The sequence below is a fragment of the Sphaerisporangium sp. NPDC051011 genome, from assembly GCF_040653595.1.
GTDB lineage: Bacteria > Actinomycetota > Actinomycetes > Streptosporangiales > Streptosporangiaceae > Sphaerisporangium.
Map to the genome: position 1 here is coordinate 113,553 of NZ_JBFAGG010000020.1, position 43,053 is coordinate 156,605.

General features: G+C 69.7%; 42 protein-coding genes. 12 read left to right on the plus strand and 30 right to left on the minus strand.

Annotated elements, in window-relative coordinates:
• Positions 1–263 precede the first annotated feature (263 nt).
• On the minus strand, positions 264–827 hold the full coding sequence (locus AB0H21_RS34995; protein WP_358525506.1) for a hypothetical protein: 564 nt from the start codon (positions 825–827) through the stop codon (positions 264–266).
• Positions 828–1,121: 294 nt separating this feature from the next.
• Positions 1,122–2,111: a glutathione S-transferase family protein gene (locus AB0H21_RS35000; RefSeq protein WP_358525508.1), complete on the minus strand. Its 990-nt coding sequence runs from the start codon at positions 2,109–2,111 to the stop codon at positions 1,122–1,124.
• A 234-nt stretch (positions 2,112–2,345) separates the two neighbouring features.
• On the opposite strand from AB0H21_RS35000, the gene AB0H21_RS35005 reads away from it, so the two are divergent.
• A complete protein-coding gene (locus AB0H21_RS35005) occupies positions 2,346–3,419 on the plus strand; it encodes a quinone-dependent dihydroorotate dehydrogenase (protein ID WP_358525510.1) in 1,074 nt (357 codons plus the stop codon).
• A 51-nt stretch (positions 3,420–3,470) separates the two neighbouring features.
• The gene (locus AB0H21_RS35010; RefSeq protein WP_358525512.1) at positions 3,471–3,674 is read left to right on the plus strand and encodes a heavy-metal-associated domain-containing protein; all 204 of its coding nucleotides are present in this window, start codon (positions 3,471–3,473) and stop codon (positions 3,672–3,674) included.
• 92 nt (positions 3,675–3,766) lie between these two features.
• Here the strand turns inward: AB0H21_RS35010 and AB0H21_RS35015 are convergent, their stop codons facing one another.
• From AB0H21_RS35015 to AB0H21_RS35035, 5 genes are all read right to left on the minus strand, one after another.
• On the minus strand, positions 3,767–4,072 hold the full coding sequence (locus AB0H21_RS35015; RefSeq protein WP_358525514.1) for a hypothetical protein: 306 nt from the start codon (positions 4,070–4,072) through the stop codon (positions 3,767–3,769).
• A 61-nt stretch (positions 4,073–4,133) separates the two neighbouring features.
• Positions 4,134–4,892, minus strand: a complete 759-nt coding sequence (locus AB0H21_RS35020; protein WP_358525515.1) for a hypothetical protein — start codon at positions 4,890–4,892, stop codon at positions 4,134–4,136.
• A complete protein-coding gene (locus AB0H21_RS35025; RefSeq protein ID WP_358525516.1) occupies positions 4,889–5,179 on the minus strand; it encodes a hypothetical protein in 291 nt (96 codons plus the stop codon). Before AB0H21_RS35025 ends, AB0H21_RS35020 begins: the two co-directional genes overlap by 4 nt.
• Positions 5,176–5,553 carry a hypothetical protein gene (locus AB0H21_RS35030; protein WP_358525517.1) on the minus strand — a complete coding sequence of 126 codons (378 nt, stop codon included), beginning with the start codon at positions 5,551–5,553 and terminating at the stop codon, positions 5,176–5,178. Before AB0H21_RS35030 ends, AB0H21_RS35025 begins: the two co-directional genes overlap by 4 nt.
• The gene (locus AB0H21_RS35035) at positions 5,550–5,840 is read right to left on the minus strand and encodes a hypothetical protein (RefSeq protein ID WP_358525519.1); all 291 of its coding nucleotides are present in this window, start codon (positions 5,838–5,840) and stop codon (positions 5,550–5,552) included. Before AB0H21_RS35035 ends, AB0H21_RS35030 begins: the two co-directional genes overlap by 4 nt.
• An 864-nt stretch (positions 5,841–6,704) precedes the next feature.
• On the opposite strand from AB0H21_RS35035, the gene AB0H21_RS35040 reads away from it, so the two are divergent.
• The 3 genes from AB0H21_RS35040 (at position 6,705) to AB0H21_RS35050 (ending at position 8,171) form a co-directional block, all read left to right on the plus strand.
• Positions 6,705–6,980, plus strand: coding sequence for a GntR family transcriptional regulator (locus tag AB0H21_RS35040; protein WP_358525520.1), 276 nt, complete (start codon positions 6,705–6,707; stop codon positions 6,978–6,980).
• 172 nt (positions 6,981–7,152) lie between these two features.
• Positions 7,153–7,977, plus strand: coding sequence for a helix-turn-helix transcriptional regulator (locus AB0H21_RS35045; RefSeq protein WP_358525576.1), 825 nt, complete (start codon positions 7,153–7,155; stop codon positions 7,975–7,977).
• A gap of 2 nt (positions 7,978–7,979) precedes the next feature.
• Positions 7,980–8,171: a DUF397 domain-containing protein gene (locus AB0H21_RS35050; protein WP_358525522.1), complete on the plus strand. Its 192-nt coding sequence runs from the start codon at positions 7,980–7,982 to the stop codon at positions 8,169–8,171.
• Between the two features lie 293 nt (positions 8,172–8,464).
• Here AB0H21_RS35050 and AB0H21_RS35055 read toward each other — a convergent pair whose 3' ends face one another.
• Both AB0H21_RS35055 and AB0H21_RS35060 read right to left on the minus strand, forming a co-directional pair.
• Positions 8,465–8,752 (minus strand): helix-turn-helix transcriptional regulator, encoded by a 288-nt coding sequence (locus AB0H21_RS35055; protein WP_358525524.1) that lies wholly within the window; start codon positions 8,750–8,752, stop codon positions 8,465–8,467.
• Positions 8,753–8,895: 143 nt separating this feature from the next.
• On the minus strand, positions 8,896–10,416 hold the full coding sequence (locus AB0H21_RS35060) for an AAA family ATPase (RefSeq protein WP_358525526.1): 1,521 nt from the start codon (positions 10,414–10,416) through the stop codon (positions 8,896–8,898).
• A 407-nt stretch (positions 10,417–10,823) separates the two neighbouring features.
• On the opposite strand from AB0H21_RS35060, the gene AB0H21_RS35065 reads away from it, so the two are divergent.
• On the plus strand, positions 10,824–11,342 hold the full coding sequence (locus AB0H21_RS35065; RefSeq protein ID WP_358525528.1) for a helix-turn-helix transcriptional regulator: 519 nt from the start codon (positions 10,824–10,826) through the stop codon (positions 11,340–11,342).
• Between the two features lie 115 nt (positions 11,343–11,457).
• Here the strand turns inward: AB0H21_RS35065 and AB0H21_RS35070 are convergent, their stop codons facing one another.
• From AB0H21_RS35070 to AB0H21_RS35085, 4 genes are all read right to left on the minus strand, one after another.
• A complete protein-coding gene (locus AB0H21_RS35070) occupies positions 11,458–13,137 on the minus strand; it encodes a beta-N-acetylhexosaminidase (protein ID WP_358525530.1) in 1,680 nt (559 codons plus the stop codon).
• Positions 13,138–13,226: 89 nt separating this feature from the next.
• Positions 13,227–14,111, minus strand: coding sequence for an N-acetylmuramoyl-L-alanine amidase (locus AB0H21_RS35075; protein ID WP_358525532.1), 885 nt, complete (start codon positions 14,109–14,111; stop codon positions 13,227–13,229).
• A gap of 146 nt (positions 14,112–14,257) precedes the next feature.
• The gene (locus tag AB0H21_RS35080; RefSeq protein WP_358525533.1) at positions 14,258–14,506 is read right to left on the minus strand and encodes a hypothetical protein; all 249 of its coding nucleotides are present in this window, start codon (positions 14,504–14,506) and stop codon (positions 14,258–14,260) included.
• A gap of 204 nt (positions 14,507–14,710) precedes the next feature.
• Entirely contained in the window at positions 14,711–15,814 is a 1,104-nt protein-coding gene (locus AB0H21_RS35085; RefSeq protein ID WP_358525534.1) for a LacI family DNA-binding transcriptional regulator, read from the minus strand.
• Between the two features lie 245 nt (positions 15,815–16,059).
• Between AB0H21_RS35085 and AB0H21_RS35090 the strand changes: the two genes are divergently transcribed.
• Positions 16,060–16,662, plus strand: a complete 603-nt coding sequence (locus tag AB0H21_RS35090) for a TetR/AcrR family transcriptional regulator (protein WP_358525536.1) — start codon at positions 16,060–16,062, stop codon at positions 16,660–16,662.
• A 370-nt stretch (positions 16,663–17,032) separates the two neighbouring features.
• On the opposite strand, the gene bldC is transcribed toward AB0H21_RS35090, so the two are convergent.
• Positions 17,033–17,236: a developmental transcriptional regulator BldC gene (bldC, locus tag AB0H21_RS35095; protein ID WP_013133571.1), complete on the minus strand. Its 204-nt coding sequence runs from the start codon at positions 17,234–17,236 to the stop codon at positions 17,033–17,035.
• A gap of 321 nt (positions 17,237–17,557) precedes the next feature.
• Positions 17,558–18,445, minus strand: a complete 888-nt coding sequence (locus AB0H21_RS35100; protein WP_358525540.1) for a hypothetical protein — start codon at positions 18,443–18,445, stop codon at positions 17,558–17,560.
• A gap of 233 nt (positions 18,446–18,678) precedes the next feature.
• Between AB0H21_RS35100 and AB0H21_RS35105 the strand changes: the two genes are divergently transcribed.
• The gene (locus tag AB0H21_RS35105) at positions 18,679–19,782 is read left to right on the plus strand and encodes a Glu/Leu/Phe/Val dehydrogenase dimerization domain-containing protein (protein WP_358525542.1); all 1,104 of its coding nucleotides are present in this window, start codon (positions 18,679–18,681) and stop codon (positions 19,780–19,782) included.
• Between the two features lie 150 nt (positions 19,783–19,932).
• Positions 19,933–20,157: a DUF3073 domain-containing protein gene (locus AB0H21_RS35110; protein WP_114033354.1), complete on the plus strand. Its 225-nt coding sequence runs from the start codon at positions 19,933–19,935 to the stop codon at positions 20,155–20,157.
• Between the two features lie 218 nt (positions 20,158–20,375).
• Here the strand turns inward: AB0H21_RS35110 and purM are convergent, their stop codons facing one another.
• Together purM and purF are read right to left on the minus strand one after the other, a co-directional pair.
• Positions 20,376–21,404, minus strand: coding sequence for a phosphoribosylformylglycinamidine cyclo-ligase (purM, locus tag AB0H21_RS35115; protein WP_358525577.1), 1,029 nt, complete (start codon positions 21,402–21,404; stop codon positions 20,376–20,378).
• Positions 21,405–21,433: 29 nt separating this feature from the next.
• On the minus strand, positions 21,434–22,879 hold the full coding sequence (gene purF / locus AB0H21_RS35120) for an amidophosphoribosyltransferase (RefSeq protein ID WP_358525545.1): 1,446 nt from the start codon (positions 22,877–22,879) through the stop codon (positions 21,434–21,436).
• Between the two features lie 517 nt (positions 22,880–23,396).
• Here purF and AB0H21_RS35125 point away from each other — a divergent pair.
• Positions 23,397–23,681 carry a DUF4190 domain-containing protein gene (locus AB0H21_RS35125; protein WP_358525547.1) on the plus strand — a complete coding sequence of 95 codons (285 nt, stop codon included), beginning with the start codon at positions 23,397–23,399 and terminating at the stop codon, positions 23,679–23,681.
• Positions 23,682–23,687: 6 nt separating this feature from the next.
• Here the strand turns inward: AB0H21_RS35125 and AB0H21_RS35130 are convergent, their stop codons facing one another.
• Entirely contained in the window at positions 23,688–24,137 is a 450-nt protein-coding gene (locus tag AB0H21_RS35130) for a sterol carrier family protein (protein ID WP_358525549.1), read from the minus strand.
• Positions 24,138–24,313: 176 nt separating this feature from the next.
• On the opposite strand from AB0H21_RS35130, the gene AB0H21_RS35135 reads away from it, so the two are divergent.
• Positions 24,314–26,374 (plus strand): PhoX family phosphatase, encoded by a 2,061-nt coding sequence (locus AB0H21_RS35135; protein WP_358525579.1) that lies wholly within the window; start codon positions 24,314–24,316, stop codon positions 26,372–26,374.
• A 181-nt stretch (positions 26,375–26,555) separates the two neighbouring features.
• Here AB0H21_RS35135 and AB0H21_RS35140 read toward each other — a convergent pair whose 3' ends face one another.
• From AB0H21_RS35140 to AB0H21_RS35160, 5 genes are all read right to left on the minus strand, one after another.
• Positions 26,556–29,195, minus strand: coding sequence for an ABC transporter permease (locus AB0H21_RS35140; RefSeq protein WP_358525551.1), 2,640 nt, complete (start codon positions 29,193–29,195; stop codon positions 26,556–26,558).
• Entirely contained in the window at positions 29,192–29,926 is a 735-nt protein-coding gene (locus AB0H21_RS35145) for an ABC transporter ATP-binding protein (RefSeq protein ID WP_358525581.1), read from the minus strand. Before AB0H21_RS35145 ends, AB0H21_RS35140 begins: the two co-directional genes overlap by 4 nt.
• Positions 29,927–29,985: 59 nt before the next feature.
• Positions 29,986–30,522 carry a PadR family transcriptional regulator gene (locus AB0H21_RS35150; protein ID WP_358525553.1) on the minus strand — a complete coding sequence of 179 codons (537 nt, stop codon included), beginning with the start codon at positions 30,520–30,522 and terminating at the stop codon, positions 29,986–29,988.
• Between the two features lie 332 nt (positions 30,523–30,854).
• Positions 30,855–31,487, minus strand: a complete 633-nt coding sequence (locus AB0H21_RS35155) for an RICIN domain-containing protein (protein ID WP_358525555.1) — start codon at positions 31,485–31,487, stop codon at positions 30,855–30,857.
• Between the two features lie 131 nt (positions 31,488–31,618).
• Complete coding sequence (locus AB0H21_RS35160; RefSeq protein ID WP_358525557.1) at positions 31,619–33,046, minus strand: DHA2 family efflux MFS transporter permease subunit; 1,428 nt, start codon at positions 33,044–33,046, stop codon at positions 31,619–31,621.
• A gap of 79 nt (positions 33,047–33,125) precedes the next feature.
• Between AB0H21_RS35160 and AB0H21_RS35165 the strand changes: the two genes are divergently transcribed.
• Positions 33,126–33,794, plus strand: coding sequence for a TetR family transcriptional regulator (locus AB0H21_RS35165; RefSeq protein WP_358525559.1), 669 nt, complete (start codon positions 33,126–33,128; stop codon positions 33,792–33,794).
• Positions 33,795–33,869: 75 nt separating this feature from the next.
• Here the strand turns inward: AB0H21_RS35165 and AB0H21_RS35170 are convergent, their stop codons facing one another.
• The 7 genes from AB0H21_RS35170 to AB0H21_RS35200 all read right to left on the minus strand — a co-directional run bounded on the left by AB0H21_RS35170 (position 33,870) and on the right by AB0H21_RS35200 (position 42,825).
• On the minus strand, positions 33,870–35,360 hold the full coding sequence (locus tag AB0H21_RS35170; RefSeq protein ID WP_358525561.1) for an MFS transporter: 1,491 nt from the start codon (positions 35,358–35,360) through the stop codon (positions 33,870–33,872).
• A 212-nt stretch (positions 35,361–35,572) separates the two neighbouring features.
• The gene (locus AB0H21_RS35175) at positions 35,573–36,247 is read right to left on the minus strand and encodes a Crp/Fnr family transcriptional regulator (protein WP_358525562.1); all 675 of its coding nucleotides are present in this window, start codon (positions 36,245–36,247) and stop codon (positions 35,573–35,575) included.
• Positions 36,248–36,537: 290 nt separating this feature from the next.
• Complete coding sequence (locus AB0H21_RS35180) at positions 36,538–38,628, minus strand: adenylate/guanylate cyclase domain-containing protein (protein WP_358525564.1); 2,091 nt, start codon at positions 38,626–38,628, stop codon at positions 36,538–36,540.
• Positions 38,629–38,955: 327 nt separating this feature from the next.
• Positions 38,956–41,211 carry a phosphoribosylformylglycinamidine synthase subunit PurL gene (gene purL, locus AB0H21_RS35185; RefSeq protein ID WP_358525566.1) on the minus strand — a complete coding sequence of 752 codons (2,256 nt, stop codon included), beginning with the start codon at positions 41,209–41,211 and terminating at the stop codon, positions 38,956–38,958.
• Between the two features lie 32 nt (positions 41,212–41,243).
• Positions 41,244–41,927: a phosphoribosylformylglycinamidine synthase subunit PurQ gene (purQ, locus tag AB0H21_RS35190; protein WP_358525568.1), complete on the minus strand. Its 684-nt coding sequence runs from the start codon at positions 41,925–41,927 to the stop codon at positions 41,244–41,246.
• A gap of 166 nt (positions 41,928–42,093) precedes the next feature.
• The gene (locus tag AB0H21_RS35195) at positions 42,094–42,489 is read right to left on the minus strand and encodes an ATP-binding protein (protein ID WP_358525570.1); all 396 of its coding nucleotides are present in this window, start codon (positions 42,487–42,489) and stop codon (positions 42,094–42,096) included.
• 144 nt (positions 42,490–42,633) lie between these two features.
• Positions 42,634–42,825 (minus strand): hypothetical protein, encoded by a 192-nt coding sequence (locus AB0H21_RS35200; protein ID WP_358525572.1) that lies wholly within the window; start codon positions 42,823–42,825, stop codon positions 42,634–42,636.
• Positions 42,826–43,053 lie beyond the last annotated feature (228 nt).

The window sequence follows — 43,053 nt, forward strand, 5'->3', positions numbered from 1 at the left end:
GCGCAGGTCATTCGTCTGCGGGGTTGGGAAGCCCTATGGCCGGCGCTCTTCCGCCGCCCGTGTAAGGATCGTATCGCCCTCTTACACGTGACCACTTCGGAGCGTCGGCGCGCGCCCTCATCTGTTGTTACATGTGGATTCACGTACGTTCACGGTCGCCCGTTAATACCGCCGAAATGATTGTGTGATGACCGGAACATATTTTGTGTGTCCGCGTCCATGACGGCGGCGCTCCGGTGCTGGTGCGCCGCCGCCGCGCCGTGTCACTTGGACAGGTAGAGGGTCTTCCAGGTCCCGGCGTAGAGGCAGTTGAGGGACGGCTTGGAGGCCTTGCCCTCGGAGCAGACCTTCAGCTCGACCTGGTAGACGTCGTGGGATGTGAACGAGAAGGACTTCGGCGAGCCGTACGAGCAGTCGAGGATGCTGCGGTGCTTGAAGGGCAGGTTGCCCGTGTCGTCCCGGTAGGTGATCCGGAACACCGCCCATCCGCAGGCCGACGACCGGCTGAGGTCGTAGACCTTCCCAGAGATCTTCACGGTGTCGGCGGTCGGGATGACCTCGTGGTCCTCACCGGTGAACGACAGCGACCCGAGCGCCTTGGCCCGCTTGCCCGGCGCGTAGTAGGCCCCCCAGTTGTTGGCGAAGGCGCCGGCGGAGCTGTCCGAGGTCGAGGTGCCGGCGGAGGTGTTGACGGCGGAGGCGCCTGCGGGGGAGTAGCCCGTGGTGACCGCTCCCGTCGCGCCGGTCGCGGCCTGTGCGGCGGCGGGGGCGATCGCGACGATGGCGGCGGCCATGGCCAGGCCGGTGAGAGTGCGGTTGATCGTCATCGGAGCGGTCCTTTCGTGCTCTTTTCGATGCCCGTAGTCTGGCCCACCCCGCTTGCAATCCCCTTGCCACCCATTGCGCCGCACTAACACAACACCAACCCACCAACAGAGAACCCACGACGACCTGCGACGAGAGCCCCAGGCCGCAGCGCGGGACGTCGCCGCCCCGCTAGCAAACCGCTGAACCACAGCAGGGCCGGCGGCCCGCGGCTCAGTGGCGGTCGGCCGAGGCGGCGCGGCGGGCCTCGGCCTCCGGAGTCGGCGGCGCCGCTGAGGAGGCTCGGCCGACGCCCGTCAGGACCAGGCCCTGTCCCGTCCGTGAGGGGCGTTCCAGTCCAGCAGGGGGCCGGCCGGGACGATGCGCAGGGGGTTGATCTGCGGATGAGTCGTGTAATAGTGCCGCTTGATCTGATCGAAGTCGGTCGTCCCGCCGAAAGCCGGCCGCTGGTAGAGATCTCTGGCGTACGCCCAGAGGTTGGGGTAGTCGGCGATGCGGCGCAGGTTGGCCTTGAAGTGGGTGGCATAGACGGCGTCGAAGCGCACCAACGTCACCCACAGCCGCACGTCCGCCTCGGTGAGCCGGTCGCCGAACAGGTAGCGGCCGGTGCCGAGGCGCCGCTCCAGCTCGTCCAGCGTCGCGAACAGCGCCGTGACGGCCTCCTCGTAGGCCTCCTGGCTCGTCGCGAACCCGCAGCGATAGACCCCGTTGTTGACCGTGCGGTACACGAGGTCGTTCAGCGCGTCGATCTCCGTCCGCAGGTCGGCGGGGTAGAGGTCGACGCTCGTGTCGGCCCACCGCTCGAACTGCGTGCCGAGGTCGATCGTGATGTCGGGGAAGTTGTTGCTGACGATGCGGCCCGTCTGACGGTCCCAGAGCACCGGCACCGACACGTGCCCGTCGTAACCAGGCTCGCTGGCCTCGTACGCCTCCCGCAGCAGGGTGAACCCGTTCACCGGATCGGCGGTGAAGCCCGGCCCCTCCCGGAACGCCCACCCTCGCCCGTCGCGGACCGGATCGACCACCGACAGGGAGACGACGTCCTCCAGCTTCTTCAGGGCCCGGACGATCACCGAGCGGTGGGCCCACGGGCAGGCCAGCGACACATAGAGGTGGTAGCGGCCCGGCTCGGCCGGGTACCCGCTCTGGCCGTCGGCCGTGACGCGCCCCTGGAAACGGTACGTGGGGCGGTTGAACGCCCCGCTGGCGGTGGTCGACGCCTTGATGCCGTAGTCCCCGTGGACGGCGAAGTCCACCGGGCTCGCGACGGTCGCTGCGTTCGTCACGGCTTCTTCCTTCCTGCGTCACGGCCCGTCCCGCGCGCGGGCCCTGTCCCATCATCTCCGGCCCCCGGGCCCCGCACGCACGGAGGCCACCGGGGTGGTGCGCCACGTGGAACGTATCGTCCGGGTGGTGGACCGCCTGTTCGGCTATGCCGGGGCCGGCGCATCACCCGCCTGCGGCGGATGTGCCGGGACCTCGGGCAGAGCCTCAACTGATCCCGGCTACGCTGATCCGTGATGTATCGACTGCTCTTCGCACAGGTGCTCCGCCGTTTCGACGCCGAGACCGTGCATCACATGACCATCCGCGCACTCCGGGCGCTCTCGGTCGCGCCCGTGGCCAAGCGGCGCCTGTACCGATGGCTGGCGCCGCGGGACGAGGCGCTGCGGGTGAAGGCGTTCGGCGTCCACTTCCCCAGCCCCTTCGGGCTCGCGGCCGGGTTCGACAAGGACGCGGGCTGCGTGGAGGCGCTGGCCGCGTTCGGCTTCGGGCATGTCGAGGTCGGTACGATCACCGCCCACGCCCAGCCGGGCAACCCCCGCCCCCGGCTGTTCCGGCTGGTGACCGACCACGCGATCATCAACCGCATGGGCTTCAACAACCAGGGGGCCGACCAGGCCGCGCGCCGGCTGCGCCGCCCCCGCGGTCTGCCCGTGGTCGTCGGCGTGAACATCGGCAAGACCAAGGTCATCCCGGAGGAACTGGCCGTGCGCGACTACGTCGCGGGCGCCCGCAAGCTCGCCCCTCTGGCCGACTACCTGGTCGTGAACGTCAGCTCTCCCAACACGCCGGGCCTGCGCGACCTGCAGGCCGTGGACCTGCTCAGGCCTCTGCTGAAGGAAGTGCTCCAGGCCGCCGGGCGCACCCCGCTGCTCGTCAAGATCGCCCCCGACCTGGCGGACGAGGACGTCGACGCCGTCGCGGACCTCGCCGTCGAGCTCGGCCTGGCGGGCATCATCGCCACGAACACCACCATCAGCCGGCAGGGCCTCTCCAAGGCCGAGGCAGGCCTGGCCGCCCAGGCCGGAGGTCTGTCCGGCGCGCCGCTGAAGGCCCGCTCCCTGGAGGTCCTGCGGCGGCTGCGCGCCCGCGTGGGCGACCGCGTCACCCTCGTGTCCGTCGGGGGCGTCGAGGACGTCGACGACGTGTGGGAGCGGCTGCTCGCGGGCGCCACGCTGGTCCAGGGGTACACGGGGATGATCTACGAGGGGCCCCTGTGGGCGTGGCGCATCCATCGCGGCCTGTCACGGCGGCTGCGGCGCCACGGGTACAAGTCGGTGCAGGACGTGGTCGGCCGCGTAGCGGGCTGACGGCCGTCGTACCATACCCTGGTTAGGTACGACGGCCGGAAGGACGGGCGAATGACCACCAGCACGTACACCGTGACGGGAATGACCTGCGACCACTGCGTCAGCTCGGTCAAGGAGGAGGTCGGCGAGGTCCTCGGCGTCACCGCCGTGGAGGTCGACCTCCCGACCGGCCGCGTCGACGTCACCGGCACCGCCCCTCTGGACGACGAGGCCATCCGCGCCGCGATAGAGGAAGCCGGCTACAAGGTCGCCTGACCTTCCCCAAGACCTCGGAGCCGACCACCGGCAGGGGAGTGCTCGGCTCCATGGCTGACGCCTGGCAGTAACTCGTGTGTCCGGCGGGCGCCTCAGCCGGTGAGGCCGGGAGCCCTCTCCTGGCCAAGGCCGGGAGCCGCCTCCTGGCCGAAGGTGATCACGATGTCCCTGCCGTTGGCATAGCTGACCACAGGCCGCTGGAGCGTGGCACTCACCCTGTGGGCGACCCGCTGGAACAGTTCCACCATCTCCGGGGTGTCGGCGGTCACCCTGAACCGCCCGCTCTCGGCGAGGTGCTGGGCGACTAGCGGGGCAAAGTTCACCTCGGCCCGGACTTTCTCCTCCGCACTGAGAGGGTTACGCCGGGGCGCGGGCTGCGTACCGAGAGGGTGGGTCATCGTAGGTCTCCTCGTGATCGCCGTCCGCCTAGCATGCCATCCAGACCTCCCCTCTGGACCACTACCGAGCAGACGGCGTCACCGACTCGGACGCGGGCTGAAGCGGGGCCGGGCACGTGTCCGGTGCCCCCCACGATGTGGCTGAAGGCGGCTCCGAGGGAGTTTCGGATGCATGGGTTTCTCCCGGACGGCACGTGTCCACAGATGTCGAGATACAGACACGCACGCCGTGCCGGATGACCATGACGACCAGCCTGCCGTCACGCGGTTCGACAGGAAGATCGAGGACCTCGGCCCACTGCCGGACCGCGGCCTTCTGCCGGGCAAGATCCTCGACCATCGGGATCGCTAGAATGCCGGTGTCTTCGAGATGCCACGCCAGCCGGATCGGCCCCGGATTCTCCCGCTCAAGATCGGCCATGACGTCGACCGAAGGCCCGGGTGACAACCGAAGTTCCCTCCTGCCCGCAGCTCGCAGCGCGGCGTTCACGGCGTCGCGTAAATGAGCGAATCGACGCAGATGAGTGCGAACGGTGACCGGAGTCCTGCCTAGCTGAGCGGCCGCCTGATCGAACGTCAGCCCAGAGGTGATCAACAGCGGCAAGCCGGCGTGCCAACTGGTGTCGGGAAGCGGGCCCATCAGCCACCGCCGGCGTGCTCGGGCGGCCGTGGAACGGAAGTCCTTGTCGACCCGGAAGTGCTTGTTCAGTGTCGCGGCACTCACTCCGAGGCTACGGACGGCCGCTTTGTACGTAGCCCCGGCTGCCACGAGCCGCAGGAAGTCGCCGTGCCAACCGGTGTCCGCCTGCCGGGCCATCATCGGGCCTGCCCGAGAAGGATGCGCTCCCACAGGTCCGCGATCTGCGCGTATCGCATGCGGAACGTCTGCGCCGTCGCCTGCCCGGGACCGACCCGTTCGATGTAGCCTCGCCCACCAGAGGTGACGAGGTAGTAGACCACCGGCCTGCACTGGCAGGTCCAGCGCACCACCCTCCGCCGTGCCTCCACCTCGGTAACCGGCTGCCAGGTGACCGCCTCACAGTCGGTCCCGGGCTGGAGGACGTGATACCCGTGATCGGCGTTGCCTTCCGTGGCGGTGAGCTTCATGGCCGCGCCTCCCGTGTCGCGGCGACGGCGACCGCACAGTCCTGACACGCCATAGGGTCCAGCGGCGTCCAGATGACGGGAAGCCGGGAGATCGCCGCCACCCGTGCCTTGGCCGCGCACATCGCCGTGGTCGCAACGCCGGGGACGGCCGTCTCCCATGGCACGGCGTGCAAGATCCAGGACGGCACGACGAGCCCGACCGCGTACGACGGGCGGCTCGCTACCGCTTCAGTGCCACGAGCCCTCTCCTGAGTCCCGAGCAGGGTGGTGCGCGGGAAGTACCCGCCTACCGAGATCCCCGCGCCCGGCCCGAAACCGTACGGGTCGGACCGTTCGCCGCCCGGCTCGCCCGCGTGCTTGCCGAGCCCGCTCACGCGACCCACGCTCGCCCCGGCACGAACGAGGCCATTGCCTCCAACTCGGCCTCACGCATCAGCTCACGCAGCTCCTCAACGGTCGCCGCGTGAATCCGCAGAGGCCCATCGGTACGCCAGATCGCGACAGCCACGAACCGCTGCAGACCCACCCCGTACCAGATGAACCACGCGGGCTCGACCTGATCCAGTTGCGCGGCCGCCGCCGTCTTCGCGACATCCCACCGGCGCGGGCTCACCCGAACCGGCGCGGCTCCGATCCGGTGCCGCCCGGGAACCCGCCTCACGCCGCCGCTCCCGTCCGATACGGCTGGCGCGCAGCGGGTCCCGGCTGGAAGCCGGGCAGCGGCAGAGCGCTGGGCTGGGACAGGGCGTTGGGCAGGGTCTTGGTGACGGACGCACGTCCGGTACTTGGGGGGACGGCGAGGGCGGCCGGTCGGAATGAGGGGCTGGGGACATGCCGGAGAAGGGGAGGGGGGACAGCGCTGAGAGCGGGAAGAGGCACGGGACGGGGGACGGCGGCCGGATGAATCCTCGTCGGCCGGGCCGGACACGGAGCCCCGGCAGGGAACGGTCCGTACAGACCCAGCCGCCTACGCACGTCCAGGCGGGCACGCATCTGCGCGGTCGTAGGGTGCTCCCACTCGTGCTGCCGCCGATGGGGGAGACTCGCCGCGTCATGCGCGTAGGGCGGATGCCCGCACCACCGGCAGCCGAGTGGCTTGGGCGGGGCGTCGGCGACGTGGCGGACGCGGATCAACCGGAACGACGGCCGGTTGAGGGTCCTAGGATTACCCACGGGATCGCACCTCCAGAGTGCGGTCTGGGTCCGCCTGTGCGCGCTACCGCCGGGCGGACCCGTTTTGGACTTACGGGATGGAAGGTGCGACGGCTCAGGAGTTCAGGCCTCACCGTGCCGCCGCACCGGCTCAGCGCCGGGACGTCGGGAATCGTCCCGGAAAGGCTCCGGCCTTCTGCGCGGATCGACCTGCTTTGTCGGGTCCGCGTTCAGGTCGAGCCGGCATCGAGTGCTCCCTCGTCGCTGACGTCCGGGCAGCAAGAAGGAGATCTCTGCCATGCCCTGCCATGCCTGGCCGTGCCCTGGTCTGCAGAAGCGGGCAATAGCATGGCCCTCTACGGTCTACGACGTGATGAGAGCGGGGGATTCGGGACCTGAGTGGCGCCAGGACAGGGCCAAGTGGAAGCAGATTTACGACATTCTGCGCGGCGAGCTGGAGGCCGGTGAGTACAAGACCGGCTACCCCATCCCCAGCCTTTCCCAGCTCGAACAGACATTTCCGGACACCGCCCGGAACACCATCCGCAAGGCCGTCGACCGGCTGGAGCGCGAGAAGTTCATCCACGCGGAGTCCGGCGTGGGCACCTTCGTCCGCCCGCGAGACGAGTGGGAACCGACCGACGAGTGAAGCACCGCGCTCGGCAGAACCGATGCGGCCGACGGCTCCGATCGTCTGTGTCATCATGTCCTCACTCTGAGTGTCGGCGTGCCAGGACCATAATGAGCGTGCAATCCGCACGCGCGCAAGCGTTCTGCACATAGAAATCTCCCCGAGTCAAGGACACAATGCGCTTATGCCAATGAAGTCCCCCACTGTCCGGCATCGTCGTCTAGGTCGTGAGCTGCGGCGGCTCCGAGAGCAGGCGGGTCTGAGTGTGGCCGAGGTGGCCGTTCAGCTCGGCTGGTCGCCGAGCAAGGTCAACCGGATCGAAAACGCGCGGATCGCGCCAAGCACATCCGATGTCGGTAATGCGTGCGACCTGTTCGGGGCGGACTCGGTGACAAAGGCCGGTCTGATCCAGCTCTGCCGAGACGCCAGCCAGCGTGGCTGGTGGACCGTCTACTCCGACGTCTTCAGTGGTTCCTACGTCGTGCTGGAAGCCGAGTCCACCGCGATACGTACCTGGGAGCCACTACTGATCCCAGGCCTCCTTCAGTGCGAGGACTATGCTCGCGAAGTCCTCCGTACTCGCCCAGGCCTCGATGGATCGGAGCTGGCCCGGCGTGTGGACGCTCGGATGGCCAGGAAGATCACACTCCTGGGGGCGAACGCACCTTCGTTCCACGCCATCATCGACGAATCCGTCCTGCACCGCCCTGTGGGAACGCCTGGCGTGATGGCGCGACAACTCGATGATCTTGCCCAGGTATCCAACTGGGCGAACGTGACGATTCAGATCCTTCCGCTGACAGTTGGTGCGAACGCTGGCCTTGATGGTGCCTTCTCGATCCTGTCGTTCGACGTTGATGATCCGGACGTGGGCTACACGGGCAGTGTCGGGGGCGAGGTGTATGTGGAGGCGGCCGATCAAGTGCGGGACCTTAAGCTGACGTTCGAGCGCCTAGCAGATGAGGCGTTGCCCCCTGTTGAGTCTGCGGCACTGATTGCCGCGTCCAAGGAGTGATCATGAGCGACTGCCCCAAGTCCGGTCTGCAGTGGCGCAAAAGCAGCTATAGCGGGGCCACCACCGACAACTGTGTTGAGGTGGCCTCAAATCTGCCCGGTGCCTTCGCTGTCCGTGACAGCAAGAACCCTTCCGGCCCGACGTTGACCTTCTCTCCGGACGCCTGGAAGGAGTTCCTCGCGACGCTTCGCTGACGGCCCATTGCAACCGCCCGGACGCTGACCGTTGGGGAGTTGAACCGTCGCCCTCCGTGACGGGGGAGCATGGTCAACACCGGTCGACTATCGGATGGGCCTCGCTCCGCTCGGACTGGTTTTCCAGGCTGAAGCGTGGCCGGGCGCGCGCCCGACGGCTACCCAAGCGTCATGGCACCGACGCACGATGGACGCGGCCGACTTCGCCGCTTATCGACAGCCATGAGGTTTTCCGTGTGAGGATGCGGAATCAGGCGACCTTCCAGGTGCGATCACCCAGAGTGGCAACCAGCTCAACGTGGCCGCGGCGCGGTGACATAGTCTCGAACGACGTCTATACCAGACACTTCTCCATGCTCGATCTTGGAAACCCTGGCTTGAGTGACTCCAAGTGCCTCGGCGAGCTCGGCCTGAGTGATCCCGGTGGCCTTGCGCATCTCAGCAAGCTGGTGTCCGCGCACGTAGGCCTCGCGGCGTTCACGAGCAGCGGCCTCCCCAGCAGCACGTTCGGCGTCACTACGGGGGTCCAATGCTCGCCCCTTGGCTTTGACGTCGCTCCACTTGCTGTACCTGGCACTCATCGGGCCTCCTCTTCTTCCTTCAGCGCGATCAGATGCTCGGTGAAGCGCTCGTCGGCCAGAGGAATCGATTTCCTGTACCAGCCTTCCCAGTTACCGACCTTGTCGCCAGCGACCAGAAAGATGGCCTCCCGTATCGGATCAAATCAGAAGAGCATCCGAATCTCACTCGTACCGGACGAGGGCGGCCGCAACTCTTTCATGTTGTGGTAGCGACTGCCTCGGATCCGATCAACCAGCGGGCGCCTGGCCGTCGGGGCTTCCTCGGCGAGCTGATCGATTGCATCCTTGATCAGGTCCGCGAGCGTCAGTTGATGGATGGCGTCTGCGACATCCGTAGAGGGCGTCCGCGGTAGCTTGGATTTTATTTCCTTGAGCCGGGCGCGCTCTGCGGATGAGATGTGCTCCGCAACCGCTTTCCTCTCCAGTGACGCCGCCTCGGTCCGAAGGGCTACGGTTTGGCTGGAGTAGGGGGTCTCAAGGCCAAAGAGATCTGTCAGCACAGCATCATCGGCAGTGCCGTTGACCACCCGGTTGAAGAGCTCACCCTCTAGAATGCGAGCTCCGTCCCTTTCGCCTGGAGCGGAGAGACGTACCAGGCCTTTATCGTCGGCGGCTTGGCAGATAAAGGGGCTGTGCGTGCTCACTATGAACTGGAGGTTGGGAAAGTGGTCCTTCAGCCAGAAGCCTATTCTTTGCTGCCATGACACGTGTAGATGGACGTCGATCTCGTCGATCAAAACAACGCCTTCGTGACCGAAGGATATCCCAGGTCCGTCGATCTCCCTGAGATCTCCATAAACGGCATAAAGCTGTTTGACCAGATCAAGAACGAGAGCCGCCACAGTGCGATAACCGTCGCTCAGCGAGCGCAGAGGAAGCTCTATGCCGTCGGGTGTCGTAACCCACAGCCCATCCGAGGTGACTCGCTTCACCTCCATACCCTCGGGAAGAAGACCGTCGCCGAGGAGCCTGAGGACGGCCTGTTCGACCTGCTGGGCATCTTCAGAGCCTTCGAGCTTGCGAAGATAGAGTTGCTGGAGCCATAGAACCGACTCGGAAAGTGAGGCTTCCTCTCGGAAGAGGCTGGCGAGACTTGCGGGCCGCCCAGGTGTCATCATCAGTCGCTGTGCTTCGGTGGGGGCGAGGGAGAGCCGACGAAATGGACCATAGCCCGCCAGAAACCAGCCCTGGGGATTCGAAGACCATGGTCCACGACTCGGATCCCATACCTCTCGGGCCTTGTCCTTGGTTCTTTCGATTGAAGGCTCCGGGCCCTCTTCTTGCCGAATCCACCTCAAGCCGGCCCATGGATCGAAGTTCGGCTTTCGGCCCGGTGCGAAGGCATCAAAGTCAGACAATCTGAGGTGAACTTTGGCGTGACCTTCGTGCGCGCCATCTCGAACCCAATCGGCATAGGTCTCTCGTAGCGTTCGAGCTACCGACGGCCCCGCAATTGCAAGAGCGATCGCCTGAAGAAATGAGGACTTCCCGGCTCCGTTGCGCCCGGCAATCACAATCCAGCGGGGTAGGCTTCCATCGCTTCTTGTGAAGCTTAGAGAGATGCCTGTCTGTTTCTCTCCAAAGCCTTTGATGTTTTCTATCGCAAGCTCGCTAATGAGCATCTTGAAGCCTGACTGTGGATTGCTGGTGGTGCATACCTGCATGTGGTAAGGGCGAGGAGAATACTACAGGTCATGCATCTGCTGAGGTTCGACGGTCCTTCTAGGCCAGCATCGTGGCATCTCAGGTGGCTTCGCCGCCAGTTGGGGCACTCGGCGGTGCATAGCCATGTCGCATATGGCCTGATCGCCCAGATCTGCTAAGGCCCGGATTGATCGCGTTGCACGCCGGAGCCCTGTACGGTTCGTCGGAAAGTGGACCATTCTCACGCCTCGGATCGATGCGACATCACTCGCCTGTACTCATCTAGAAGATTAGCGGGCACTGCTGAGTGATCCGATGGCAAGGCTCGACACTGGCGGCTTGTTCGATTCACTCGAACACGCGCCTGACCAGGGCGGACACCGTACGCTCGTAGAGTTGGACCATCTGTTGTTCTAAAATCGCACACGTGGCGGCAGGAGAAGGCGATCGGATCGGGCAGCGCATCACCGAGGCGCGTCACCGCAAGGGGCTGACGCAGGCTCAGCTTGCGGCGGCGATCTCCATCGACCGTTCGGCGCTAGCGAAGATCGAGAATGGCTCGCGGCGCGTCACCGCGCTGGAACTGTCCCGTATCGCCGACACGCTCGGGGAGCGGATCGAGTGGTTCATCAAGGAAGCGCCGGCCACGATCGTCTCCCATCGCAACCTCCAGGATCCCGGCGCCCCAAGTCCCCAGATCGACCGCCTGGTCGAGCATCTGGCCCGCAACGTCGAGTTCGCGGTCGGCCATGACGACAAGGTCGCTGAAGAGCTCAAGCCTCCACACCTCGCGATCCGGTACGTGGAATCGGTGTTGCGGCTCTACCGGAGCACCACCATCTCCGCGGCCCGTGCGATAGACCTGCTCATGGACACCTGGTGCGAAGACGATCTTCCGGTACTCGACCCGCTCCCGGAGAGCGTCATCTGGAAGTTCGTCTCCTAGCCGATGGACACTTCTCAGGTACTCGTTTTCGACACGGGTCCGCTAAGCCATTTCGCCATCAACAACTGGCTCGGCGTGCTGAAGGCCTCTGGGCGGGCGGTCGACTCGGTAAGGGCTAGCTGAGGCTGGGGCGGGTGGAGTCGGCCTCCTGGATCAGTTCTTCCAGGTGGCTCATGACGTCGCGGACCTTGACCTTGCCGGGCTGGTGCATGCGGTCGCCGGTGCCGCCGCGCTGCCAGGGAAGGGGGCCGGCGAGGGGGCGGTACTCGACGCCGTAGGCGTCCAGGCGGCGAAGGTGCGCGGGGAGGGCGGTGGCGAAGCCCTCGGCATCACCGGACCAGGTGATCTGGGCGACCGCGCAGCCGCGGGGCCAGGCGCGGTAGTCGAGTGTGCGGGCGTCGGGGATGCGCTCGGTCCAGAGCTGGAACTGCGCCCCCAGCACGTGCGCGGCCTCCTCGGGGCCGAAGGACGGCGGCGCGGGCGCGAACGCGGCCACGTCGTTCAGCGTGATCGTGTCGCCGATCGCCGCCGGCTCCTCGGAGGAGGACGACTCGGCGAAGTCGAAGTACAGCGGGAAGACCGACGTCGCCACGATGTCGTGGCCCGCCGCCGCGGCCTGCCGCCCGACCTCGACGCCGCGCCACGGCATGACGATCGTGTCCTGGCGGAGCCGGCCGCTGACGAACGCCTCGTCCCACACCACGGCGCGCGAGCCCAGCCCGGCCAGCACGTCCGCCAGCGCGCGCAGGAACCAGGCGTGCAGGTCGGAGGGGGCCGCCAGCCCGAGCGAGCGCTGGTAGGCGGTGATCTCGGCGGAGGCCGCCCAGTCGTCGAGGACGCATTCGTCCCCGCCGATGTGGAAGTACGGCACCGAGCCGATCGCCTCGATGATCTCGCCGAACACCGTGGCGAGGAAGTCGACCGTCGCGGGTAGCGGGGAGAGGATCGCGGGCGAGATGCCCCAGCGGTCCAGCACGTCGTGGCGCCGGCCGGGGTCGGCACCGAGGTGCGGGTACGCCGCGAGGATCGCGGAGGCGTGACCGGGCACGTCGATCTCGGGCACCAGCGTGACGGCGCGGGTGCGGGCGTAGGCGGCGATCTCGCCGAGGTCGGCGAGGGTGTAGTAGCCACCGTGCGGGGTGTCGTCGAACGCGGATTCGCCGCGGAAGGGCTTGGTCGTGGTACGCGCGCGGTGGGAGCCGACCTCGTGGAGCAGAGGGTACGCCCGGCTCTCGACACGCCAGCCCTGGTCGTCGGCCAGGTGGAGGTGGAGGCGGTTCAGCTTGTGCGCGGCCAGCAGGTCGATCATTCGGAGCACTTCACGCTTGGGCATGAAATGTCGGGACACGTCGAGGTGGGCGCCTCGCCACGCGAACCGGGGCGAATCCTCCACCCGCCCGCATGGGACGGCCCACCGCACGCCCGGGACGGCCACGGATCGGAACGCTTCCGCCGGAAGCATCTGCCGCAGGGTCTGCCCGGCGTACAGCGCGCCCGCCGCGTCCCCGGCGGTGATCCGCACGGCCTCAGGCGTCACCGTGACGGCGTAACCCTCGGGGACAAGGGTTTCGTCCTGCTCCACGATGATCGGCCCGGTACGTGCCTCTGAGGGCCCGCCGGCGCCGGCCTCGGCGGGTGCGGGCGACGGATCCGCGTGCCGGAGGTCCAGCACGGCCAGCGCCACCCGCACCGCGTTCACGAGCTCGGCGGGGCCCGACACGGAGGCCCCGGGGACGAACGCGAACGAGCCGGCGGACTCCTCGACGACCCGAGGACGCGGGATCAAGTCACTCATGTCTACAGATCATCCCAAAATACGATCGAGGATCAACGTCCCCGCCACACCGGCCGGGGGCGGCACACCGTCGCCTGGAGGCGGGGTGGTCAGCCCAGGTAGTCCTGGAGGCCCTTGGCCAGGGAGTCGGCGATGCGCTGGCGGAAGGCCGGGTCCTTGAGCTTGGCGGCGTCCCGCGGATTGCGCATGTTGCCGGTCTCGATGAAGACCTTGGGCACCGTCGACAGGTTGAGGCCGCCGAGATCGCTGCGGTAGTCGAGCGCGTTCTTGCCGATGTACGTCGAGTACGGCATGCCGGTGCCCGACTTGTACGCGTCGCGCAGCGCGAGGCCCAGCTTTGCGGACTTGCCCACCACCGGGTCGACCGGGCCGCCGATCTTCTTCGGCATGATCACGTGGAAGCCCCTGCCCGAGGCGGGCGCGCCGTCGGCGTGGACGGAGATCGCCGCGTTCGCGTGCGCCTTGTTGCCGATGGCGGCGCGCTCGGTGATGCACGGGCCGACGCTGTCGTTGTCGCCGCGGGTCAGCTTGACGGTGGCGCCCTTGGCCTTCAGGACCTTCACCATGCGCTTGGCGACGTCCCACGTGAAGGCGGCCTCGGAGTAGCCGTCGTTGGTCGCGGTGCCCGTCGTGTCGCACGGCTTCGACTCGGTGATGACGTCGACGTTCTTGTTGATGATCTCCGGGTGGCGGTAGTTGCCGCCGTTGTGGCCGGGATCGATCACGATCACCTTGCCGGCCAGGGGCTTGACGGGAGTCGGAGCCGCGGCGGCGGCCGGCGCGGGCGCCGTCTTCGCGGACGCCTCGCTCGCCGCGCGGACCTCCGTGGACGCGGGCCTCGCGGACGCGCTGCTGATCTCGGCGGCGTGGGCGGCGCCGGCGTCGGCGGCATCCGGGCCCGCCGCGGCCCCACAGGCCGAAGCGCCCAGCCCGCACAAGGCCAGAAGCGCGACGGCCAGTGCTCGACTGGTCACGATGATCCCCTTCGCAGACGACGTCTCGGCTCCAACCTACGCGGACGCGCGAGGTGACCCGGACGTTATCCACAGGAAGGGCCGGAGGGGCCGGTTATCCACAGCCGGGAGGACCGGTCCATCCACAACCGGCCCTACGGTGCGGGTCACCAGGCCGGTTCCCCGAGGTCCTGCTTCTGGAGAAGGGCCGCGAGCTCCCTGGCGTCCTCGGCGTCCAGGCCGAGCACGACGCGCGGCCGTCCCCACGGGTGGTCGATGGAATGGGCGACGTAGCTGGCGACCGACTCGCTCGCGCCCTCGTCGTCCTTGCCCCGGGTGGCACGCCAGTGCGCCCACGCACGCTCGAGCTCGGCCGCCGCGCGCTGCGCGCACGACACCAGTTCCGGATCACGCATGACAACCCCCCGGTCGGGCACCGGCCGCCTGGCCCGGCGGGCACCGCCTGCCCACCCGTTGCCCCCGCGACATGCGGGCGCACCGCCCCAGATCAGTCCGGTCCAGATCGATCCAGCCCAGATTGGTCCAGTACGGCACGCCGGAGGGCCGGCGCCATGCCTACGAGTCAACACGGGAGGCGCGCCGATCCCGTGGATGTTGACCTAGCCTTGGGGATCACTTGGAGCCGGGCCGGTGCTGTGCCGCACGACCAGCTTCGGCGTCACCTGCCGCAGCCGCGCCACCTTCCCGGGGTCGCCGATGCGGTCGCTCAGCAGCGTGGCGGCGGACCTGCCCATCGAGCGGCGGGGCTGGTCCAGGCTGGTGAGCGATATGTGGTGCACGGCGGCCAGGTGCGTGTTGTCGTACCCCACGACCGAGAGGTCCTCGGGGACGCGCAGCCCGAGCTCGCTCGCCGCCACCAGCACGCCGAGCGCGACGACGTCGTTGGCCGCGAAGATCGCCGTGGGACGTGGGTGACGTTCCAACAGAGCGCGTGCCGCCCTGCGTCCGCCTTCTTCGGTGAAGTCCCCGTGCTCGACCATGATGTGCGGCGCCAGCCCGTGCCGGCGCATCGCCATCAGGTAGCCCTCGCACCGGAACCGGGCCGAGGACGACGGCGTGCCCTCGATGTGGGCGATCCGCTTGTGCCCGAGCTCCACCAGGTGGTCGACCGCCAGCCGGGCGCCGAGCTGGTCGTCGTCCACGACGATGTCCACGCCTTCGAGCTCGACGTCCCGCTCGCCGACGACCACCGTGGGCGTGTACGCCGCGGCCTCGGCCAGGGTCTCGCTGGACGGCGAGACCCCGAGTAACACCAGCCCGTCGACCCGGAGCTCCAGGAAGGCCTCGACCGCTTCCTCCTCGAAGGCGGGATCCCATCGCCCGCTTCCGATCAGCAGCCGCAGCCCGTCACCGTGGAGGCTCTCCTGGAGGCCGTCCAGGAACTCGGCGTAGAACGGGTTGTGCAGGTCGGCGACCAGCGCCCCGACCAGATGGGTGCGTCCCTCGACAAGGCTGCGCGCGACCGCGTTGGGCCGGTAGCCGAGTTCCCTGGCCGCCTGCAGCACCGCCTCGCGCCGGTGTTCGCTGACGTGCGGGGACCCTCGCAGCACCAGGGACACCAGCGACTTTGAGACGCCCGCGCGTTCTGCAACGTTCCGGATCGTCGGCCGGGGACGCGGTCCGTGCGCGTCACCGAGGCCGGGCTCGGTCGTGCCGACCTCGGAGTGGTACCGGGCGGTCGTCTGGATGGACGGTCCTGACATGGTTCTCCCCACGCTGAGTGGATGTGCACCTGTCAGACCAAACGATCGAGTCGCGCTGAGGGTACGGGTGTTTGTGCGCCTCGCTGGATGGTCCTCGGGGCCGCCCTTTATTGGGCACGCCCTCCGATAGTGTGCGCATTGTGGGTGGGACATCAAGGGCCCCAGGTGAGCGCGAGAACGTCGGTCCCGGTGGCGCGCGCCCGGCACGGCGAAGGCTGAGCGTCGACCGCCGTCGCGAGGAGCTGATGGCCGCCGCCCTGGAGCTCTTCAGCAAGCACGACGCCGAGGACGTCTCGATCGACGACGTCGCCTCGGCGGCGGGGGCCTCGCGCGCGCTGGTCTACCACTACTTCGGCGGCAAGCACGAGCTGTACGTCGCCGCGCTGCGGGGCGCGGCGCTGGAGCTGGAGGAGCGGCTGCGTCCCGTGGCGGGCGGCACGCTCGTCGAGGAGCTCGCGGCGGGTCTCACGCGTTACTTCGACTTCGTGGAGGATTACGCGGCCGGGTTCGCGGCCCTGCTGCGCGGCGGGCCCGCCAATCGCGCGGGCGAGGTCGGGGTGATCGTCGAGGGCGTCCGCAGGCGCCTGACCAAGGTGATCCTCACCCAGATGCGCGTGAGCGAGCCGAGCCCGGCGCTGCGCGTCACGCTGAGGTCCTGGATCGCCTGCGTCGAGACCGCCGGGCTCGACTGGCTGGAGGTCCGCGACCTCGATCGCGCGGTCCTCGAACGTCTGCTGCTCGACCAGATGGTCGCGTTACTGAAGGTCGCCGCGGGCGAGGATGGCCAGATCGGCCGCTTGCTGGCCGACCTCGGACGACGGGTCCCGCCGGGCGGTGACGCTCCGTGAGGGTGCCCCCGGGGCCCATGTAACGGAAGGGTGATGACTTCGTACCCGCCGCGGCCGGGGTGGCCACGGGTGGACATTCGCGGATCTTCGCCCAGGGAACGGTGGATAGGGCTTCCGTGCGGTGGAGGCCCTAGATCCGTTATCCACCGGGACGTATCCGCATGGTTCTCGTGGGCCGGCGCCGGGCGGGCGGCGCCTCCCACGCCGATCCCATGGCCTTGCTCGCGGCCCCAGGGCATGCGGTGAGCGACGTCGCCCTCCGCTCCAGCCCTGATCCGCCCCCACGCGGCCATGGGTGTGTGGTGGACGCGCTCACATACGGGACGCGAGCGCGCCGGTTCTCCCCCCTAGGTCCTTGACGGTCCCGCCCTCACTCCGATCGCTGCTGCGGGATACCCGCGAGCAGCGCACGGACCTCGGTCTCCCGGTAACGCCGGTGACCGCCGAGGGTGCGGATGGACGTCAACTTGCCCGCCTTCGCCCACCGAGTAACGGTCTTGGGGTCGACGCGGAACATGGTGGCGACCTCCGCCGGGGTGAGCAGTGGCTCGGCCTCGGGTGTACGAGCTGACATTTGTGCGGCCTCTCCTCCGTGGACCGGCGACAGCGATCCTGCGACTTGTGTTGGCGCTTGTCACGGATGTCCCACAATGATCCAGTTCGTACGGATTTTTCTGGACCGTATGCGGTATCACCCGATGTGACCATACAGCCACGTAGAGCGATTGGCGAGCCCTCAAAGTACAACGCCTTGTCCACGGGTTGATGTCACGCTCGGTGATTCTAGCGACACGTTTCGTGGTATCGCAGTGAAAACGGCAAACTACTCAGTTCGCAGAAGCGAGCTGGTGACTCCCGTTACCTACTTTTGCAGGTCACGTGCATGATTTGCGGTTCAGTTCGCCGATTCGAGGGCTTGTATTGACTTCCAGCGGACGATCACGCGCTGATACATGGCGTAGGCCAGTTCTTCTTGACCCGTGTCCAACCCGGTGAGGGCGGCGGCCAGCTCGGCCGCGGACTGGTCGGCCTGGAGCGTCGCGTCGTCCATGACGTGGACGAGCCCGCCGTAGTCGAGCTCGACCAGCGAGTGCGGGTGGAACTCCTCCAGCCAGCGCCCGACCTCTTCCACCTCGGTCAACGTGCCGACCTCGCCCACGTGCCTGCGGATCACGACCAGCGCCCGCGCGACCCTGCGGCGCGCCTGCGCCATCGACGTCACGTACAGCAGGTTCCTGGCCGGGGCCGTGGTGGTCGGCGTGGCGGGCGCGGACGGCTCGGCCGACGGCTCCTCACGGTGACCGAGGACGAGCCAGCGCTCGGCGGAGTCGAACGGCACGAACCAGGACGTCGGGACGTGCCACGTGCTCGTGCGGATGTGCGTGCGCAGGGAGGAGGAGCCGCCCTTCTGCTTGTGCCGGTCGAAGTCGTCGGCGGTCTGCTCGGCGATGGTCCTCGGCACGAAGCGGTCGGCCAGTTTGATCGGCGTGGCGCCCCGGAACCGGGCGAAGGCCACCCAGGACCTCAGCCTGCTCTGCCACGGGCAGACGTAGAGGGTCTCCTCGATGCGCCGCAGGTAGGCGTTCGTGCTCTCGGCCCCCGGCGCAGGCATCGGGGGCACACCCAGCAGCCGCCGGACGGCCTCCGCGTGCTCGGCCTCCAGGGCGAAGGCGCGGCGCGGCCGATCCTTGGAGTCGGCGTACGCCGCCCAGAAGGCGCGCTCTCGTTCGGTGAACGCGGACAACGGCTCGTAGACACGGAGATAGGCGGCGTAGGGCAGCACATCTCGAATGGTGCCATGGAGCGGCGAGCCGACGCGAGTGAGCGAGCCCGACCACGTTCGGTGGCGCCCTCCCCCGGCGGGGCGACCGCCGGGGGAGGGCGCGCCGCCCGAAGGGTGGGACAGAAGTTTCGGGAAATGGACGATCATGGTCGGGGCGTGGCCAGATGGATAATGTTGTCTTCCAGGATCCGCCGCGACGAGGCGGCGGACGGGAATGACCGGGAGTCACCACAGTGACCGACGTCTTTGGGCCGTCCCACCAGGACACGGGCCCCTCGATCGGACAGGCCAGGCACGAACAGGTCGTCTTCTGCGCGGACGACCGCAGCGGTCTGCGCGCGATCATCGCCATCTACAACACCACCCTCGGCCCCGGGCTCGGGGGCACGCGCTTCTACCCGTACGAGGACGAGCAGACGGCCCTCGCCGACGTGCTCAACCTCTCGCGGGCGATGGCGTACAAGAACGCCCTGGCGGGGCTCGACCTGGGCGGGGGCAAGGCCGTGATCATCGGTGATCCGGCCAAGGACAAGAGCGAGGCGCTGCTGCGCGCCTACGGCCGCTTCATCCAGTCGCTGGGCGGCCGCTACTTCACGGCCTGTGACGTGGGCACCTACAGCGAGGACATGGACATCATCGCCCGGGAGACCCCCTACGTCACCGGGCGCACCCCTGCGCACGGCGGCGCCGGCGATTCCTCCATCCTCACGGCCTTCGGCGTGTTCCAGGGCATGCGCGCCTCGGCCGAGCACGTCTACGGTTCCCCCACCCTGCAGGGCAGGCGCGTCGGCGTCGAAGGCGTCGGGAAAGTCGGATACCGCCTGGTCGACCACCTGCTGGCGGACGGCGCCGAGGTCGTGATCTGCGACGTGAGCGCCGAGGCCGTCGAGCGGGTGCGCAACGTCCACCCCGAGGTCGGCGTCGTGGCGGACGCCGCGGCGATGAAGCGGGCCGACATCGACGTGTACGCGCCGTGCGCGCTGGGCGGCGCGCTGGACGACGAGGCGGTCGCGGGGCTGAACGCCAAGATCGTGTGCGGCGGGGCCAACAACCAACTCGCCCATCCCGGCGTGGAGAAGCAGCTCGCGGAGCGAGGCATCCTTTACGCTCCGGATTACGTCGTCAACTCCGGCGGCGTGATCCAGGTGGCCGACGAGATCGAAGGCTTCAACATGGAGCGCGCCAGGGCAAAGGCGACGCAGATCTTCGACACGACGTTGAAGATCTTTTCGATCGCCGAAGAGGAAGGGGTTCCACCGGCGGCGGCGGCCGATAGGCTGGCGGAGCGCAGAATGTCGGAAGTCGGTCGGCTTAGGGGTATTTGGCTGGGCCGCTGACTGTGGACGCCCATACGGCGTACCGAGAGGCGCGCAAAACAGGTACGGTTGTAGGCGAACGAGAGCTGACGCCGGAAGTCAGGCGGCATCAGCGCGTGATGCGTTAGCGACGAGGGGTCGGGCACGACCCCGCATGAGGGGGTCGAGCCGATGGGGCGCGGCCGAGCCAAGGCCAAGCAGGTGAAGGTTGCTCGCCAGCTCAAGTACAACAGTGGCGGCACCGATCTTGACCGTCTTCGCGAGGAGCTCGGAGTCAATCACGACTCCAACCGACACGATGATGACGACGTCGACCACGAACTGGCCGATCGGTACGCCGATTACGCCAGCGAGATCGGCGATGACGACGAGGACGACAGGTCCCGCCGCCGATAGGCGATTTTCGGGTTGACGCTGGTAGGGCACCCGGTGAACGACGGCTCGCCGAGTGCCTCCTTCGCGCGCCTGAAAGGCTCCTCGCCATCCCTGATGGCGAGGAGCTTTTCGTCGTGCCCGGACACATCCCGGTAGATCGCGGCCACGCGCCGCCGTCGTGAACCGGACCATGGACGGACGGCCCCGGCCACACGGCCGGGGCTCGCGAGGTGAGGCCGTCAGGCCGTGAAGCGGGCCTCGCCGGTGCCCGGGACGATCTCGCCCAGCACCCACGCGTCCTGCCCCCGTTCGCGCAGGACCTTGAGCGACTGATCGGCCGTCTCCGCCGGCACGACCGCGCACATGCCCACGCCGAGGTTGAACGTCCGGTCCATCTCGGCCGCCGGCACCCGGCCGTACCCCGCGATCACCTCGAAGATCGGCGGCGGCGTCCACGACGCGCGGTCGAGCAGCGCGTCCACCGAGCCGGGCAGCGACCGCGCGAGATTCGCGGCCAGCCCGCCCCCCGTGATATGGGCGAAGGCGTGGACCTCCGTGCGCCGCGTCAGCTCCAGGCAGGCGAGCGAGTAGATACGCGTCGGCTCCAGAAGCTCCTCGCCGAGGGTGCGGTCGAGCTCGGGGAGCGACCCCTCCAGCTCCAGGCCCGCCGTGCGCAGCACGTGCCGCACCAGCGAGTAGCCGTTGGAGTGGACCCCGGACGACGCCAGGCCGAGCACGACGTCCCCCGCCCGGACGCGGGCGGGCCCGAGCAGCTCGGACGCCTCGACGACGCCCGTGCCGGCGCCCGCCAGGTCGTACTCGTCCGGCCCCATGGCCCCGGGGTGCTCGGCGGTCTCGCCGCCCACCAGCGCGCACCCCGCCAGGCGGCAGCCCTCGGCGACCCCGCCGACGATCTCGGCGATGCGCTCGGGCACGACCTTGCCGCAGGCGATGTAGTCGGTCATGAACAGCGGCTCGGCCCCGCACACCACCAGGTCGTCCACGACCATGCCGACCAGGTCGATGCCGATCGTGTCGTGTTTGCCGAGGGCCTGGGCCAGCATGACCTTGGTGCCGACACCGTCGGTGGACGTCGCCAGCAGAGGACGGGTGTAGCGCAGGAAGGCCGAGGCGTCGAAGAGGCCGGCGAAGCCGCTGGCGTCGTCCACCACCTCGGGCCGCCGCGACCGCGCCACCCGTTCCTTCATCAGCTCGACCGCGCGGTCGCCCGCCTCGATGTCGACGCCGGCCGCCGCGTAACTGCTCACGCCGGCGTCGCCCCCGGCCGCCCCGGCGGTCACGCCTTGGCCTCGAGGACGAACTTGCCCACGTTGTCATGGTCGATGGGGATCGGATACACGCCGTCGAAGCACGCCCGGCACAGGCGCTCGGCGGGCAGCGTGGTCGCCTCGGTCAGCCCGTCGAGCGAGATGAACCCGAGCGAGTCGGCGCCGATGGACTCGCGGATCTGCTCGACCTCCAGCGACCCGGCGATCAGCTCGGCCTTCGTGGCGAAGTCGATGCCGTAGAAGCACGGCCAGGACACCGGCGGCGAGCTGATGCGCACGTGAACCTCGGTGGCGCCGGCCTCGCGGAGCATCTTGACGATCGCGCGCTGGGTGTTGCCGCGCACGATCGAGTCGTCCACGACGATCAGGCGCTTGCCCGCGATGACCTCCCGCAGGGGGTTCAGCTTGAGGCGGATGCCGAGCTGGCGGATCGTCTGCGAGGGCTGGATGAACGTGCGGCCCACGTAGGAGTTCTTGACCAGGCCCTGGCCGTACGGGATGCCGCTCTCTTGCGCGTAGCCGATGGCGGCCGGCGTGCCCGACTCGGGGGTCGGGATCACCAGATCGGCCTCCACCGAGTGCTCGCGGGCCAGCCTGCGGCCGACCTCCACGCGCGTGGCCTGCACACCGCGCCCGGCGATCGTGGTGTCGGGACGGGCCAGGTAGACGTACTCGAACAGGCAGCCCTTCGGCTCGGCGAGGGCGAACCGGCGCGAGCGCACACCGAGCTCGTCGATCGTCAGCAGCTCGCCGGGCTCGATCTCGCGCGTGAAGACGGCGCCCACGATGTCGAGGGCGGCGGTCTCGGAGGCCACCACCCAGCCGCGGTCCAGGCGGCCCAGCACCAGCGGGCGGATGCCCTGCGGGTCGCGCGCCGCGTACAGCGTCTTCTCGTTCATGAAGACCAGCGAGTAGGCGCCCTTGACCTCTGGCAGCAGATCGGCCGCGGCGTCCTCGATGGACGTGCCCGGGTCGCAGGCCAGGAGGGACGTGAGCACCTCGGTGTCGGTGGTCGCCCGGGTGGCGCCCGACGGCAGGCGTGCCATCAGCTCGCGCGTGTTGATCAGGTTGCCGTTGTGGGCGAGCGCCAGGCCGCCGCCGTCGCTGGAGCTCAGCGTCGGCTGCGCGTTCTCCCAGACGCTCGACCCGGTCGTGGAGTACCGGCAGTGGCCGATGGCCAGGTGCCCGCGCAGCGTGCCGAGCACCGACTCGTCGAAGACCTGGGCGACGAGGCCCATGTCCTTGTATACGAGGATTCGGCTGCCTTCGCTGACCGCGATGCCCGCGGACTCCTGGCCGCGATGCTGCAACGCGTACAGCCCGTAGTAGGTGAGCTTGGAGACGTCCTCCCCAGGGGCCCACACTCCGAAGACGCCGCAGGCGTCCTGCGGCGCGCGGTCCTGGGGGTCAAGGTCATGGCCTAGCCGGCCGTCGCCCTTTAGCACGTGCTTCATTCTAAGTAAGGGGTTTGACCACACGGTAACCCGGGTGCGTCCGTGGTCGGCCAAGGTGATCACACGGGCCCGCGCGCACGCCGCTCGTCGGGCAAATATCCCCGCCGCTTCGCCGTGTCCCATAGGCATATCGCCCGATCGGAGGGAGAGTGGGGGGTCAGGCATGCCCAGGTCGAGAGAGCGGACCGTGACGACATCTGGCGATCCGAACAACCCGGACCCATGGGGCGACCGGCATGGTCGCCGCGACGACGGCGGCCCCTCTCGCGGCGAGCGGCCCCCGAGCGAGCCCTCTTATGGGCGGGGCGCCGAGCCTCCCTACAGGGGGTGGTCGTCTCCCGGAGACCAGCCCCAAGGAGGACCGCCCCCAGGGGGTGCGCAGCCTCCATACGGCCCGCCGGGAGGCGAGCAGCCTCCGTACGGCCCGCCTCCCTACGGAGGAGGCCCTCCGTACGGGCCGCCCGGGGGCTGGCCCCCCGGCGCCCGCCCCGGCGGCGGACTCGGCACCGCCTCGCTGGTGCTGGGCATCGTCAGCCTGTTCCTGCTGTTCATCTGCGGCCTCGGCGTGCTGACGGCGATCGTCGGCATCATCCTCGGCGTCATCGCCACGGTGAGGAACGCCAACCGGGGCCGCGCGGTCGTCGGCATCGTGCTCAGCGGCCTCACGCTGGTGCTCGCGGTGGTCGGTTTCACCTGGTTCTTCTCCACCTTCCAGGAGTGCTTCAACCTGCCGACGCAGTCCGAGGCGCAGCAGTGCGTCGAGCGCAAGCTCGGCGTGAACGTCCAGAGGCCCTCGCCCTGACGCGCGTCACCCCCGCGAGGTCAGCGGGAGGAATTCGGACAGATCAGCGCGGGTGCCGCTCGCGCTGATCTTCCCGGCGTCCATCGCGTCCTCCCAGGTGACGCGCCCGGTCGCAAGCTCCAGCCACGTGCGCGGGTCAGTCTCCACCACGTTCGGGGGAGTTCCCCGGGTATGCCGGGGGCCGGGCACGCACTGGACGGCGGCGTACGGCGGGACGCGCACCTCGACCGTCCGCCCGGGGGCCCGCTCGGCGAGGCGCTCCAGGAGGTGGCGGACCGTCAGCCGCGCGATATCCTTCTCCGGGCGCAGCCCACGCGCGTACAGGCCGAGGACGACCTCCACGGCCGCCTCAGGCGCGGCCTGCGGGGGGCCGTCGTAGGGGTGCTCGCCGAGCTCGGCGAGTTGCACGTCCAGCGCGGCGCGGATCAGTTCGGGGTCGATCTTGCGTGCGGGCACCCTTCTATCCTGCACCGCCGCGGACGACGGCCATTCCGCGCCGATCGCGAATCGCCGTTCACCTTGATGGAAGTCTGCATTCATCTCGTGTTGTGATGGCGGCCGTACGGTCCGACGCGAGGACTCCCGAACGTACGATCTTGGAGGTACCAGTGGCGAACCCGTCGCCGCGCAGAATGCTTCCTCTGCTCTCGGCACCGCGTATGGGCGGCCGGGACGCGATGACGTGCCAGTTCCGGTGTGGCAACGCCTGCGCGCACGAGGTGTCCAACAGCAGTGACAACCCCTACTTCGCCGACGTTCTGACCAGCACCCTCTCACGCCGTGGCGCGCTGCGGGCCGGAGCCCTCGGCACGCTGGTCGCCACCGCGGGTGTCGCCGGCGCCGCCGCCCCCGCCTTCGCCGACCCCGGCGACACCGGTGACGCCGCCGCGCAGACCTTCGGCCGGTGGCACGACAAGGGCGGCCTGCGGTTCACGCCCGTGGCCCCGAACTCCGCCGACGCCCTGATCGTCGCCGACGGTTACACCTCCTCGGTGGTCGTCCGCTGGGGCGACCCGGTCCTGCCGGACGCGCCGGCGTTCGACTTCGAGAACCAGACCGCCGCGGCGCAGGCCAAGCAGTTCGGCTACAACTGCGACTACGTGACCTTCTTCCCCCTCGGCTCCGACCGGGGCCTGCTGTGGGTGAACCACGAGTACACCGACGAGAACCTGATGTTCCGCGGCTGGACCAGCGGCGACACCGTCCCGCTGGAGCAGATCAAGATCGGCCTGGCCGCGCACGGCGGGTCCGTCGTCGAGATCGAGCGCGTCGGCCGCTCCGGGCAGTGGAAGCTCGTCACCCGCGGCCGCCGCCGCTACAACCGGCGCATCACCGCCCAGACGCCGATGCGCTTCAGCGGCCCGGCCGCCGGATCCGCCCTGCTCAAGACCGCGGCCGACCCGCGCGGCACCACCGTGTTCGGCACGCTCAACAACTGCTCGGGCGGCACGACGCCGTGGAACACCGTGCTGACCGGCGAGGAGAACTGGAACCAGTACTTCGTCGGCGGCAACGGCGTCCCCGAGGCGCAGAAGCCGTACCTGTCGCGGTACGGCATCAGCACGACCACCGCCATCCCCAGCGGGAACCGGCGCTTCGACCGGGTCGAGGAGCGTTTCGACCTCGCCAAGCACCCGCAGGAGATCAACCGCTTCGGGTGGGTCGTCGAGGTCGACCCGTTCGACCCCGACGCGACCCCGATCAAGCGCACGGCGCTCGGCCGGTTCGCGCACGAGGCCGCCACCACCACGCTCACCCGGGACGGCCGCGTCGCCGTCTACATGGGCGACGACGGGCGGTTCGAGTACATCTACAAGTTCGTGTCCAAGGACCGGTACATCCCCGGCTTCGACCGGCACAACCGCGGCCTGCTCGACGAGGGCACCCTGTACGTGGCGATCTTCACCGGTGACAGCCCCGGCGAGATCGACGGCACCGGCAAGCTCCCCGCCGACGGCGCGTTCGACGGCACCGGCAAGTGGGTCCCGCTGGTCAGCGGCAACAGGTCGTTCGTCGACGGCATGACCGCCCAGGAGGTCCTGGTCTACACGCGCCTCGCCGCCGACAAGGTGGGCGCGACCAAGATGGACCGCCCCGAGGACATCGAGCGCAACCCGGTCAACGGCAACATCTACGCCGCACTGACCAACAACACCAACCGGACCGTCGCCAACGCGGACGAGGCCAACCCGCGGGCCTCCAACCGTCACGGCCACATCCTGGAGATCGCCGAGGACCGGAACGACGCCGGGGCGACGGCCTTCCGCTGGGCGCTGCCGCTCGTCTGCGGCGACCCTGCCGACCCCTCGACGTACTTCGCCGGGTTCGACAAGACCAAGGTCTCGCCGATCTCCTGCCCGGACAACGTGACCTTCGACCGCGAGGGCAACCTCTGGATCGCCACGGACGGCAACGCGCTGGGCAAGAACGACGGCCTGTTCGCGATGCCGCTCTCGGGCCCCGACCGGGGTCACGTCCGCCAGTTCCTCACCGTCCCCTACGGCGCCGAGACCTGCGGCCCGCTGATCACCCCTGACCAGCGCAGCGTCTTCGTCGCCGTCCAGCACCCCGGGGAGATCACCGGCGCCACTCCGGACAACCCCGCCAGCCACTGGCCCGACGGCGGCACCAGCCAGCCCCGCCCCTCGGTATCCGTCGCCTGGCACACCCAGGGCAAGAAGATCGGCTCCTGACCACCCGCGCCGCCTTCCGGAATCATCTGGAAGGCGGCGCGGTCCTACGGAGAGGCCGGCGGCCTCGCACGCCACCAACGCTCGTACCGGCCATCACCGGATGGGGCGGCGGCAGCTGTAACGGCTGCTCATGCCAGGCGAGTTCCTGCCGCTGTACGCGCTGCTCCGCGAAACCGACGTCTCACATGGCTCTGCGCCGGGGGGTCGGGAGCCGTGACCTGGTGAGCAGGGCCCCGCCGAGCGCGGCCATCAACGGCAGCCCTATGACGGTCAGGCCGATCAGGGTCCAGGGGATCGCGATCACCGGTGTCACATTGTCGGGCCGGGCTATGAGGATTCCATCGGGACCCAGGAGCTGCCAGTCGGAATGCCGATGGGCCAGCGGCCACCTGACGGCGATGCCCGGCGCCAGGCCGGCGAGGACTCCGGTGGCCGACCCCAGCAGCGCGATCACCAGGGCCTGACCCGCGACCACGGCCCGCTTCAGCCGGGGGGCAGCTCCGACCGCGGACATGGTCTCCAGATCCGGTCTCGCCTCCACGGCGGCCAGCATGGTCGCGACGAACGTCATCCCGAGCACCAGCACGGCCGCGGCTCCGCCCAGCAGGATCAACAGCAGTGTGTCGTCAGGGGCGTCCGGCACCTCGAGGCGGACGGCCGCCTGAAGCGTGATCGCGCCCACCTGCTTCGCGATCCGCTGTGCCGTCGCGCTTGAGACTCGGAAATCGGCGGGATTCACCAGCAGCAGCACGGTCGCGGTGGTGTAGCGCCTCTTCCTGACCGCCTCGGGTGCGACGACGGCCCGGGCCCAGCCCTGCCCGGTGGCCCGCACTCCGATCGCCGGCAGGGAGAGCTTGGGGTCGTCCGAATTGCTGGATCCGTCTTCCCGTGAGACATCAATCTCGATCTTCCTGTCCCGTACGGCGGCGGGGTTGAGCACGACGGCCTTTCCATCGTGGAGCGCTGTGACCGCCTGACGATCCTCTCGCCCCAGCACATAGCGAAGCAGGTTCTCGTCACCGATCAGAAGGCCACCCGCGCTGGAGTTCACCCAGTCAAACGGGCGATCTTGATTCAGCCCCGGTGTCGGCATGTCCACTCCGAGCGGCACACCGGACTTCCCCGCGAGCGCCTGGCCTTCGATGACCGGCACACTTGCGGGCAGTTCCTTCCGCACCACGGCCCGCACACGATCCCACAGCTCCGGGCTCAGATCATCGCTCTGGATCGAGAACGCCCCCGCGGGTCCTTGCGGATATTCGGGCCCAAATGTGGGGCCCTGGGCCATCCCGCTCTTCCACGCCACGCCCAGCGCGGTGAGCGCCACGACGGCGGTCATCACCGCGGCGACGGCGGGAGCCGTACGGCCCCGGTTGCGGGCCGCGTCCCTGGCGGCGAACCGGAGCGGCAACGGCAGGAAACCGGCCAGCCTGCCCGTCAGCGTGATGAGCCGGGGGACGACGGCGACCAGCCCCAATTGGGTGAGCAGGGCCGAGGCCACGATCCATGCGATCCCGTGCCGGGTGCTCACGACCGTCGCTGTGATGCCCGCGAGGATGAGGACGAGCCCCAGCACCGGCCGGCCCGCGCGGTCCCGCCCAGGTGCGCGCCGGCCCGCCAGAACGGCCGCGGCGTCCGTACGGCTCACACGGGCGGCCGGGGCGAGCGCGGCCAGTAGGCCGGCGGTGATGCCCAGCACCACGATGACCGCCACCGCCCCCCAGGGAACCTCGAACGGCCCCGCCATGACCCCGTTGAGCATCTCGAATCTGGGCATGGTGAGGGCCGCCGCGCCGATGCCCAGGGCCGTCCCGATCACTGAAGCGCCGGCGCCGAACAACAGGCCGTCGGCGAGCGCGATCATACGGAGCTGTCCCGGTGAGCCGCCCTGAGCGGCGACGAGGGCGAACTCGCGGGCCCTGCGCCGACGACCCACCGCGAAGGCGGATCCGGCCAGCAGGACGACCTCCAGCAGCATCATCCCGATCCACGGGACCGCTGCGAGGGACGATTCTCCACTGCGGATCTCGAACGTGTTGGGGTCAGGGGGCAGACCTCCGTCGAGGACCGCCCGGCTGACGACCACCAGGCCATGTGCGTTGAGCCGCCGCACGTCCGCCCATGACACCGGATTCGGCGCGTCCACGAGCCAACCTGCCGATTCCCTGGGGTCGATCGAGCCGGAGGTGCCGGTCGGCAGGCTGCCCGGGAACGCCGCGAGATCGGGCCAGGTCCCCACCTGTGAGAACAGGACGACACCGACGATCCGCAGCGGCACCCGCCTCTGGGTGTCGAAAAGCGTCATGCCAGTGGTCGCGCCCCAGTCGAGCATCTTGGGGGCCGCCACCACCTCTCCGGGCGCCGCGGGCAACCTGCCCTCCAGCAGGCGGAAGGTTCCCTGGGACAGCGGGTCACGCAGGTCCACCTGGCGCATCCAGCCGGAGACGTACCCCTGCGGGGTCAGGAAGCGCAGCGTACCCTGGGACATCGGAATCGCCCGGCTGCCCGGGCCGAACATCTGGGTGATCTCGGCCGTCGTGAACGGCTTCTCCCGCCCGCCCGGCTCGAAGCCGATCCCATTACCCGCGGCGTCCTGAGTGACCTGAGTCCAGCTGTGGTCGCCCCACACCACGGCGTCGGCCTGCCCCAGCGGATATGTCACCCGGCTATCGGTATGTGCCGTGGCAACCGACATGCCGGTCGCCACGCAGGTGGCGACGATGACCGGCAGCGCGATCATCGCGAGGATCAGACCGGTGCGCCGTTTGGAGCGCCAGGCGTTGCGGCGGGAGATCCGCAGAGCGGCTCGTAAGGTGCTCATCGCGCGCTCACCAGGCCGTCGCCGGGTCCGTCGACGATCTGTCCGTCTCTCAGGAAGATGACGCGGTCGGCCCAGGCGGCGTACCGCGGTTCATGGGTGACCAGCAGGACGGCGGCCCCGGCGTCGGCTTGTCCGCGGAGCAGGCGCAGGATCTCGTCGCCCATAGGGGTGTCGAGCGCGCCGGTCGGCTCGTCGGCCAGGAGCAGCCGCCGCTTCCCCACCAGCGCCCGCGCGATCGCGGCCCGCTGCCGTTGGCCTCCCGATATCTCGTCGGGGAATCGATCTGCCATGCCGGCGAGGCCGACCTCGCCGAGCACGGCCAGCGCGTCCTTCCTCGCGCTCCTCATGCCGGCTCCGTCCAGCTCGCGCGGCAATGCGACGTTCTCGGCCACGGTCAGCGACGGGATCAGGTTGAGGTCCTGAAAGACATAGCCGGCCCTGCGTCTGCGCAGCGCCGCGAGTCGCTTGGCCGAAAGGGTCTCCAGCGGGTGCCCCTCGACCAGGACCGATCCGGCGGTCGGCCGGTCGAGGCCGCCCGCGATGTTGAGCAGGGTGGATTTGCCGGATCCGGATGGCCCCATCACCGCGACCAGTTCTCCGGCCCGCATCTCCAGGCTGACCCCCTTCAGAGCGTGTACGGCCTGCGGCCCGTCGCCGTGGGTCCGTACGACGTCGATCAGGCGGACGACGGGCGTGTCCGCCGCAGCCGGCGAGGCGGCCTCGGCGGACAGGGAGACACCGACCGGCGCGTGTGACCGCTCCTGCGGATGGGTGGACGGGTCGGGCTCGGTCACGTGGTCTCCTTCGGGGGTGCGGCGAGGACGGCCTCGCAGTGGTCGAGCCAGCGCTGCTCGGCCTCGGCCTGAAAGATCATCGAGTCGAGGACCAGGCGCTGCGCGGCCTGATGCGAGGTGTCTAGGCCGCGTTTGGCCCGCGTCAGCTCCTGCAGGCTTCGCATGGTCGCGGCTCGCTGCGCCCGGACGACGCGTGCGACGTCCACGCCGGGGGTGGTGACGGCCATCGCGAGCTTGATGACCAGCTCATCGCGGGGCCGGTCGGTCCGGGAGACCGGCCTGGCGAACCACTGGTCGAGCTCGTCCACGCCCGCCTGCGTGATCGCATACATGACCCGGCCCTGGTCGTCCTGTTCGGCCTGTTCGCCTCGGGCTACCAGGCCGTCCCGTTCCAGGCGTGACAGCGTCGTGTAGACCTGACCGATGTTCAGCGGCCAGGTCGCCCCTGTGGACGCCTCGAACTCGGCCCGAAGCTGGTACCCGTAACGCGGGGCACGGCTGAGAAGAGCGAGCAGGCCGTGCCGGACCGACATGAGTACTCAGTATGCATACCGAGTATGCTCAACGCAAACACATCCACCGGATTTCCTCTCCGCGTCGAGGTGATCAGCGCGAGCCGCCCGACGTTACGAGGTCGCTCAGTGAATTGACGGACGACCGGGGCGAGGTCGAAGGGGGAGTCCGAGGGGCGAAGCCCTTCGGGAGGGGGATCGAAAGGGGGCGGAGCCCCTCTTGGGCACTGCAGCCTCGAACCCCTGGCGCGGAGCGCCTCGTTGTGAGGGACCGTGACCGCGGCGGCCACGAGCAAGCTTCTTCTTCACGCCGACCGAGCGCCGCCCCTGCGGCGGCGCTCGGTCGAGAGGGGTTACCAGGTTTGGCCGTCGCGGAGGAAGCGCCAGAGGCGGTCGGTGCTGTTCTGGTCGCGGTCCAGGTACAGGGTGTCCCAGCTGCCGGAGCCCTGGTAGACGGCGAGGGTGATCGCCAGGCCGGGGGCGGACTTGGGGCGCAGGGCGAACCAGGTGGAGTTGCCGTTGCCCGACTCCTCCCAGCGGTAGGTCCACTTCTGGGCCGCAGAGCCGTCGCAGGTCTTCACGACGAGGCCGTCGCCTGCCTTCGGGGAGGCCGTGGCGGGCTGGAGGCACTTTCCGGCGGCGACGTTCTTGATCGTCATGTTGCCGTCGGCGTCGTAGGTGTTGATCCACTTGGCGGTCTTGTACTGCCAGCCGGGGGATCGCAGCGTGATGGCCACCGCGCCCTCGCCCGTGCCGTCGTTCATCAGGGCCAGGCGGCTGCCGTCCATCCGGTTGATGAGCTGGCGCTCGTCCGGGGCGGTGGCGTCGGCCTGGGCGGCGGACGGGGACAGCGCCGCGAGGACGGCCGTGGCCGCGGCGGCCGAGGCGAGCGCCAGCGCGGAGCGCCCGAAGGGCCGTGTGGACGAGGGTGGGGTGAGGTGTCCGGACGCGTGTCCCGCGGAGGACATGGAGGACATGGAGGACATGGAAAGAACCCTTCTTCTCGGTGAGGCGGCCTCCGTTCGCCGGGGCCGCCTCGCTTACCGTGGCAGATGGTGACTCTCCGTAGTTACATGATCCTCCATGGAAAGGATCAATCCCTGGGACGGCGTCCGGTTCAGGCCACGGGCTCGGGGATCTTCGGGGCGTCCGCAGAGGTGGGCAGCGCGGCGCGCCGGGAGCGCAGGGAGATCAGGCTGACCGGGACGCCGACCGCGATGATGGCGGCCGCGACGACGAGCGCGAGCTGGTAGCCGTCCAGGAACGCCGTCAGGGGACCCGCGCCGTCCGCCGCGGAGGAGCTCTGGCGGGCGCTGAGGATCGCGCCGAGCACGGTCACTCCGAGCAGGCCGAACACCTCACGCGAGACGTTCAGCACGGCCGACGCGACGCCCCCGCGGCCCTCCGGCAGTGCTCCGAGGATCGCGTTGGTGAGCGGCACGAGCAGCCCGGCCCCGACGCCGTACACCATCAGCCAGGGGAAGATCTGCATGTACGTGCCGCCCTCGCCGACGAGGCTCAGCGCGACCACCCCGGCGGCCATCAGGCCGAGGCCGAAGGCGACGGTCGGTCCGGTGCCGAGGCGGCCGGCGATGCGGGGCGCGATGGTCGCGAGCGCCGCCGTCAGCAGGGCCATGGGGACGAACGCCGCGCCGGCCTGGGTCGGGGTGAAGCCGAGGACGTTTTGCAGCCACAGGGCGGTGAAGAAGTAGATGCCGAAGACGCCGAACGCCCACAACCCCATGGACAGCATGCCGCCGCTGAAGACGCGATCCCGGAACAGCGACAGGTCGATCATCGGCTCCTCGGCGCGGACCTCGATCAGGACGAAGGCCGCCGCCGCGGCCGCCGCGACCGCGAAGGACCCGAGGATCAGCGCGGACGTCCAGCCCCGGCTCTCGCCCTCGATGAGCGCGTACGTCAGCGCGAACAGCCCGAGCGAGGAGGCCAGTAGGCCGGGGACGTCCAGGCGGTGGCGGACGGTGGGGCCGGATCCGCGGATGGCCCAGGCGGCGAGCGCGAAGGTGACGACGCCGATCGGGACGTTGATCAGGTAGATCCAGCCCCAGTGCCAGTTCTCGCTGATGAACCCGCCGGTCAGCGGGCCGACGGCGAGCGCGAGGCCGCCGATGGCGCTCCAGATGCCGACCGCCGTGCCACGCTCGCGCGGGTCGGGGAAGATCCGCGGGATCAGCGCAAGCGCGGTCGGGGTCAGCAGCGCGGCGCCGACGCCCTGCAACCCCCGGCTGAGGATCAGCGTCGCGCCGTTCCCCGACAGGCCGGCCGCCGCCGACGCCAGCGTGAAGACGGCGAGGCCGGTCAGGAAGACGCGCCGCCGGCCGAACACGTCCGCGAGCCGTCCACCCGCCATCAGCAGCCCGGCGAACACGAGCATGTAGCCGCTGACGATCCACTCCAGGCCGGAGATCGTCAGCCCCAGGTCCCGCTGGATGGTCGGCAGGGCCACGTTGACCACGTTGTTGTCCAGATACGTCATGAAGGTGGCCAGCGAGACCGCCACCAGGGCCCACCATCTGCGATTCACATCAAATCTCCTCTACGGCGTACCTGTACGTCGTACATGTACGTTGTATAGGAGAACCTGTACCGCGTATAGTTGTCAAGTGGCCGCAGACAAGCTGACCCGCGAGAGCGTGGTCGAACGGGCCTTGGCGCTCGCCAACGAGGACGGCGTCGAGGCGCTGACCATCCGGCGCCTGGCGGGCCGGCTGGGCGTCACCCCCATGGCGCTGTACTGGCATTTCAAGAACAAGGACGAGCTGGTGTGGGCGCTCGCCGAGCACCTGCTCGCGGGCGTGACGGCGGACATCGCCCCGGGCGACCCGTGGCAGAAGCGGCTGCGCGCCATGGTGCGGGCACTCGTCGACGCGATGCGCGAGCATCCGTCCCTCCCCGACTTCCTCAACTCGGTCGTCGAGGACAAGCACGAGCTGGAGAGTTTCAAGCGCGCGACGGAGGCGGCCCTCGACGCGCTGTCCGCGGCCGGGTTCAGCCCGGTCGAGGGCTACTACATCGCGACCTACCTGCTGAACGCCTCGATCGCCCTGGTCAAGGACCATCCGGGCTGGCCGGCCGACATGAGCGAGGCGGAGCAGGCCGAGGCGCTGCGGCTGCGCAGGCTGCACATCGAGACGCTGCCGCGCGACCGCTACCCGCGCATGGTCGAGTACGGCGCGACGCTCCACGCGCCGCCCGACATCGAGCGATATTTCACGTTCGGCATCGACCTGATGATGGAGGGTGTCGAGGGCCTGGCACGCCGCCGCGCGTGACCGGGCTCTGGCCTCGTTGCCCGAGGACTGGTTGCCGCGGAGCTCTGGCCCTGGTTGCCGAGCTCTAGCCCTGTTCTAGCCCGGCGCGGCGGTCTTCCGGCGCGGGCGGGCGCAGGCGGCCGTGACGACGCCCGCGAGCGCGACCGTCGTGAGGACGAGATACGTCCGCTGGAACCCGGCCATCAGGTGCTCGACGGCCACGGGCGACAGCCGCGACAGCGTGCCGGCGTACACGAGGTCGCGCAGGGCGGGGGACAGCGTGCCGGTCAGCACGCTGAGGGTGGTGGCGACGCTGAGCACGATGCCGACGTTCATGATCATGAGCCGGAAGCCGTTCACCACGCCCAGGCTTCCCGGCGGCAGCGCGCTCATCACCTGCGTCGTGTTGCCGGTGAGGAACGTCCCGTTGCCGCAGCCCGAGAGGAACAGGCCCGTGCCGATGATCCAGTACGGCGTGGCGGTACCTGTCGACAGTGTCAGGCAGGTCAGCCCGCCGAAGGTGAGCAGGCACCCGCCGACGGACAGGACGTACGGCGAGACCCGCCGGCCGAGCGCGCCCGCGATCGGGGACGCGAGCGCCATGCCGATGGGCACCGGGAGCACGCCGAGCGCGGCCGTGAACGCGTCCATCCCGCGCGCGGCCTGGAAGTACAGGGCGACCAGCAGGATCAGTGCCGAGCGGGACAGCGCCGCGCAGAAGGACGCGAGGTTGGCGAACGTCAGCATGCGTTCTCCGAAGAGGCGGGCGTCCAGAACCGGATGGGAGGCTCGGCGCTCGACCACGACCAGCACGGGCACCAGGATCAGGAAGATCAGCGTTCCCGTGATGAACACCGGGCTCGCCAGGCCGCGCGAGCCCGCCTCGGAGAGGGCGATGAGCACCGCCGACAGCGCGGCGAAGACGATGAGGTTGCCGGCCGCGTCCACCGGCGTGCGCGGGCCCGCGGGGACGCGGCGCAGCGTGGCCCATCCCCACAGCAGCCCGACGACCCCGGCGGGGACGTTGACCCAGAACACCCACTGCCAGCCGGCGGCGTCGGCGATGAGGCCGCCGAGGGTGGGCCCGGCGAGTTGGGCCACCGACAGCGTGCCGATGTACACGCCCATGCCCTGGCTGAGGCGGTCCGGCGGGAAGGCGCCGGTGATGATGACCGTGCCGTTGGCCAGGATCATCGCGGCGCCGACTCCCTGCAGGCCGCGCATGGCGATCAGGAAGCCGACGTTCGGCGCGAGCCCGGCCAGCAGCGAGGCGGCGACGAACAGCGCGAAACCGGCGAGGTAGACCTCGCGCCGCCCGAGCAGGTCGGCCACGCGCCCGAAGAAAACCAGCGTCGCCGTGTTGATCAGCAGGTACGACAGCAGGATCCAGGACGAGGCCAGGGCGTCGGCGTCGAAGTGCCGCACGACGGCCGGGAGGGCGACGTTCAGCGTGCTCGCGTTGATGCCGATGAGGACGAGGCCGAGGCTGGTGACCGAGCATACCCGCCAGGCGTATCGGAGCTTCTTCGCGTACTCGGGGGTTCCGGGCAGGAGGGGAGCGGCCTGTTCGAGCGGATGGGCGACCATGCCCCTAGTTTGATCTAAGCCTTACGTCCGTATTTGTCGCCTAAATGCTCGGTTGTCAGTGGAATCGTCCGTATATAACGTCACCACACCGGTGTCCGGGGCGGCGGCTGAAACCTTCCCCAGGTCAGGCCCTGCCTGCCCGCGGCGGCCAGTGAGGCCTTAAATCAGTTCAAACCCTCTGACTTTCTGAAGTTCTTCATCGGACGGATGGGTCAGCGGGCGCGCCTGCGCAGGCCTTCGAGGTCGTAGATGGTCACGCGCCGCCGGCCCGTCTCGATCAGGCCGCGGTCGCGCAGCGAGCGCAGGGCCTTGCTGACCGCCTCGCGCGACGCGCCCGTCCACCCCGCCAGCTCGTCCTGCGAGAGCGGGAGCGCGACCTTGACGCCGCCGTTGGTCGGCTCGCCGAAGCGCTCGGCCAGCTCGACCAGGCGCGTGGCCACCCGCCCGGTGGTGTCGAACGCGCCGTACTCGACGCGCTTGCGGTCGGAATCGCGCAGGCGGCCGACGACGAGCCGCAGGAGCAGGACGGCGACGCGGCCGTGCTCGTTGAGGAAGCCCGCGAACTCGCGGATCACGACGCCCTCGACGGGCTCCAGCGCGGTGACCGTGCCCGAGCGTGGCTCGTCGCTGATGCCGGACATCTCGCCCAGAAGCGCGCCCGGGCCCCGGATGGCGAGCACGACCTCGGTGCCCCCGGCGGTGTGCGAGGAGACCTTGACCCGGCCCGAGGTCAGGACGAGCACCCAGTCGGCGGTGTCGCCCTCGGTCATCACGGTCGCGCCGCGATCCCACCGGCGCGTACGGCCCGCGGCCGTGAGGTCGGCGATCTCGTCCGCGGTGAGCAGGGAGAGGAACTCCCCGGGCTCGGGGGACGGCTGGGACGTCATCGCTACTCCAAAGAACGCGGCAGGGGAACGTTCCCGATTATCGCGGCTTGTCTGACGCCCCAACCCCGTCGTCTTCCCGCCTGTGGACAACTGCGCGTACGGACGTGCGCCGCGTCCCCAGCCTGTGGACAACCGGGGCGCGCCTCGGCCTGGACAGGACCCCCCAGCCCGGGACGGATGCCTCACTCCGGACGGGAACCCCAGTCCCGGGGGACGCCTCGGTCCGGATGAGAGCCCCGGTCCGCGCGGACGCCTCGGCCGGACGGGAGCCCCGGTCCAGAACGGATGCCTCAATCCAGAGAGGTGAGGACGAACGCCTCGACGCTCTGCTCCTTGCCCTTCAGCGTCAGCGCGCCGAGCGGGCGGACCTCGGCGCCGGGCCCGAGCTGGGCACGGGTCGTGGCCCCGATGACCACCGTGCCCGGCTCGGCCAGGGACTCCAGGCGCGCGGCGACGTTGACGGCGTCCCCCATCGCGTTGAACCCGCGCAGCTCCGGGGCGCCGATGTTGCCCACGAGCGCCAGACCGGTGTTGATGCCGATGCGGAACCTCGGGTAGCCGGGGTTGCCCGCCGCGATCTCCTCGGCCGCCGCCTGCATGGCGAGGGCCGCCCGCGCGGCCTGGGCGGCGTGCATCTCCTGCGCCGCCGGGGCGTTGAACAGGGCGAGCAGGGCATCGCCGACGAACTGCACGATCGTCCCGCCGTGCTCCAGCACGCACGGCACGGCGACCCCGTGGTAGCGGTTCAGCATCTCGACGATCTCACCCGGTTCGACCCGCTCGGAGAACGTCGTGAACCCCTTGAGGTCGGCGAACAGCGCGGTCAGCTCGACCAGCGACCCACCGAGCGCGGCCTGGTCAGGGTCGGCGAGCAGTGACGCCGCGACGTCCGGCGACATGTACTGCCGGAACAGCGTCTCCAGCTCGCGGTACAGCCGGGCGTTCTCCAGCGCGATCGAGAGCTGGCTCGCCAGCGTGGCCGCGAGCGCCTCGTCCTGCCGGGTGGCGCCGACGGGCACCTCCAGGGCCCCGGCCAGCACGCCCTTCACGGTCAGCGGGTGGACGACGACCCCGTCGCCGATGATCACCTCGGTCTCCTTGAAGTCGTCCACGCCGAACCGCCGCTCGCCGACCGCCACCTGCCCGTTCGACACCAGCCCGATGCGCACGTCCCCGTACGCCTGCCGGACCCGCTCCAGCGACCCGGCCAGCAGCTCTTCCTCGCGGAGGCCGACCCGCGCGCGGCGCCCGACGTCGACCAGCGCGCCGAGCCGCGCCGACAGCTCGCGCTCGGCCGCCAGGGCCTGCCCCGCGCGGTCCAGCACGGCGGCCTGGCCCTCGTTCAGCCGGAACTTGCCGGCCAGCCGGGTCGCCACGGGCGGCCCCGAGGACGACCCGCTCTCACCCATGCGCCGCAGGTGGCCGACCAGCTCTTCGAGGGCCTCGTCGTACCGGGCCTGGATGCGGCGGATCGTCGCCGCCAGCGCCACCGAGTCGAACAGCCCCTGGCTGGAGCCCTCGCGCCGGAACTGGATGTAGGCGCTGTAGGCGACGAAGACGAACGCCAGCGTCAGCAGCAGGTGCCACTCCCACCACGACATGAGCCAGTTCGGGCGGAAGAACCCCGCGACCATCGCCTCGCCCAGCAGCGCGTACGCGGTCAGCAGGCTGACGAGCATCGCCGAGGGGCGCCTGCGGTGGATGCGGAACATCAGCGCGGCGGCCAGGGCGAAGAGCGCGGCGCCGATCCACGAGACGAAGCCGATGGTCGCCCCGCCGGGGGGAGGCACCGCGCTGAGCGGTGTGAGGCCTTCGACCAGCGAGGCCCAGCCCCAGGCGACCAGGATGACCACCAGGCCGGCGCGCAGCAGGTCGGCCCGGGCCAGGATGGCGGCCGCCGCCCGCTCGCCGAGCGGCAGGGACGAGGCGAACGCCAGCACCGAGGCGAACGTCAGGCCGACCGGCTGGCCGATGTCGAAGGCGTAACTGCCATGTTCCACGATGATGGTCGGCGTGGCCAGGCCGTGCAGCAGGAAGAACCCGGCGCTGCCGAGGAAGACCAGCGAGACGAGCAGCAGCCGCGCGTCCTGGCGGCGGGCGGCCGCCTGGCTGATCAACAGGCCGAGGACGACGTTGACGCCCGCGACCGCGACGATCAGCAGGAAGTGGCTGGGCGGGTGCTCCCAGCGGATGTTCAGCCGGTCGGGGTTGGACAGCAGCAGCCACAGGCCGAGCAGCGGGAACGCCATGTGGAGCGCCCAGACGACGCCGCGCACCGGCTGGGTCGCGGGTGGCAGATACGGATCGTCCGCGGGGTCTCCTGGGGGTGCTCCGGCCGGGGGGCTCGCGGGAGACGCCTCCGCGTGATCGGTCGACGGCACGGTTCTCCTCCGCATGGGCCGGTCGAGTTCTGCCGGATGTGGCGATTATCCCGCTGGCCGTGGGAGGCGGAGGACAGTCATGGGTTTCGACGGGACGAATGCCCCTGGGAACATCGGCCCTCGCCGGAGGCGCCCGGGGTAACGGGCGACCGAAACATCCATTATTTTGTCAGATACGACCGGATAAATGCGAATACCGGACGTCCGCTCTGAAGGCGGTGGATCTGTGGGGGGATCCACCGCCTTTCCGAAGCCCGAAGCCCGAGCCGAAGCCCGAAGCCCGAGCCGAAGCCCGGAGACGGACGCCACTCAGGCGCCGAAGACAGCTCAGGCGCCGAAGACCGCCGGAAGCGGCGCCTCCTGCACCGCGCGCAGCTCGTCCACCGGGATCTCCAGAACGTCCTCGACCATCAGCGTCTCGCCGCCCGTCGTGCCCAGCCCGTAGCAGGGCACCTCGTGCCGTGCGCACAGCTCGGCGAACTCGTCGAACGCCTCCGGGCGCACGGCGACCAGCACGCGCGCCGTGGACTCGCTGAACAGGCCGGTGAAGGCGTCCTCGATGGGCAGCCGGACGGTCGCGCCGACCCCGCGCGCCAGCGTGGCCTCGGCCAGGGCCACGGCCAGGCCGCCGTCGGACACGTCGTGCGAGCCCTCGGCCAGCCCGCGCCTCGCCACCTCGGCGAGGACGACGGCCAGCGCGCGCTCGGCCTCCAGGTCGACCGCCGGGGGCAAGCCGCCGAGGTGCCCGTGAGCGACGTGCGCCCACTCGGAGCCGCCGAACTCCTCGCCGGTGTCGCCCAGCAGGACGATCTTCAGCCCGGGCGCGGTGAAGCCGTGCGGCACGCGCCTGCGCACATCGTCCAGCACGCCGAGCACGCCCACCACGGGCGTCGGGTGGATCGCCGTCGAGCCGGTCTGGTTGTAGAACGAGACGTTGCCGCCGGTCACCGGCACGCCGAGGGTCTTGCAGGCGTCCGCGAGCCCGCGCACGGCCTCGGCGAACTGCCACATCACCTCGGGGTCCTCCGGGGAGCCGAAGTTGAGGCAGTTGGTGACGGCCAGCGGGCGCGCGCCGGTGACGGCGACGTTGCGGTACGCCTCGGCGAGCGCGAGCTGCGCCCCCGCGTACGGGTCGAGGCGGGCGTAGCGGCCGTTGCCGTCGGTGGCCAGGGCGAGGCCGCGGTCGGTCGGCTCGGCGCCCGGCATGACCTCGCCGACGCGCAGCACCCCGGCGTCGGCCGGCGTGGCGAGCACGGTGTTGCCCCGGACATAGCGGTCGTACTGGGAGGTGACCCACTCCTTGGAGGCGAGGTTCGCCGACCCGAGGAGCTGGAGCAGCGTGGCCCGCAGGTCCGACGGCCGCGGCAGGCGCCCGGCGTCGTCGGCGTTCAGCGTGGCCTGGCCGGCGGGCTCGTGGAACGGCCGCTCGTACACCGGGCCCTCGTCGGCCGCGGTGCCCGGCGGGATGTCCACGATGACCTCGCCCTTCCAGGTCATCACCAGCCGCCCGGTGTCGGTGACCTCGCCGATCACCGTGGCCGGGACGTCCCAGCGGGCGCAGATCGCCATGAACGCGTCGATGTCCTCGGGCGTCACGACGGCCATCATGCGCTCCTGCGACTCGCTCATCAGGATCTCCTCGGGGAGGAGCGAGGGGTCGCGCAGCGGCACCAGGCCGAGGTCGACGCGCATGCCGCCCGTGCCCTTGGCCGCGAGCTCGGTCGTCGCGCAGGACACCCCGGCCGCGCCGAGGTCCTGGATGCCGACGACGACGTCGGCCTCGAACAGCTCCAGGCAGCACTCGATGAGGAGCTTCTCCATGAACGGGTCGCCCACCTGCACGGCGGGCCGCTTGGCGTGCGCCTCGTCCTCGAAGGTCGCCGAGGCGAGCACCGAGGCGCCGCCGATGCCGTCGGGGCCGGTGCGGGCGCCGAACAGCACGACCTTGTTGCCCGGGCCCGGCGCGGTGGCGAGCTTGATCTGGTCTTTGCGCAGCAGGCCCACGCACAGCGCGTTGACCAGCGGGTTGCCGATGTAGCAGGGGTCGAAGACGACCTCGCCGCCGATGTTCGGCAGGCCCAGGCAGTTGCCGTAGGAGCTGATGCCCTCGACGACGCCGGGCAGCACCCGCCGCGTGTCGGGGGCGTCGAGGGCGCCGAACCGCAGGGAGTCCATGACGGCGACCGGCCGGGCGCCCATCGACATGATGTCGCGGACGATGCCGCCGACGCCGGTCGCCGCGCCCTGGTGGGGCTCGACGTACGACGGGTGGTTGTGCGACTCGATCTTGAAGGTGGCGGCCCAGCCGTCGCCGATGTCGACGACGCCGGCGTTCTCGCCCATGCCGACCAGCAGGGCGTCCGACTTGGGGGCCTTGGTGCCGAACTGGCGCAGGTGCACCTTGGACGACTTGTAGGAGCAGTGCTCGCTCCACATGACCGAGTAGATGGCGAGCTCGGACGACGTGGGCCGGCGGCCCAGGATGGCCCGCACCCGGTCGTACTCGTCGGCCTTCATGCCGAGCTCGGCGTACGGCTGCGGCTCGTCGGGGGTCCGGTCGGCCCGCTCGACTGAGTCGATCATGTGTGCTCCTCGCGGCGCGCTCGTGGCGTCGGTCACAGGTTGACGAACCTCTTCAGGATCGAGGTGAAGAAGCCCCTGCCGTCCACGCTCGGCGCTCCGGTGAGTTCCTCGACGGCGTGCTCGGGGTGGGGCATGAGGCCGACCACGTTGCCCGCCTCGTTGCTGATGCCCGCGATGTCGTTGATCGACCCGTTCGGGTTGGTGCCCAGGTAGCGGAAGACGACCTGGCCGCCGGACTCCAGTGCGGCGACCGTGGCCGCGTCGGCGACGTAACGGCCCTCGCCGTGCTTGACGGGCAGCAGCAGTTCCTGGCCGGGGGCGTAGTCGCCCGTCCAGGCGGTCGTGGCGTTCTCGACGAGGACGCGCTGGTCGCGGCAGACGTAGTGGAGCCCCTGGTTACGGGTGAGCGCGCCCGGCAGCAGGTGGGCCTCGCAGAGGATCTGGAAGCCGTTGCAGGTGCCGAGCACGGGAAGCCCGGCGCGAGCCGCCGGGATCAGCTCGTCCATCAACGGCGCGAAGCGGGAGATCGCCCCGCACCGCAGGTAGTCGCCGTAGGAGAAACCTCCGGGCAGGAAGACCGCGTCCACACCCCTGAGATCGCGGTCGGCGTGCCAGAGGGGGACGGCCTCCGCGCCCGCGTGCCGGACGGCCCTGGCGGCGTCCTGATCGTCAAGGGTTCCCGGAAATGTGACCACGCCCACGCGGGCAGCACCCATGGCTTTCGTACCCCTCCACATGCGAACGCCGCGCCGACGTCTCACACAAGATCGGACGGCGGTCTCGCGGCGGTACACCTCAGGCTACCCGCTGGCCGCACGCGACCGGTCCCCAGCCGTCCGACGCCTTCTCCGTGGTGTTGGGCGTGACCCACCCACAGGCCGACTAGTCGTGAGCCGAGGCGACGAACCAGAGGACGTGATGCGGGTGGTCCTCGGTGAATCCCCAACGAGTGGACAGGGCACGGATCAGGCGGATGCCGCGGCCGGACGACGTCAGGTCGTCGTCGGGGTGCGCGGGGATGCTCGGGATGGTCTCGGCGCCTTCGTCGGCGACCTCGATCCGCACGTCGCCGTTCTCCTCGATCGTCATGGTCACGCCTATCGTGACGGATTCGGTGTGTGACAGGGAGTTGGTGGCGGCCTCCGAGAGCAGCAGGACCGCGTCGTCGCGGCGGGGATGACCATCCAGGATCTTGCCCAGCCAGCGCCGGGCCTCGGCCACGGAAGTCTCGGCGGCCGGGAAGACGGCGGTCTCGGTTCGCGGGGCGGGAGTGCTCATCGCGTCAGGCGTCCTTGGTCAGGGGGTGGCGGAGGACAGGCCGTACGGCACACCGGACGGGGTCTGCGGCGAGTGCCGATGTCACCAGCGGGTGACGTGGGATATACGACGTGGAGGATGACAGGCGGCGAGGCCCCGGAGGGCTCAGGCGGCCGGCGTGACCGCGGTGCGCGGACGGGCGCGGACCGGCGTCTCCTGCTCGGCTTGGCGCATCTGGGCGAGAAGCTCCTGCGCGGTGCGCGCCTCCACGACCAGCGGCTCCGGGGTCGGGTACAGGGCCAGGGCGTAGAAGCGGCGGCTCCACGGCCCGTACAGGATCGTCCAGGCCGGCTCCATGCGGTCGAGCAGTACCGCCGCGGCGCGGTCGGCGAGGTCGGGTTCGCCGCGTTCGACTTCGACGTACGGCTGTCCGAGAGCGTGCCGGCCGACCCGCTTGCCGCGACCTCGCCTGAACAGGCGCCACGGGCGTCTAAGTGGTCCCGCCCGTAAGTCCTTCGGGGGTCAGTAGCTGAGGTAGAGACCACAGGCGCAGTCGAGGGCTTCTTGGGGTGTGCCGGCTGACAT

Coding starts and splice junctions, on each gene's coding strand:
- AB0H21_RS35170 (WP_358525561.1), bottom strand. CDS start 35,360: ATGGTCGCCCATCCGCTCGAACAGGCCGCTCCCCTCCTGCCCGGAACC.
- AB0H21_RS35025 (WP_358525516.1), bottom strand. CDS start 5,179: ATGAAGCTCACCGCCACGGAAGGCAACGCCGATCACGGGTATCACGTC.
- AB0H21_RS35155 (WP_358525555.1), bottom strand. CDS start 31,487: ATGTCCTCCATGTCCTCCATGTCCTCCGCGGGACACGCGTCCGGACAC.
- bldC (WP_013133571.1), bottom strand. CDS start 17,236: ATGTCAGCTCGTACACCCGAGGCCGAGCCACTGCTCACCCCGGCGGAG.
- AB0H21_RS35050 (WP_358525522.1), top strand. CDS start 7,980: ATGAGCGACTGCCCCAAGTCCGGTCTGCAGTGGCGCAAAAGCAGCTAT.
- AB0H21_RS35195 (WP_358525570.1), bottom strand. CDS start 42,489: ATGAGCACTCCCGCCCCGCGAACCGAGACCGCCGTCTTCCCGGCCGCC.
- AB0H21_RS35015 (WP_358525514.1), bottom strand. CDS start 4,072: ATGACCCACCCTCTCGGTACGCAGCCCGCGCCCCGGCGTAACCCTCTC.
- AB0H21_RS35140 (WP_358525551.1), bottom strand. CDS start 29,195: ATGAGCACCTTACGAGCCGCTCTGCGGATCTCCCGCCGCAACGCCTGG.
- AB0H21_RS35010 (WP_358525512.1), top strand. CDS start 3,471: ATGACCACCAGCACGTACACCGTGACGGGAATGACCTGCGACCACTGC.
- AB0H21_RS35020 (WP_358525515.1), bottom strand. CDS start 4,892: ATGATGGCCCGGCAGGCGGACACCGGTTGGCACGGCGACTTCCTGCGG.
- purF (WP_358525545.1), bottom strand. CDS start 22,879: ATGAAGCACGTGCTAAAGGGCGACGGCCGGCTAGGCCATGACCTTGAC.
- AB0H21_RS35045 (WP_358525576.1), top strand. CDS start 7,153: ATGAAGTCCCCCACTGTCCGGCATCGTCGTCTAGGTCGTGAGCTGCGG.
- AB0H21_RS35085 (WP_358525534.1), bottom strand. CDS start 15,814: ATGTCAGGACCGTCCATCCAGACGACCGCCCGGTACCACTCCGAGGTC.
- AB0H21_RS35150 (WP_358525553.1), bottom strand. CDS start 30,522: ATGTCGGTCCGGCACGGCCTGCTCGCTCTTCTCAGCCGTGCCCCGCGT.
- AB0H21_RS35135 (WP_358525579.1), top strand. CDS start 24,314: ATGCTTCCTCTGCTCTCGGCACCGCGTATGGGCGGCCGGGACGCGATG.
- AB0H21_RS35090 (WP_358525536.1), top strand. CDS start 16,060: ATGGCCGCCGCCCTGGAGCTCTTCAGCAAGCACGACGCCGAGGACGTC.
- AB0H21_RS35060 (WP_358525526.1), bottom strand. CDS start 10,416: ATGCAGGTATGCACCACCAGCAATCCACAGTCAGGCTTCAAGATGCTC.
- AB0H21_RS35055 (WP_358525524.1), bottom strand. CDS start 8,752: ATGAGTGCCAGGTACAGCAAGTGGAGCGACGTCAAAGCCAAGGGGCGA.
- AB0H21_RS35040 (WP_358525520.1), top strand. CDS start 6,705: ATGAGAGCGGGGGATTCGGGACCTGAGTGGCGCCAGGACAGGGCCAAG.
- purQ (WP_358525568.1), bottom strand. CDS start 41,927: ATGGGTGCTGCCCGCGTGGGCGTGGTCACATTTCCGGGAACCCTTGAC.
- AB0H21_RS35080 (WP_358525533.1), bottom strand. CDS start 14,506: ATGCGTGATCCGGAACTGGTGTCGTGCGCGCAGCGCGCGGCGGCCGAG.
- AB0H21_RS35175 (WP_358525562.1), bottom strand. CDS start 36,247: ATGACGTCCCAGCCGTCCCCCGAGCCCGGGGAGTTCCTCTCCCTGCTC.
- AB0H21_RS34995 (WP_358525506.1), bottom strand. CDS start 827: ATGACGATCAACCGCACTCTCACCGGCCTGGCCATGGCCGCCGCCATC.
- AB0H21_RS35200 (WP_358525572.1), bottom strand. CDS start 42,825: ATGGAGCCGGCCTGGACGATCCTGTACGGGCCGTGGAGCCGCCGCTTC.
- purL (WP_358525566.1), bottom strand. CDS start 41,211: ATGATCGACTCAGTCGAGCGGGCCGACCGGACCCCCGACGAGCCGCAG.
- AB0H21_RS35070 (WP_358525530.1), bottom strand. CDS start 13,137: ATGAGTGACTTGATCCCGCGTCCTCGGGTCGTCGAGGAGTCCGCCGGC.
- AB0H21_RS35005 (WP_358525510.1), top strand. CDS start 2,346: ATGTATCGACTGCTCTTCGCACAGGTGCTCCGCCGTTTCGACGCCGAG.
- AB0H21_RS35110 (WP_114033354.1), top strand. CDS start 19,933: ATGGGGCGCGGCCGAGCCAAGGCCAAGCAGGTGAAGGTTGCTCGCCAG.